At 62.0% G+C, this 55,698-nt stretch carries 57 protein-coding genes (1 of these 57 only partly in view); 27 read left to right on the plus strand and 30 right to left on the minus strand.

Annotation, left to right across the window (positions count from 1 at the left end):
• Window positions 1-740, minus strand: a 740-nt coding sequence (locus BMZ70_RS24335) for an alpha/beta fold hydrolase (RefSeq protein ID WP_092280399.1), incomplete at its 3' end; no start/stop codon positions are given.
• 153 nt (window positions 741-893) lie between these two features.
• Between BMZ70_RS24335 and BMZ70_RS24340 the strand changes: the two genes are divergently transcribed.
• The 3 genes from BMZ70_RS24340 to BMZ70_RS24350 all read left to right on the plus strand — a co-directional run bounded on the left by BMZ70_RS24340 (window position 894) and on the right by BMZ70_RS24350 (window position 2,895).
• Window positions 894-1,796 (plus strand): LysR family transcriptional regulator, encoded by a 903-nt coding sequence (locus tag BMZ70_RS24340; RefSeq protein ID WP_092280401.1) that lies wholly within the window; start codon window positions 894-896, stop codon window positions 1,794-1,796.
• Window positions 1,797-1,909: 113 nt separating this feature from the next.
• A complete protein-coding gene (locus tag BMZ70_RS24345) occupies window positions 1,910-2,101 on the plus strand; it encodes a hypothetical protein (RefSeq protein WP_092280403.1) in 192 nt (63 codons plus the stop codon).
• Window positions 2,102-2,124: 23 nt separating this feature from the next.
• Window positions 2,125-2,895 (plus strand): head GIN domain-containing protein, encoded by a 771-nt coding sequence (locus BMZ70_RS24350; RefSeq protein WP_229205574.1) that lies wholly within the window; start codon window positions 2,125-2,127, stop codon window positions 2,893-2,895.
• 89 nt (window positions 2,896-2,984) lie between these two features.
• On the opposite strand, the gene BMZ70_RS24355 is transcribed toward BMZ70_RS24350, so the two are convergent.
• The 11 genes from BMZ70_RS24355 to BMZ70_RS24405 all read right to left on the minus strand — a co-directional run bounded on the left by BMZ70_RS24355 (window position 2,985) and on the right by BMZ70_RS24405 (window position 12,847).
• A complete protein-coding gene (locus BMZ70_RS24355; RefSeq protein ID WP_092280405.1) occupies window positions 2,985-3,638 on the minus strand; it encodes a LytR C-terminal domain-containing protein in 654 nt (217 codons plus the stop codon).
• Between the two features lie 6 nt (window positions 3,639-3,644).
• Complete coding sequence (locus BMZ70_RS24360) at window positions 3,645-4,574, minus strand: type II secretion system F family protein (RefSeq protein ID WP_092280407.1); 930 nt, start codon at window positions 4,572-4,574, stop codon at window positions 3,645-3,647.
• Window positions 4,575-4,586: 12 nt separating this feature from the next.
• Window positions 4,587-5,564 (minus strand): type II secretion system F family protein, encoded by a 978-nt coding sequence (locus tag BMZ70_RS24365; RefSeq protein WP_092280409.1) that lies wholly within the window; start codon window positions 5,562-5,564, stop codon window positions 4,587-4,589.
• A gap of 6 nt (window positions 5,565-5,570) precedes the next feature.
• Window positions 5,571-6,914 carry a TadA family conjugal transfer-associated ATPase gene (locus BMZ70_RS24370; RefSeq protein WP_092280411.1) on the minus strand — a complete coding sequence of 448 codons (1,344 nt, stop codon included), beginning with the start codon at window positions 6,912-6,914 and terminating at the stop codon, window positions 5,571-5,573.
• Window position 6,915: 1 nt separating this feature from the next.
• Complete coding sequence (locus BMZ70_RS24375) at window positions 6,916-8,088, minus strand: CpaE/TadZ family protein (RefSeq protein WP_092280413.1); 1,173 nt, start codon at window positions 8,086-8,088, stop codon at window positions 6,916-6,918.
• Window positions 8,085-8,333: a hypothetical protein gene (locus tag BMZ70_RS24380; protein ID WP_092280415.1), complete on the minus strand. Its 249-nt coding sequence runs from the start codon at window positions 8,331-8,333 to the stop codon at window positions 8,085-8,087. Before BMZ70_RS24380 ends, BMZ70_RS24375 begins: the two co-directional genes overlap by 4 nt.
• A gap of 2 nt (window positions 8,334-8,335) precedes the next feature.
• Window positions 8,336-9,799 carry a type II and III secretion system protein family protein gene (locus BMZ70_RS24385; RefSeq protein ID WP_092280417.1) on the minus strand — a complete coding sequence of 488 codons (1,464 nt, stop codon included), beginning with the start codon at window positions 9,797-9,799 and terminating at the stop codon, window positions 8,336-8,338.
• Between the two features lie 7 nt (window positions 9,800-9,806).
• A complete protein-coding gene (gene cpaB, locus BMZ70_RS24390; RefSeq protein ID WP_092280419.1) occupies window positions 9,807-10,655 on the minus strand; it encodes a Flp pilus assembly protein CpaB in 849 nt (282 codons plus the stop codon).
• A 1-nt stretch (window position 10,656) separates the two neighbouring features.
• The gene (locus BMZ70_RS24395; RefSeq protein ID WP_229205575.1) at window positions 10,657-12,000 is read right to left on the minus strand and encodes an ATP-binding protein; all 1,344 of its coding nucleotides are present in this window, start codon (window positions 11,998-12,000) and stop codon (window positions 10,657-10,659) included.
• An 84-nt stretch (window positions 12,001-12,084) separates the two neighbouring features.
• Window positions 12,085-12,615 (minus strand): A24 family peptidase, encoded by a 531-nt coding sequence (locus BMZ70_RS24400; RefSeq protein WP_092280421.1) that lies wholly within the window; start codon window positions 12,613-12,615, stop codon window positions 12,085-12,087.
• A gap of 52 nt (window positions 12,616-12,667) precedes the next feature.
• Entirely contained in the window at window positions 12,668-12,847 is a 180-nt protein-coding gene (locus tag BMZ70_RS24405; protein ID WP_092280423.1) for a Flp family type IVb pilin, read from the minus strand.
• A gap of 258 nt (window positions 12,848-13,105) precedes the next feature.
• Between BMZ70_RS24405 and BMZ70_RS24410 the strand changes: the two genes are divergently transcribed.
• Complete coding sequence (locus tag BMZ70_RS24410) at window positions 13,106-14,149, plus strand: diguanylate cyclase (RefSeq protein ID WP_092280425.1); 1,044 nt, start codon at window positions 13,106-13,108, stop codon at window positions 14,147-14,149.
• 8 nt (window positions 14,150-14,157) lie between these two features.
• On the opposite strand, the gene BMZ70_RS24415 is transcribed toward BMZ70_RS24410, so the two are convergent.
• Window positions 14,158-15,381 carry an HD-GYP domain-containing protein gene (locus BMZ70_RS24415; RefSeq protein WP_092280427.1) on the minus strand — a complete coding sequence of 408 codons (1,224 nt, stop codon included), beginning with the start codon at window positions 15,379-15,381 and terminating at the stop codon, window positions 14,158-14,160.
• A 78-nt stretch (window positions 15,382-15,459) separates the two neighbouring features.
• Here BMZ70_RS24415 and BMZ70_RS24420 point away from each other — a divergent pair, with 78 nt between their 5' ends.
• The 4 genes from BMZ70_RS24420 (at window position 15,460) to BMZ70_RS29355 (ending at window position 23,792) form a co-directional block, all read left to right on the plus strand.
• Window positions 15,460-16,389 (plus strand): LysR substrate-binding domain-containing protein, encoded by a 930-nt coding sequence (locus BMZ70_RS24420; RefSeq protein WP_092280429.1) that lies wholly within the window; start codon window positions 15,460-15,462, stop codon window positions 16,387-16,389.
• A gap of 166 nt (window positions 16,390-16,555) precedes the next feature.
• Window positions 16,556-20,059, plus strand: a complete 3,504-nt coding sequence (locus tag BMZ70_RS24425; RefSeq protein WP_092280431.1) for an indolepyruvate ferredoxin oxidoreductase family protein — start codon at window positions 16,556-16,558, stop codon at window positions 20,057-20,059.
• A 27-nt stretch (window positions 20,060-20,086) separates the two neighbouring features.
• A complete protein-coding gene (icmF, locus tag BMZ70_RS24430; RefSeq protein WP_092280433.1) occupies window positions 20,087-23,380 on the plus strand; it encodes a fused isobutyryl-CoA mutase/GTPase IcmF in 3,294 nt (1,097 codons plus the stop codon).
• A 133-nt stretch (window positions 23,381-23,513) separates the two neighbouring features.
• Complete coding sequence (locus tag BMZ70_RS29355) at window positions 23,514-23,792, plus strand: putative toxin-antitoxin system toxin component, PIN family (RefSeq protein WP_130301030.1); 279 nt, start codon at window positions 23,514-23,516, stop codon at window positions 23,790-23,792.
• 85 nt (window positions 23,793-23,877) lie between these two features.
• Here the strand turns inward: BMZ70_RS29355 and soxR are convergent, their stop codons facing one another.
• A complete protein-coding gene (gene soxR, locus BMZ70_RS24435; protein ID WP_092280435.1) occupies window positions 23,878-24,312 on the minus strand; it encodes a redox-sensitive transcriptional activator SoxR in 435 nt (144 codons plus the stop codon).
• A 67-nt stretch (window positions 24,313-24,379) separates the two neighbouring features.
• On the opposite strand from soxR, the gene BMZ70_RS24440 reads away from it, so the two are divergent.
• A complete protein-coding gene (locus BMZ70_RS24440) occupies window positions 24,380-24,793 on the plus strand; it encodes a RidA family protein (RefSeq protein ID WP_092280437.1) in 414 nt (137 codons plus the stop codon).
• On the opposite strand, the gene BMZ70_RS24445 is transcribed toward BMZ70_RS24440, so the two are convergent.
• The 6 genes from BMZ70_RS24445 to BMZ70_RS24470 form a co-directional block, all read right to left on the minus strand.
• Window positions 24,787-25,188: a hypothetical protein gene (locus BMZ70_RS24445; protein WP_130301028.1), complete on the minus strand. Its 402-nt coding sequence runs from the start codon at window positions 25,186-25,188 to the stop codon at window positions 24,787-24,789. The two genes, BMZ70_RS24440 and BMZ70_RS24445, sit on opposite strands and share 7 nt — an antisense overlap.
• Window positions 25,189-25,552: 364 nt before the next feature.
• On the minus strand, window positions 25,553-26,572 hold the full coding sequence (locus BMZ70_RS24450) for a substrate-binding domain-containing protein (RefSeq protein ID WP_092280441.1): 1,020 nt from the start codon (window positions 26,570-26,572) through the stop codon (window positions 25,553-25,555).
• A gap of 10 nt (window positions 26,573-26,582) precedes the next feature.
• Window positions 26,583-27,851 (minus strand): MFS transporter, encoded by a 1,269-nt coding sequence (locus BMZ70_RS24455; protein ID WP_092280443.1) that lies wholly within the window; start codon window positions 27,849-27,851, stop codon window positions 26,583-26,585.
• A gap of 24 nt (window positions 27,852-27,875) precedes the next feature.
• Entirely contained in the window at window positions 27,876-28,517 is a 642-nt protein-coding gene (pgmB, locus tag BMZ70_RS24460; protein WP_092280445.1) for a beta-phosphoglucomutase, read from the minus strand.
• Window positions 28,514-30,835, minus strand: coding sequence for a glycoside hydrolase family 65 protein (locus BMZ70_RS24465; protein ID WP_229205576.1), 2,322 nt, complete (start codon window positions 30,833-30,835; stop codon window positions 28,514-28,516). Before BMZ70_RS24465 ends, pgmB begins: the two co-directional genes overlap by 4 nt.
• 95 nt (window positions 30,836-30,930) lie before the next feature.
• On the minus strand, window positions 30,931-31,926 hold the full coding sequence (locus BMZ70_RS24470; RefSeq protein WP_092280449.1) for a LacI family DNA-binding transcriptional regulator: 996 nt from the start codon (window positions 31,924-31,926) through the stop codon (window positions 30,931-30,933).
• A gap of 154 nt (window positions 31,927-32,080) precedes the next feature.
• Between BMZ70_RS24470 and BMZ70_RS24475 the strand changes: the two genes are divergently transcribed.
• The gene (locus tag BMZ70_RS24475; RefSeq protein ID WP_092280451.1) at window positions 32,081-34,546 is read left to right on the plus strand and encodes a TonB-dependent receptor; all 2,466 of its coding nucleotides are present in this window, start codon (window positions 32,081-32,083) and stop codon (window positions 34,544-34,546) included.
• A gap of 131 nt (window positions 34,547-34,677) precedes the next feature.
• Window positions 34,678-35,022, plus strand: a complete 345-nt coding sequence (locus tag BMZ70_RS24480) for a hypothetical protein (protein ID WP_092280453.1) — start codon at window positions 34,678-34,680, stop codon at window positions 35,020-35,022.
• On the opposite strand, the gene BMZ70_RS24485 is transcribed toward BMZ70_RS24480, so the two are convergent.
• Entirely contained in the window at window positions 35,006-36,052 is a 1,047-nt protein-coding gene (locus BMZ70_RS24485) for an MBL fold metallo-hydrolase (RefSeq protein WP_092280455.1), read from the minus strand. The two genes, BMZ70_RS24480 and BMZ70_RS24485, sit on opposite strands and share 17 nt — an antisense overlap.
• Before the next feature lie 220 nt (window positions 36,053-36,272).
• Here BMZ70_RS24485 and BMZ70_RS24490 point away from each other — a divergent pair, with 220 nt between their 5' ends.
• From BMZ70_RS24490 to BMZ70_RS24505, 6 genes are all read left to right on the plus strand, one after another.
• On the plus strand, window positions 36,273-36,662 hold the full coding sequence (locus tag BMZ70_RS24490) for a DUF6228 family protein (protein ID WP_092280457.1): 390 nt from the start codon (window positions 36,273-36,275) through the stop codon (window positions 36,660-36,662).
• Window positions 36,663-36,704: 42 nt separating this feature from the next.
• Window positions 36,705-36,953: a hypothetical protein gene (locus tag BMZ70_RS24495; protein WP_092280459.1), complete on the plus strand. Its 249-nt coding sequence runs from the start codon at window positions 36,705-36,707 to the stop codon at window positions 36,951-36,953.
• 69 nt (window positions 36,954-37,022) lie between these two features.
• On the plus strand, window positions 37,023-37,307 hold the full coding sequence (locus BMZ70_RS28165; RefSeq protein ID WP_130301026.1) for a contact-dependent growth inhibition system immunity protein: 285 nt from the start codon (window positions 37,023-37,025) through the stop codon (window positions 37,305-37,307).
• 44 nt (window positions 37,308-37,351) lie between these two features.
• Complete coding sequence (locus BMZ70_RS24500) at window positions 37,352-37,687, plus strand: ribonuclease E inhibitor RraB (RefSeq protein ID WP_092280461.1); 336 nt, start codon at window positions 37,352-37,354, stop codon at window positions 37,685-37,687.
• A gap of 76 nt (window positions 37,688-37,763) precedes the next feature.
• Window positions 37,764-38,348, plus strand: a complete 585-nt coding sequence (locus BMZ70_RS28170; protein ID WP_130301024.1) for a hypothetical protein — start codon at window positions 37,764-37,766, stop codon at window positions 38,346-38,348.
• 216 nt (window positions 38,349-38,564) lie between these two features.
• Complete coding sequence (locus BMZ70_RS24505) at window positions 38,565-39,254, plus strand: hypothetical protein (protein WP_092280463.1); 690 nt, start codon at window positions 38,565-38,567, stop codon at window positions 39,252-39,254.
• A gap of 1 nt (window position 39,255) precedes the next feature.
• On the opposite strand, the gene BMZ70_RS24510 is transcribed toward BMZ70_RS24505, so the two are convergent.
• Both BMZ70_RS24510 and BMZ70_RS24515 read right to left on the minus strand, forming a co-directional pair.
• Complete coding sequence (locus BMZ70_RS24510) at window positions 39,256-40,347, minus strand: WD40/YVTN/BNR-like repeat-containing protein (RefSeq protein ID WP_092280465.1); 1,092 nt, start codon at window positions 40,345-40,347, stop codon at window positions 39,256-39,258.
• Between the two features lies 1 nt (window position 40,348).
• Window positions 40,349-40,618, minus strand: coding sequence for a MoaD/ThiS family protein (locus BMZ70_RS24515; RefSeq protein WP_092280467.1), 270 nt, complete (start codon window positions 40,616-40,618; stop codon window positions 40,349-40,351).
• A 60-nt stretch (window positions 40,619-40,678) separates the two neighbouring features.
• Between BMZ70_RS24515 and BMZ70_RS24520 the strand changes: the two genes are divergently transcribed.
• Window positions 40,679-40,984: a hypothetical protein gene (locus BMZ70_RS24520; protein WP_092280469.1), complete on the plus strand. Its 306-nt coding sequence runs from the start codon at window positions 40,679-40,681 to the stop codon at window positions 40,982-40,984.
• On the opposite strand, the gene BMZ70_RS24525 is transcribed toward BMZ70_RS24520, so the two are convergent.
• Complete coding sequence (locus tag BMZ70_RS24525) at window positions 40,981-41,517, minus strand: carboxymuconolactone decarboxylase family protein (protein ID WP_092280471.1); 537 nt, start codon at window positions 41,515-41,517, stop codon at window positions 40,981-40,983. The genes BMZ70_RS24520 and BMZ70_RS24525 overlap by 4 nt on opposite strands.
• A gap of 112 nt (window positions 41,518-41,629) precedes the next feature.
• Between BMZ70_RS24525 and BMZ70_RS24530 the strand changes: the two genes are divergently transcribed.
• Window positions 41,630-42,571 (plus strand): AraC family transcriptional regulator, encoded by a 942-nt coding sequence (locus BMZ70_RS24530; protein WP_092280473.1) that lies wholly within the window; start codon window positions 41,630-41,632, stop codon window positions 42,569-42,571.
• On the opposite strand, the gene BMZ70_RS24535 is transcribed toward BMZ70_RS24530, so the two are convergent.
• The 5 genes from BMZ70_RS24535 to BMZ70_RS24555 all read right to left on the minus strand — a co-directional run bounded on the left by BMZ70_RS24535 (window position 42,499) and on the right by BMZ70_RS24555 (window position 48,118).
• Window positions 42,499-42,777 carry a 2Fe-2S iron-sulfur cluster-binding protein gene (locus tag BMZ70_RS24535; protein ID WP_092281141.1) on the minus strand — a complete coding sequence of 93 codons (279 nt, stop codon included), beginning with the start codon at window positions 42,775-42,777 and terminating at the stop codon, window positions 42,499-42,501. The two genes, BMZ70_RS24530 and BMZ70_RS24535, sit on opposite strands and share 73 nt — an antisense overlap.
• A 46-nt stretch (window positions 42,778-42,823) precedes the next feature.
• Window positions 42,824-44,467 carry a methyl-accepting chemotaxis protein gene (locus tag BMZ70_RS24540; protein WP_092280475.1) on the minus strand — a complete coding sequence of 548 codons (1,644 nt, stop codon included), beginning with the start codon at window positions 44,465-44,467 and terminating at the stop codon, window positions 42,824-42,826.
• Between the two features lie 159 nt (window positions 44,468-44,626).
• Window positions 44,627-45,508, minus strand: a complete 882-nt coding sequence (locus BMZ70_RS24545) for an ABC transporter permease (RefSeq protein ID WP_092280477.1) — start codon at window positions 45,506-45,508, stop codon at window positions 44,627-44,629.
• Window positions 45,505-46,575: an ABC transporter permease gene (locus BMZ70_RS24550; protein ID WP_165403578.1), complete on the minus strand. Its 1,071-nt coding sequence runs from the start codon at window positions 46,573-46,575 to the stop codon at window positions 45,505-45,507. Before BMZ70_RS24550 ends, BMZ70_RS24545 begins: the two co-directional genes overlap by 4 nt.
• The gene (locus BMZ70_RS24555; RefSeq protein ID WP_092280481.1) at window positions 46,562-48,118 is read right to left on the minus strand and encodes an ABC transporter ATP-binding protein; all 1,557 of its coding nucleotides are present in this window, start codon (window positions 48,116-48,118) and stop codon (window positions 46,562-46,564) included. The genes BMZ70_RS24550 and BMZ70_RS24555 overlap by 14 nt, the downstream gene beginning before the upstream one ends.
• A 227-nt stretch (window positions 48,119-48,345) precedes the next feature.
• On the opposite strand from BMZ70_RS24555, the gene BMZ70_RS24560 reads away from it, so the two are divergent.
• From BMZ70_RS24560 to BMZ70_RS24595, 8 genes are all read left to right on the plus strand, one after another.
• The gene (locus BMZ70_RS24560) at window positions 48,346-49,056 is read left to right on the plus strand and encodes a GntR family transcriptional regulator (protein WP_092280483.1); all 711 of its coding nucleotides are present in this window, start codon (window positions 48,346-48,348) and stop codon (window positions 49,054-49,056) included.
• Between the two features lie 118 nt (window positions 49,057-49,174).
• Window positions 49,175-50,026, plus strand: coding sequence for an outer envelope protein (locus BMZ70_RS24565; protein WP_092280485.1), 852 nt, complete (start codon window positions 49,175-49,177; stop codon window positions 50,024-50,026).
• A 27-nt stretch (window positions 50,027-50,053) separates the two neighbouring features.
• Window positions 50,054-51,130, plus strand: a complete 1,077-nt coding sequence (locus BMZ70_RS24570; RefSeq protein ID WP_092280487.1) for a BMP family ABC transporter substrate-binding protein — start codon at window positions 50,054-50,056, stop codon at window positions 51,128-51,130.
• A gap of 2 nt (window positions 51,131-51,132) precedes the next feature.
• Window positions 51,133-52,116: an aromatic ring-hydroxylating dioxygenase subunit alpha gene (locus tag BMZ70_RS24575; RefSeq protein ID WP_092280489.1), complete on the plus strand. Its 984-nt coding sequence runs from the start codon at window positions 51,133-51,135 to the stop codon at window positions 52,114-52,116.
• Window positions 52,113-52,589: a nucleoside deaminase gene (locus BMZ70_RS24580; protein ID WP_092280491.1), complete on the plus strand. Its 477-nt coding sequence runs from the start codon at window positions 52,113-52,115 to the stop codon at window positions 52,587-52,589. Before BMZ70_RS24575 ends, BMZ70_RS24580 begins: the two co-directional genes overlap by 4 nt.
• A gap of 96 nt (window positions 52,590-52,685) precedes the next feature.
• Complete coding sequence (locus tag BMZ70_RS24585; RefSeq protein WP_092280493.1) at window positions 52,686-54,200, plus strand: S10 family serine carboxypeptidase-like protein; 1,515 nt, start codon at window positions 52,686-52,688, stop codon at window positions 54,198-54,200.
• A gap of 32 nt (window positions 54,201-54,232) precedes the next feature.
• Window positions 54,233-54,631 carry an EF-hand domain-containing protein gene (locus BMZ70_RS24590; RefSeq protein WP_229205577.1) on the plus strand — a complete coding sequence of 133 codons (399 nt, stop codon included), beginning with the start codon at window positions 54,233-54,235 and terminating at the stop codon, window positions 54,629-54,631.
• A gap of 20 nt (window positions 54,632-54,651) precedes the next feature.
• Complete coding sequence (locus BMZ70_RS24595) at window positions 54,652-55,227, plus strand: nucleotidyltransferase family protein (RefSeq protein ID WP_092280497.1); 576 nt, start codon at window positions 54,652-54,654, stop codon at window positions 55,225-55,227.
• Here BMZ70_RS24595 and BMZ70_RS24600 read toward each other — a convergent pair.
• Window positions 55,222-55,698 carry the 3' end of a S41 family peptidase gene (locus tag BMZ70_RS24600; RefSeq protein WP_092280499.1) on the minus strand. It continues 597 nt past the right edge of the window, so 477 of the gene's 1,074 nt are visible here — the last part of the coding sequence; its start codon lies off the right edge, out of view — the gene reads right to left on this strand; the stop codon is at window positions 55,222-55,224. The two genes, BMZ70_RS24595 and BMZ70_RS24600, sit on opposite strands and share 6 nt — an antisense overlap.

The raw sequence follows: 55,698 nt of genomic DNA on the forward strand, positions 1-55,698 counted from the left end.
TTCACGATGTTGGCCGAGGCGATGCCGGCGGCTTTGATCGGCACGATCTGGTCGTCGTCGCCGTGGATCACCAGGGTCGGCTTGTCGAACTTTTTCAGGTCGTCGCGGAAGTCGGTTTCCGAGAACGCTTTGATCGAGTCGTAGGTGTTTTTAAAGCCGCCCTGCATGCCCTGCGCGTACCACGCCTGGATGATGCCTTGCGAAGGCTTGGCGCCGGCGCGATTGTAGTTGTAGAACGGGCCCGAGGCGATATCCAGGTACAGCTGGCCGCGATCCTTGAGCTGGCCGGCGCGGATGCCGTCAAACACTTCCAGCGGCAAGCCGTCCGGATTGTCGGCGGTTTTCAGCATCAGCGGTGGCACCGCCGAAATCAGGCCCAGCTTGGCGATGCGCTTGGTGCCGTAGCGGCCCACGTAGCGCGCCACCTCGCCGCCGCCGGTGGAGAAGCCGGCCAGGATGATGTTTTTCAGATCCAGCGCTTCGATCAGCTGCGCCAGGTCGTCGGCGTAGTGGTCCATGTCGTTGCCGTCCCAAGGCTGGCTCGAACGGCCGTGGCCGCGACGGTCGTGGGTGATGACGCGGAAGCCGTTGTTCGCCAGGAAGAACGCAGCCGACTCCCAGCTATCCGAGCTCAACGGCCAGCCGTGGCTCAGGATCACCGGTTGGCCGGCGCGTGGGCCCCAGTCTTTGTTGTAGATTTCAACGCCGTCGCGGGTGGTGATGGTGGAGCTAGTGTTCATGATTTTCTTCCTTTTAGTCGATGTATGGATATTCAGTGCTGTGCTACAGTCGCTTCGTTCTGCAGCAGCGATGGAATGAATCTTAGACCTCGCAAAACATTTGCGGAACAGACAACTCTGCAAGGCCTCTTTGCAAAAACGCAGACCCCCGACATGGCGACAAGCAACGACTTCGACTGGAACGACATCCCCCTGATCCTCGCGCTGGCCCGTAGCGGCAGCATGAGCGCCACCGGTCGCCAGTTGGGCGTGGACGCCTCCACCATCAGCCGCCGCATTGCCGCCGCCGAGAAGGCGCTCAAGCTGCGCCTGTTCATCCGCGACAACACCGGCTACCAGCTGACCGACGCCGGCCAGGTCTTCGTCGAGCACGGCGAGGCGGTGTACGGCAATGTGCAGAGCATGCTGCAAGCGTCCTCGCAGGAGGCCGACGCCACCGCCGGCCCGGTCAACATCACTTCCATCGATTTCCTGTTCGACTACTGGCTGCTGGACCACGTGCCGGCCCTGCTGGCCCAGCACCCCCATCTGCAACTGACGCTGCAGGCGGAAAACCAGAACCTGTCCTTCACCCGCCGCGAAGCCGACTTCGCGCTGCGCCTCGGCAAGCCGAGCGAGGATGCGGCGCTGGTGATGCGCAAGCTGGGCGATCTCGGTTTCGCCGTCTACGGCCACGCCAAGTTCGCCGACACGCCGCGCGGCTGCTGGGGCACGCAGCCTTGGATCGCCTACGACGACTCGCTCAGCGGCACCGGCGAAATGCAATGGCTGGCCGCAATGGAGCCCGCACCGCGCAAAGTGCTCAAGGTGAACAGCCTGAGCACGATGGTGCGCGCCTGCCGCGCCGGCGTCGGCATGGCGCTCCTGCCCTGCATCATGGGCACGCAGGAAGGCTTGCAGCACATCGGTGACACGGTTGAAGTACAGCGCGATATCTGGCTGCTCAGCCATCGCGACGCCGGTTCAATCGCGCGCTTTAAAACCGTCTCGGCCTGGCTGTCGCAGGTCTACGCCAGCAGCGAACAGGCGCTGTGCGGCACAGCTCTAAACCCCTAATCCGCATTCTGTCCCCCGTTTTTTGCAGTTCGTCACATCCCGGTGGATGGACGGATAGCCCTTGTCTATAGTTCACTCAACGCAACGAACTAACCACCCACAAGGAGCACAAAATGAACATCGCAAAAAACATGGAAGCCATCTTCGTCGCAGCAGTTGTCATCGCTAGCGCCACCACCTTCGCCACCGCTGCCGTCAACGAGCCAGCTGCAGCCGTGGTCGCAGTGAAAGCCGAAGCCAGCGTGCTGCCGACCGTGACGGTCACCGCAAAACGCCTGACCGCCGCTGAAAAAGCAGCCCTGTAATTCAAACGATCACGATGGAGCGCATGATGAAAAAGATGATGAAAGCTGCGATGCTGGCGGCGGTCCTGGGTAGCGGCGCACACGCCGCACTGGCCGCCGATGTGATCAGCGAGAACCGCAGCGTCGATGCGCGCGCCGTCAAGATCGAACTCGATGGCGTCATCAGCCTGAAGGTGAAGCAAGGCGCGACTGCCTCGCTGATCATCTACGGCGAGCCGGACGCGCTGAAGAAAGTGGTGGTCGAGCAGAGCGGCGAATCGCTGCACATCGGCACCGAGAAAATGAACAACATCCACTTCGGTAACAAGCGCGAACTGCGCGCCGAGCTGACGCTGCCGAACCTGCGCCAGCTGACCTCCAGCGGCGTCGGCGCCACCGAAGTGAGCGGATTTAACGGCGACAATCTGCGCCTGGCTTTGGACGGCGCAGGCTCCGTCAAGGTCGACGCGCAGTATCGCAATCTCGACGTGCGCCTGGGCGGCGTTGGCGGCATGACCGTCAACAACGGCAGCAGCGACAACGTCGATCTGCATCTGAATGGTGCTGGCCGCATCGAAATGTCAGGCCAGACCAAACAGTTACACGCCAGCCTGGGCGGGGTCGGTAGCCTGGATGCGCAGCAGCTGCGCGCCGACAACCTCGACCTCAACATGAGCGGCCTCGGTAGCGCTACGGTGTATGCCAAGAGCAGCGCCAATCTGAAACTGACGGGCATGGGTTCGGCCAAGGTGTACGGCAATCCAGCCAATCGCAACGCCAGCGCACGCGGCATGGGCAGCATCAGCTGGCAGTAAGGAATGCGCCGGCCTGCGTGGCCGGGCACAGGAAACACATGGGTGTGTTTTTGACGTCCAGAAGGAGGCCACTCCTTCCGGACGTTTTTTTATTTGAGGTAGCGCACGTCGTGGCCTAGCACGATGCGCAGGTCGGCGTAGGCGGTGGCGCCGCGCGCCGGCTGCAGCGGCAGGTTCAGGCGGCGCCCCAATGCCTGCGCCATCTTCTGCTGTTCACGTTGATATTCGATGCGGCTTTCCGGCTCCACGAACGGCCGCACATTCGACAGCCGCACGGTCTTCACGCCATCCATATCGAGCGAGCGGGCCAGCCGCGCGGCGGCGCCGGTGACGCCGTTGCCGTTGCTGATTTCCAGCCGCACGATGGCGGCGCCGGCGACGCTGGCGGCAACTGCGTTGGCCACGTGCGTGCGCGTCACCTCCACCAGTCCCGGTGCAAGCTGGCGCACCTGCGTGCGTGGCACGCCATCGTGTGATTCCGCTGCCTGCTTGAGCGTGGCATAGTCCTGCTTCACATCGTGCGCGCGCAGCGACGCTGCTTGCAAATACATGGCCGCCGCGCGTTCGCGCTCACCGGTAATCGCCAGCGCCGCCGCCAACTGCTCCCACTTTGCGGGATCCAGCGGATCGCGAAGGCAGGCTTGTTCCAGCGGCGTGATGGTGTCTTCCTCGGGCGGTTCTACCTGCACGCTGCCGCAGGCAGCCAGCATCAGGCAGGCGGCAGCCAATGGCTTGTTCATCATGACCTCCTAGTGAGTGAGCTGCATCATGCGATAAATCTGGATACCGGCAGGGCCGATCAACACCAGCATCAAGGTCGGGAAAATGCAAAAGATCAGCGGGAACAGCAGCTTGAGCGCGATCTTGGCGGCGGCTTCCTCCGCCATCACGCTGCGCTTGCCGCGCAGGTTGTCGGAATGGATGCGCAGCGAATCACCCATGCTGGTGCCGAAGCGCTCCGACTGGATCAGCATCGCGACCAGCGTGTCCACATCCTCCACGCCGCTGCGCAGGGCCAGGTTGCGCAAGGCACGCTCCTTGGTAAAGCCGGCGCGCATTTCCATCAGCGCCAGTTGCAGTTCCTGCGCCAGCGCCACGCTTTTGACGTGGATCTCTCCCGCCACCTTGGTCAGCGCGCGTTCAAGACTGAGGCCCGCCTCCACGCATACCGTCAACAGATCCAGCGCATCGGGGAAAGTTTCGAAGATATCGCGACAGCGCGTGGCCGCCTTGTGCGCCAGCACCGCATTCGGCAAGTAATAGCCGATGCCGGCCGCCAGCAGCAAAAAGTACATGAAACCCGTTTGCTGCGCACTCCACGCGAACACGCCGCACAGCGCGGCGACAGCGGGCAGGCCCAAAGCCAGCAGCGTCTTGGCGGCAAAGTACAGCGGCGGCGCCGATGCGCTGCGCCAGCCGGCATTCATGAAGCGCGTGCGCAGCGGCGATCGTTCCCAGCCCTCTTCCGGCAGCGACAGGCGCGAGAACGGCTGCGCCGCCAGCGCCACTTTCTCCACCCATCCCGTGGCAGCAGGATCGGGCGCTGCGTCGGCCGGCTCCACCACCTCGTTCAAGCGCTCGCGCAAGGCCACTGGCGAAAATGTCAGCGCCGCCAGCACCGCCATGCCGGCGGCCACCAGGAACACCACCGCCAGGAATGCAATCTGCGATCCATTCATGTCACGCTCCTTTCATACGCGGATGCGTATCAGCTTGCGCATCCACAGCACGCCGCCAGCTGCCGCCGCCAGCGCGTACCACAGCAGATGCACGCCGATAGGGTCCGTCCACAGCACGCGAACATAGTCTGGATTGGAAAACATCATTAACGCCAGCACGCCCAGCGGCAGCAAGCCGAGCACCCATGCCGACATGCGGCCCTCGGCCGACATCACCCGCACCTGCGCCAGCAACTTCAGGCGGGCGCGTATCAGGCGGCTGATATTGCCGAATACCTCGGCCAGGTTGCCGCCCGATTCGCGCTGGATCAGCACCGCGATCACCAGGTAGCGCAAATCTGTCAGCGGCACGCGCAGGGCCAAGTTGTGCAAAGCCTCGTTCATCGGCACGCCATAGTTGATCTCCTCGTAGGCGAACTTGAACTCGCCGGCGATCGGCTCCGGCATCTCCTCGCCTACCATCTGCATCACGTTAGCGAACGAGTGGCCGGCGCGCAGCGCGCGGCCGAGGAAATCGGCAGCTTCCGGCAGTTGCTGTTCCAGCTTGCGCAGGCGTGCGGCGCGCGTGCGCATCAACATCAGCCACGGCGCCGCAGCCGCCAGCGCCAGCACGCCTGCGCCGGGCAGGAAAGGCATGTTCATCATCTGCGGCAGCAACAAGCCCGCCATCGCCGACGCCAGCGAGCAACCGAGGAATTGCGCCACCGACCAGCGCACGCCGCCCTGCAGCAGCAAGCGATCCAGCGTCGCCAGACGTTCGATCCGGCGCAACTGCTTCTCCAGCGCGGGGACGCGGCTGTAGACACGGCGCTTGAGAATATCGACACGCTCGCTGCCGCCATTGCCGCCGGCGGCCATCATCCGCAAGCGTCGCGAGATACGCCGTGCTGCGCCGCCATGCGCGCCGGACCACCACAGCCACGCACCTTCGATCATCAGGATCACGGCGGCAAACAGCAGCACGGCGAAGGCAGGGAAAATCAGGTCCATGATGCGTCACTCGTAGATCTTGTCCGGATCGAACACCGAATCCGGCACCGCCACGCCGAACATGCGCAGGCGGTCGGCAAAACGCGGGCGCACGCCGGTGGCGTAGAAGCGGCCCTGTACCGCGCCGTGTGCATCCACGCCCTTCTGCTCGAAGCGGAATATTTCGTGCATGGCGATCACATCCCCTTCCATGCCGGTGACTTCCTGCAGGCTCACCAGCTTGCGCGTGCCGTCGGTCAGGCGCGACACCTGCATCACCACCGTCACAGCGGAGCAGATCTGCTGGCGCGTCGCGCGCGGCGTCAGGTTCACGCCGGCCATGCCCACCATGTTTTCAAGCCGTGACAAGGCGTCGCGCGGCGTGTTGGAGTGGATGGTGGCGAGCGAGCCTTCGTGACCGGTATTCATCGCTTGCAGCATGTCCAGCGCTTCCGGCCCGCGCACCTCGCCGAGGATGATGCGGTCAGGCCGCATACGCAGCGCGTTGCGCACCAGCGAGCGTTGATTGACCTCGCCCTTGCCTTCGATATTCGGAGGTCGCGTTTCCAGCCGTACCACGTGCGGCTGGCGCAGCGCCAGCTCCGCCGCATCCTCGATGGTCACGATACGCTCGTGCGCCGGGATAAATCCGGACAGCACGTTCAGCATGGTGGTCTTGCCGGAGCCGGTGCCGCCGGAGATCAGGATATTGACCTTGGCCTGGCCCAGCGCCTGCAGCACCTGCACCATCGGCGGCGTCAGGCTGCGGTAGTCGAGCAGGTTTTCCATGCTGAGCGGATTGACCGCAAAGCGACGTATCGACAGGATCGGTCCATCGATGGCCAGCGGCGGGATGATGGCGTTCACGCGCGAACCGTCCGGCAGCCGCGCATCCACCATCGGGCTCGATTCATCCACGCGCCGTCCCACGCGCGAGACAATCTTCTCGATGATCTTCATCAGGTGGGCGTTGTCGTTGAAGGTGGTGCCGGTCAGTTCCAGCTTGCCGGCGCGTTCGACATACACTTTGGATGCGGTGTTGACCAGGATATCCGACACGCCGGGATCGGCCAGCAGCGGTTCCAGCGGCCCGAAGCCCAACATCTCGTGCTGGATATCGAGCACCAGATTGTGGCGCTCGTGCTGGTTCAGCACAATCCGTTCTTCCTCGATGATGCGCTGGACCAGCAGCGCCAGCTCGTGCTTGAACTGCTCCGGCGTGAGGCGCTTCAGGCGTTCGAGGTCGATGCGGTCCAGGATAATCTGGTGCATGCTCTTCTTCAGGTCCAGGTAGGCCGCTGCTGCCAGTCCCGGTGGCCCGTTGCTGCTGCGGCCATCGTCGGCCAGCGACAAGCGTTCACGTAAGCTCATATCATCCTCCCTCGTTGCGGCCGAAGATGCGGTCGAACAGTCCTTTGCTTTCCGGGATGCGGCGCGCGGCCACCAGCTCCACCAGTTCTGCGAGGCTGCGCGCCACCGCGCTGCTGCGCGACAGCTGCAGCACCGGTATGCCCTGATTGACCGAGTCGGTCGCCGACAGGTAATCGTTGGGCACCGTGTGCACCACGTCCGCGCCCAACGCCTGTTCGAGATCCATCAGGCGCAGCTTGCCGCCCTTCTCGTAGCGGTTGACGATCAGGCGGGTGCGGTCGTTCGGGTAGCCGAGCGACCGGAAAATATCGAGCAGGCGGCGGCCGTCGCGGATATCGGGCAGCGCCAGTTGCAGCACCGGGTAAATGGTGTCGGCCTGGTCGAGCGCGCGCAGCGAAATGGCGTCGATCTGGCGGCCCACGTCCAGCACCACGAAGTCGTAATGCTGGCGCGCCACGCGCAGTATGGTGTCCATGTGCTCCGGCTTCATGTCCACCGTACGGTTGGGATCATCGGCCGCCGCCAGCACGCCGAAGTTGGAGGCCACGTGCACCAGGCAGGAGTCGAGGAAGGCACCGTCCATTCGGCTGATCTGCGCGCAGATATCGGACAGCGTCATGGCCGGCTTCTGGTCGGACACGTACAGCGTGGCGTCGCCGAACTGGCCGTGCAGGTCGATCAGCAGCACCTTGCGGTCGGCCAGCGCGGCCAGCGCGTAGCCGAAGTTGGTGGACAAGAAAGTCGCGCCGCTGCCGCCTTTGCAGGAGATGAAGGCCAGCACCTTGCCTTCGCGGACCGGGCTCAGTCCCGCCGCTACTTCGATGCGGTCCATCGCCTCGTGGAAGGCGCGATGCACCAGCGGCAGCGGCAGCACTTCGCGCATGCCGGCGCGCATGGCGCGGATCAGCAAATCCTGCTGCGGGTCGCGCGTCAGCAGCATGAACGACGCGCCGGGATACTGCTTGCACAGGCGGTCCACCAGTTCGCCCTCGTCGTCGGCGATGTCGCTGGCGTCCAGCACCACCAGTTCCGGCGCTTCCGGCAGCAGGCGTTCGACCGCATCGCGCAAGCCCTTACGCGATGCCACCAGCTGCACCGCCGGCATGCGCGCCGATCCCTGCGCCGCGATCTCCGCGTGCAGCAGGCCATCCTTGCTGATCATGAGCGCTTTCATTTGGCACCGCTGCTCATGGCGGCTGGCTGTTGTTCGGCGCCGGCCTTCTGATAGCGCTCGTAGGCGGCGCGCGCGCTGCGGCCGTCCATGCCAGCCACCGGGTCGGCATTACGCGCCGCCTCCGGATGCATGATTTGCTGCGCCAGCACCATGCGTGTGTCGAAGCCGAAGCGGGCATCCCAATGCGGCGTGGTTTGGGCGCAGGCGGACAAAACGCCCGCCAGCAAGATAGCTAGGTAACGCATGATTACTCCTTGGGGCCTTCCATTTGGCCGCCGAGGAAAAGCCTCGCGCGGCTCGGCGTGGTGACGCTGTCGGTCGGCAGTTTGTAGTTGGCTGGTAGCGGCTGCACCAGATGCGGTGTGACGACGAACAGCAGTTCGGTGCGGTCCTGCTGGAAGTCCGTGCTGCGGAACAGCGCGCCCAGCACCGGCAGTTCGCCGAGGAGGGGCAGGCCGTTGATGCTGGTGCTCTGGCTGTTTTTAATCAGGCCGCCGATGGCGAAGCTCTGGCCGTCGTACAGTTCTACGGTGGTCGATGCGCGACGCGTGGTAATCAGCGGCAGGACCGAGGCGCCGCTGAAGCCCGACACTGAGATGCCAACGCCTTCGCGCGAGATCTCCGATACTTCCGGCGCCACCCGCAGGTTGATCCGGCCGCCGGCCAGCACGGTCGGCGTGAAGCGCAGGCCGACGCCGAATTCTTTCTCTTCCAGCGTGACCTTGTTGTTGTCCTGCCCGACCGGTACGAAGATGCGGCCGCCCGCGAGGAAGCTTCCTTCCTGGCCGCTGATGGCCATCACGGTCGGTTCGGCCAGGATGCGGACCAGCGCATCCTGGCGGTCGGCGGCGATCTTGCCGCGATTGCCGATGCTGAGCAGGCTTTTCAAGGTCCCGCTGACGAAGTTGGACGACAGCGTGCTGGCCCAGCTGCCGCCGCCGAAGTTAAGAGTGACGCCCGCTTCCAGCTGATCCAGCAGGGACTTGGAGACTTCAGCGATTTTCACTTCCAGCATCACCTGCTGTGGTGCGCCGATGTTGAGGAAGTTGACGATGCGCGCGCTGGCCTGCGCGGCCTGCGTGGCTGGCGGAGCGTTGCTGATGGCCGCATTGTTGCCGGCACCGGCTTTGCCGCTTGCTTCCAGCGCCTGCGCGGGGCGGCGCACGAAGGCTGCGGCCAGTTCCAGCACGCGCGCGGCGGTGGGCGCATCGGCCACGGTGCCGCTGATGACCAGCGTGTCACCGGCAGCGCTGACCTGGATGTTTTTCTCTTCCGGCATCAGCGCGGCCAGCGCTTGCTGCAAGCCGCCCGGATCGATCCCAACCACCACTTCCACCACGTTGCACAAACCGCTGCGGCCCTGCACGATCATATTGCTGCTGCCGATGTCGACGCCGACCACATACAGCGTATCCGGCGCCACCAGCATGGCTTGCAGCACGGCGGGATTGCCGACACTACGGGCCTGCACCGCTTCGGGCATGCGCATCAGTGTGGATTTTCCGAGTTGCAGTTGCAGGCTGCCCGGCTGCGCGGCCTGTCCGGTGCAGCGCAGCCCCGCGCCTTCCTGCTGCGCCGGTGCGGGCGCCGTTGCGGCGGCCCATGCCGGCGCGGCCAACGCCAGCACCAATGCGGCAGACAGTCCGCGCGAGCGGTGCAGGCAGCGGAGCGCGGCAAAGCGCAAGAGCGCGGCGGGGTGGCGAGTGTCCATGCCGCGCTCACAGGCATTCTTGCGTGCGCTGCACGCCTGAGATAACGCCGATGCACAAGCGCGGCGTAGCGGCAGCCACCTGCACGCGCGCCCGAATGGACGCGGATGGCGAGGCGGGAGACGTGACTGCAGGCGGCGCTGCGGCGGGCATGGCTGGCGGCGACGCTTCGTGCACGCCAAGCAGCGTCCCTTTGGTGGCGCCGTCGGTGGTGCCGGGACGCGGATCGACCTGATTGCGCAACACCAGCGACAGCGTGCCCACGCTGCGCGCCAAATCCAGGTTCTCTGCCTGCACCGGTGTCACCTCCAGCGTCACCGCATTGACCACACGCGGCTTGGTCTCGTCGCGCCCTACTTCCTGCGCCACGGCCAGCACCAGTATGCGCTCCAGCACGATCTTGGAAATCGCCCGATCATTGGACTGCGTGTTGACGATGATGTCGACAAAATTCCCCGGCAGCGCAAAGCCGGCCACGCCCACCACATCGTTCACGCGCACCGTGATGGCACGCTTGCCTTCGGCGATCAGCGCCGACAAGCCGCCCAGCGTACCTGCCGGCGCCAGCTTGGCTTCACTCAAAGGCTCGTCGCGCAACACGCTGGTTTTCAGCACGCGGCCAACCAGCTTGCCGCCGTCGCGCAGCGCGCCGCGCGGCAAAGTGTCGGCCGGCCAGTCGATCTGCTTGAGCATCTCGGACGTCAGGCGCTGGCCAAGATTGACATCCTGCGCCGCCACCACGATCTTATTGGAAGCGCCGGGCGTCTGCCGCAGCAGCCAGCGCGAGGCCAGCGCCACTGCCGCCAGTCCGAACACGATGGCCAGCGCCATCATCAACAGTGCGCGACGGTTCTTCATATTAGCCGCGCTCCACATTGGCGCCGGCAAACATGCTGATCCAGGCCTGGTCCAGCGCCGGAATCGACAAGCGTGCCGCCTCGCCCATGAACGCGGCAAAATCCGCTACCCGGCTGACGATCTCGCGCGGATAGCACGCCAGCAGCGGCAGCCCGCTGCCCGCATGCAGCTCATCGACCAGATAGCGCTGCGCCGCATCGTCGTACGCCACGCCCACGCTCAGGCACTGCTGGCGCAGCAGCGTGCGATAGCTGGCGGCGTCCAGCGCGCCAACCGGAATCTTGTAGCCCACGCGGCGCAGCGCCGCATCGTCCAGCAGCGACGACGGCGACGCGCTGGCGACAAACACCAGCCGCACGCGGCACGGCGCCTGGAAGTGATAGCCGCCCGCCAGCGACAGCGCGCTGCGTTCCTGCTCCTGCGCCTGCGCGAAGCGGTTGAGCAGCACGGTGGCCGGCACATTGTGGCGTCCGAGATCATCGACGATCAGCAAGCCGTTGTTGGCCTTCAGCTGCGGCGGCGCGCGATAGCAACCGCCGGCAGCATCCAGTTGCAGGTCCAGCATGTCCGCATCGAGCGACGCATCCAGCGCCACCACGGGACGCTGGCACAGCACCCAGCGCGGATCATTGCTGCGCCGCTCGGATGCCTGCTGCGCCGCACGCGCCTGGCGCGGCAGCGGCGCGCGGTGCACGGCCGGGTCGTACACCTGCACGATATCCTTGCCCACCACAATCGCATGCGGCACCGCCACCAGTCCTTGCAGCAGCGCGCCAAGACGGCGCGCCAGCGTCGACTTGCCGCTGCCGGACGGCCCATGCAGCAGCATGCTGCGGCCGGCGTGCATGGCCGCGCCCAGCATGCGCTGCACCGCCGGCGCCAGGAAATCATCGGTGAATTCAGCCGCCAGTTCATCGGCGCAGGACTGCGGCGCTTGCGCGGCCTGGCGTTCCACCATTGCACGGTAGGCTTCGAGCGTCACCGGCGCCGGACCGGCGTAAGGGCAGCGCTCAAGCCACGCGCTGGCGCGCTGCTTGCCAGCGCTGGTGAGCTGGTACTGCACATCGATGTCGGAGTCGCCGCGCCACGCCACTTCCGCCACCTGTTCGGCCACCATGAAGTCGAGCACCTCGCGCAGCACATTGATCGACAGGTGCAGTTTGGTGGTCAGTATCGGCAAGTGACTCTTGCCGCCGAGGTAGAGCGCCTTGGCGACCAGCTCGATGATCAGTTGCTGCGGCAGGCCGCTGTCGCGCACCGATTTCGGTTGCGGCGGCAGCACCGCTTCCGGCTCGGCGTCGAGCAGCTGGGTGTAGGGGGACGGCGGTTCCAGGGCTAGCATCATATTCTCCACGAGGAAACTTGTTTCGGTATGGAATCAAGTTTATCGGGCCATGCTTTGAGGACATTGACGTGCAGCAAGCACTGCTCAATGATGCCGCCACGCGACAACACCCACCGTGCCGAGCGCGATCGCCACACCGTAGGGAATGCCGCCGACGCTGGCCTGGGCCGGCAACGGCACCGGCAACAGCGGTACGCCGAGCAGGCGCAGCAACAAGGGTTTGCAGATCAGCTTGAGATTGCGGGTACTGTCGCGCCAACGGCCGCTGATCAACAGCATCAGCAGCGCGATCACGCCGCCCACCAGCACCGACAGTGCGGCGATCTGCAGCGCCTGCCACGGCCCGGCAAACGCGCCCACCATCGCCATCAGCTTGACGTCGCCGGCGGCCATGCCGCGCAGCAGGTACAAGGGCAGGAATAAAAAAAAGCCGGCGAAGGCGCCGGCCAGCCACTGCGACACCGGGGCTCCCGGCTGTCCGCTGAGCAAGTGCAGGATCAGCGCCAGCATCAGGCCGCTGAGGATCAGCACATTCGGTATCTTGCGCATCGCCAGATCGGTCAGCGCCGCTTGCGCGACCAGGCAGATCAGGATCACTTCTATCGCGTTGAACATGACGCTCTCTCCCAAAAACTTTCCGGCCGAAGCCGGAAAGCGCGTGCAATGCTTACGGCGTGGTGATCTTGGCCGCGATGTCCGTGAAGGCCGTGAACAGCGCCGGCTTCAGCAGTGCGAAGGCGGCCGTCACCGCCGCCACCATCACCGCAGCGATCAGGCCGTACTCAATGGCCGTGATCCCGTCCTCATCCCGTGCAAACTCTTTTGCTGCTGCAATCATCGAGTGCATGTCGTTCTCCTTTGGTTAAATCCATCAAGAAAACCTCTGGTGCGCACTTGCCGCGCCATTGCGTTTACTATACGGAGACCAGTTTTCAAAGAGTTGACGTTGCGCAAGTTTTCCGCGTGGAATCTTTTTTAAGCCAGGCGATAGGCAAATGTCGGAAAAAGGTCGCATTCTGGGGCAATGGAAGTTTTTTTTCGCACACATGAATTGCCTCGATTGCAAAAAGCTATTATCCTGCCTAGCTGTTCTTTGGAAAGGCAAATGGACTCCCTACTGAAACACATGGTGGACATGACCGGTCACCGCGATCACACGATGCTCGACATCTCGGTGATTTCGGCGGTGCAGGAGCTTGCCCGCGCCGATCGGGTCCGTGTGTTGACCTTGGCCACCGTCCGAGGAAAGATCTTCGTCCGGCCGCGCGCCGAGATCACCGCCGGCGAAGCCGCGCGCATGGTCGACACGTCCTACCAGAACCATCCCGGCGAACCCATCGCGGCTTATCCCGCGCTGGCGCAGTGCATCGCCCGTCACGAGTCGAGCGCCGACCTGGCCAACGAGGCCGACGAGCACACCCTGTGGCTGCCGATCTGGCTGGGCGACAAGGCCGACACCTGCCTGGAAGTGGTCAATCCGACGCCGTATTCCAACGAAACCATCCACGTCATCGCGGCCATCGTCAGCGTCTACCGCAACTTCCAGAATTTGCTGGACTACAGCGAGCGCGACTCGCTGACCGGCCTGCTCAACCGCAAGACCTTCGACGACCAGCTGGCCAAGATGCTGGCCGCCTGCACCGACCAGGACTCCGTCACCCTGCCGGGCGAACCGGAGCGCCGCCACCACAGCGAGGAAGAAAAGCAGTGGCTGGCCGTGGTGGATGTCGACCATTTCAAGCACGTTAACGACCGTTTCGGGCATTTATACGGCGATGAGGTGCTGATCCTGATCGCCAACCTGCTTACCTCCTCGTTCCGTGCGCAAGACCGCGTGTTCCGCTTCGGCGGCGAGGAATTCGTGGTGCTGCTGCGTTCCGCCACCCTGGACAACGCCAAGAAAATCATCGAACGCTTCCGCATGAACGTGGCGGCGCATGACTTCCCGCAAGTGGGCAAGGTGACGGTGAGTGTGGGGTTTGTCAGCATCAGCGCGCTGGAAGCGCCGGTGATCATTCTCGGCCATGCCGACCAGGCCTTGTACTACGCCAAGAGCCACGGCCGCAACCTGGTCTGCCACTACGACGAACTGGTCAGCGGCGGCAAGCTGCAAGCCATTGAATCCAACGATACGGCGGAATTCTTCTAGGCTAAGCCTCAGGCGGCCACAGTCAGGAAGCGCATCGGATCGACATTCCACTTGGCCGGCGACTCATGGCCGACGATCTTGTCGCCGCCGCCAAAGCCCACCCCGCGCGACAAATCCACGGTTTCCGGCTTGATGTAGACATTCTTCTTGGTGTGGAAGAATACGTTGACCTTGGGCGCCAGCAGATTGGTCTCGTGTGGTTCAATCACCACACCCAGACGCCCCGATTCCAGCAGCACCATCGTGCCGACCGGATAAATCCCCACGCAGCGCATGAATTCCTGGGCGTAGGTCGGGTTGAAGTGGAACTTGCTCCACTCGTAGATCTTGCGCAGCGCGGCGGCTGCCGACATGCCCTTGTGGTAGCAGCGATCGGCGGTAATGGCGTCGTACACGTCGACAATGGCCGCCATCTGCGCCAATTCGCTGATTTCGTCGTTGGCCTGCTTGCTCGGGTAGCCGCTGCCGTCGCGGCGCTCATGGTGGTGCAAGGTGATATCGAGCGGAATCGGACCGATCTCAGGCGATTGCCGCAGGATGTTGTAGCCATCTTCCGGGTGCTTCTTGATGATGGCGAATTCCTCATCGGTCAGCGGACCGGGCTTGTTCAGGATCTTGTCCGGCACCAGCGCCTTGCCGGTGTCGTGCAGCAGCCCGCCCAGGCCGGCCTGGTGGGTGATTTCCGGCGGGATATTGCGCGAGCGGCAGAACGCCACCAGCAGCGTGCACACGCTGACCGAGTGCAGGAAGGTGTAATCGTCCTTGTTCTTGATGCGCAGCAAACCCACCAGCGCGCCGGGATTGCGCAAAATCGACTCGGTAATGTTTTGCACCACCGGCTGCACATGGTCCAGCTCAATGGCCTTGCCGAGGCGCGCATCCTGCATCACCGTGCGCACCAGCGTCGACGCCTGATGGCGGATCTGTACCGCGCGCTGCATTTCCTCGCCCAGCGAGACGCGGGTCTGCACCGGCGCCTTGGCCGCGATCTCCACCAGCTCGCGCTCGGTCGCCGCTTGCGCTTCGGCCAGCGTGGGCGCATCCTGCACGTCCAGGCCCTTGGAGCTATCGATGACTACGTCGTGGATACCTGCGTGGATAATCTTGCGGATTTCATCTTCGCTGCCGATTTTGAAGCGGTTACGGACGAAGGGATGGGTCATCCAGTCACAGCTCAGGTCATGAATATACATGCCTACTTTCAGCTGGGAAGAATCGACTTTCTTTAACATACGTTTACCCGTCAAAATGGCGCGGTCTGCGCTAACACAGTATAACAAACCGTTTCCTACCGGGATTAAATTTACAACATGGAATTACGCCAGTTACGCTACTTTGTTGCCATTGTCGACCACGGATCGCTGTCGCGGGCTGCGCTGGTGTTGCATATTGCACAACCAGCCCTGACCCAGCAGCTGCGCCAGCTGGAAGAAGAACTGGGCGTGCAGCTGCTGCACCGCAGCGCCCAGGGCGTACTGAGCACGGACGCCGGCAAGGTGTTCTACGAGCATGCTCAGGCCATCCTCAAGCAGGTGGCCGATGCCCGCTCGGCCGTGGCGCAGTCTGCCGAACGTCCCAGCGGCAGCGTCACGCTGGGGCTGCCGCATAGCATTTCCGGCGCGCTGGCCCTGCCGCTGCTGATGGCCACCCGCGCCCAGTATCCGGAAATCACGCTGCAGCTGACCGAGGAACTGACCGGCAACCTGAGCGACCAGCTCAAGTCCGGCCGCGTCAACCTGGCCGTCCTGTTTGACGACGGCCAGCTGAGCCAGTTCGCCACCACCCCGCTGGCGGAGGAGGAATTACACTTCATTTGTCGGGCCGATGCGGCTTACGCGATGGGTGAGCAATCACTTACATTGCAGCAGGCACTGGCTGCCACCCTGATCCTGCCCGGCCTGCAGCACGGCGTGCGGCCGCGCATCGAGAGCGTGGCCCGTGATGCCGGCCTCAGCCTGACGAATGTGATCGAGATCAACTCCATCGCCATCCTCAAATCGGCCCTGCTGGCCGACATGGGGGCGACCATCCTGCCGTCCGCCCCTGTCCTGGACGAGTTGCAGCGCGGCGCCCTGCGCGCCCAACGCGTCCACGGCCCGTCGATTTCGCGCACTGTGGTGCTGTGCGGTTCGCGCAACATTCCCCTGACCAATGCAGCAACGGCGATCAGCCGGCTGGTGCGGCAGGTCAGCGACCAGCTGTGCGCCGACGGCAGCTGGCCGGGAGCAACCCCGATATAAGTTTTTCTTATACCCCTATCGGCAAACGGTATTTCCGTATACGTCAAGTAGCGCCCATACTGGTCATAGAACCGCCAACCATGCGGTCAAATGGCTTGAGCCTGGCCTGCCCACCCGGCATCCCCCAGTTCGAGCGCGATCTGATTACAAGAACGGAGACACCACCATGCCAGACGGCACCAGCACGCTCACGTCCGTGAGCCTCGACGACAAGTACACTTCCACCAAAGGCACCATCTTCCTGTCCGGCATTCAAGCGCTGGTGCGGCTGCCGATGATGCAGCAAGTGCGCGACAAGATGGCCGGCCTGAACACGGCCGGTTTCATTTCCGGCTATCGCGGCTCGCCGTTGGGCGGCCTCGATGAAAACCTGTGGAAGGCCAAGCCGCACCTCGAAAAGCACAACGTGCAGTTCGTGCCGGGCGTGAACGAGGACCTGGCAGCGACCGCCGTGTGGGGCTCGCAGCAGGTGGACCTGATCGGCGAGAGCAAGTACGACGGCGTGTTCGCCATGTGGTACGGCAAAGGCCCCGGTGTCGATCGCTGCGGTGACGTCTTCAAGCACATGAACCACGCCGGCACCTCCAAGCATGGCGGCGTGCTGCTGGTGGCCGGCGACGACCACGGCGCCTATTCGTCCACCCTGCCGCACCAGTCGGACCACATCTTCTCGGCCTGCATGGTGCCGGTGCTGTATCCGTGCAATGTGCAGGAATACCTCGACCTCGGCATCCACGGCTGGGCCATGTCGCGCTTCTCCGGCTGCGCGGTGGCGTTCAAGGCGCTGGCTGACACGGTGGAGTCGTCGGCCTCGATCGACGCCGATCCGTTCCGCGTCGAGACCAAAATTCCAAAGAACTTCGTGATGCCGGAAGGCGGCCTGAATGCACGCCTGTCCAGCATCCCGCTGGGCCAGCAGGCGCGCAATCAGGAAGCGCTGATGCAGGACTACAAAATCTACGCCGCGCTGGCCTATGCGCGCGAGAATAAACTGAATCACACCACCATCGATTCCAAGGACGCCAAGCTGGGTATCATCGCCTCCGGCAAATCGTATCTGGACGTGCTGGAAGCGCTGGAAGAACTGGGCATTGATGAAGCGATGGCGGCCAAGGTCGGCCTGCGCCTGTTCAAGGTGGCCATGCCTTGGCCACTGGAGCCGGACAGCGTGCGCGAATTCGCGCAAGGCCTGGATGAGATTCTGGTGGTGGAAGAAAAACGCCAGTTCGTCGAATATCAGTTGAAGGAACAGCTGTACAACTGGCGCGATGACGTGCGTCCGCGCGTAATCGGCAAGTTCGACGACAAGGGCGAATGGGTGGCGCCGCGCGGTGAATGGCTGCTGCCGCCGAAGGCCGACTTCTCGGTATCGCAAGTGGCGCGCGTAATCGCCAGCCGCGTGGCGCGCTACATCACCGATGCCCACATTCAGGACGAAATCAAGAACCGCCTGACCTTCCTCGATGAGAAGGACGCGGTACTGAAGAAGGCCATCAACACGCCATTCCGTCCGGCCTTCTACTGCTCCGGATGCCCGCACAACACCTCGACCAAGGTGCCGGAAGGCTCGTTCGCGCTGGCCGGCATCGGCTGCCACGTGATGGCGACGTCGATCTACCCTGAGTACAACAAGCTGACCACCCACATGGGCGGCGAAGGCGCGCCGTGGATCGGCCAGGCCGCGTTCTCGAAAGTGCCGCACGTGTTCCAGAACCTGGGCGACGGCACCTACTTCCACTCCGGTTACCTGGCGATTCGCGCGGCCGTGGCAGCGCGCGTCAACATGACCTACAAGATCCTGTACAACGACGCGGTGGCGATGACCGGCGGCCAGCCGGTCGACGGCCAGACCTCGGTGCCGATGATCGCGCAGCAGATGGCTGCAGAAGGCGTGAAACGGATTGCGCTGGTGACGGAAGACCTGTCGCGCTGGACCGACCGTTCGGCGCTGCCGTCCATCGTTTCGCTGCACGACCGCAAGGACATGGACGCGGTACAGCGCGAGCTGCGCGAAGTATCCGGCGTATCGGTGCTGATCTACGACCAGACCTGCGCCGCCGAAAAGCGCCGCCGCCGCAAAACCGGCGAATACCCGGACATCGCCAAGCGCATGGTCATCAACGAAGCGGTGTGCGAAGGCTGCGGCGACTGCGGCATCCAGTCCAACTGCGTGTCCATTCTGCCGAAGGAAACGGAATTCGGCCGCAAGCGCACCATCGATCAATCGTCGTGCAACAAGGACTACTCGTGCACCAAGGGGTTCTGTCCGAGCTTCGTCACGGTGGAAGGCGGCGCGCTGAAAAAATCCAAGGCTGGCGCCACCCAAAGCGACGACGGCTGGGCCGAGTTGCCTGCACCTGTACTGCCGGACTGCGAACAGCCGTACAACATCCTGATCAACGGCATCGGCGGCACCGGCGTGATTACCGTCGGCGCGCTGATGGGCATGGCCGCGCACATCGAAGGCAAAGGCGCGTCGGTGCTGGACATGACCGGCATGTCCCAGAAAAATGGCTCGGTCACCTCGCACGTGAAAATCGCGCGTACCCCGGACCACCTGCGTGCGCAGCGCATCGCCACCGGCGAAGCGGACGTCATCCTCGGCTGCGACATGCTGACCGCCGGCGCTGCCGATGCGGTATCGAAGATGCGTCCGGGCCGCACGCTGGCCTTGGTCAACCTGCACGAGCAGCCGCCGGGCACCTTCGCGCAGAACGCCGACTGGGAATACCCTGCTGCCGACGTGCGCGCGCTGATCGAAGAATCGGTCGGCGCCGGCGCGGCCGATTTCGTCGACGCCACCAAACTGGCCACCGCGCTGATGGGCGATTCGATCGCCGCCAACCTGTTCATGCTCGGCTACGCATGGCAGCGCGGCCGCATCCCGCTGAGCGAAGCATCGCTGCTGCGCGCGATTGAGCTGAACGGCGTCGCCGTCGCCTCCAACAAGAAGAGCTTCCTGTGGGGCCGCCGCGCCGCCGTGGACCTGAAACGCGTCGAGCGCACCGCCACGCCAGCGCAGCCTATCGTGCTGCAAATGCCGCAAAGCCTGGACACGCTGGTCGCCAAGCGCATGGAATTCCTGACCGGCTACCAGAACGCCGCCTACGCCAGCACCTACTCGGAACTGGTGGCGCAAGTGCGCGCGCGCGAAAACGCGCTGAGCCTGGGCAACAAGCTGTCCACTGCCGTCGCCAAGTCCTACTTCAAGCTGATGGCCTACAAGGATGAATATGAAGTGGCGCGCCTGTACACCGACGGCCGCTTTGTCGAACAGCTGCAATCGCAGTTCGAGGGCAACTTCAGCGTGAAGTTCAACCTCGCACCGCCGCTGTTCGCCAAGAAGGACGCCAAGGGCCATCTGGTGAAAGCGGAATTCGGTTCGTGGATGTGGAGCGCTTTCAAACTGCTAGCTAAATTCAAAGGCCTGCGCGGCGGCGCGTTCGATATCTTCGGCTACACCGAAGAGCGCAAGATGGAGCGCGCGCTGATCGTGGAATACCGCGAGATGGTGCAGTCGCTGCTGGCCAAGCTGGATGCGAACAACCACGCCACCGCCGTCGACCTGGCTGCGCTGCCAGAGAAAGTACGCGGCTTCGGCCACGTGAAGGAAAAGGCCGTCGCCACCTTCCGCACCGAAAAAGCCCGCCTGATGGCACAGTACATATAATATTTAGAAAAAATACAAGGGACACCAATGAACGATCTCTCGACTCCGAAAATCGCGGCTGTGGACGACCAGCCGCGCGTCAAGAACAAGGTCCGCTTCGTGACGGCGGCCTCGCTGTTCGACGGCCACGATGCCTCGATCAACATCATGCGCCGCATCCTGCAATCGAACGGCGTGGAAGTGGTCCACCTCGGCCATAACCGCTCGGTGGATGAAGTGGTCACCGCCGCGCTGGCGGAGGACGTGCAAGGCATCGCCATCTCCAGCTACCAGGGCGGCCACGTTGAATACTTCAAGTATATGATCGACCTGCTGCGTCAGCGCGGCGGTGCGCACATCAAGGTATTCGGCGGCGGCGGCGGCGTGATCGTGCCGCACGAAATCGAAGAGCTGCACGCTTACGGCGTGACCAAAATCTTTAGCCCGGAAGACGGCCAGCGCATGGGCCTGGTCGGCATGATCCAGTGGATGGTGCAGCAGTGCGACATCGACCTGTCCCAGTACTCGCCAACCTCGCTGGCGCCGCTGCGCGAAGGTTCGGACATCGCCGCACGCCATCGTCCACTGGCACAGCTGATTACCGCGCTGGAAAACGACAAGGCCGCACCGGCCCTGCGCGCCGAACTGCTGGCCGCTGCGGAAGATCTGGCCGTGCCGACGCTGGGCATCACCGGCACCGGCGGCGCCGGCAAGTCCTCGCTGACCGATGAACTGATCCGCCGCATTCGCCTCGACCAGGGCGATGCGCTGAACATCGCCGTGATCTCGATCGACCCGTCGCGCCGCAAATCCGGCGGCGCGCTGCTGGGCGACCGCATCCGCATGAACGCCATCAATCCGTGGGCCGGCCAGGCCCGTGTCTTCATGCGCTCGTTAGCCACGCGTGAAGCGGGCTCCGAGATTTCGCAGGCACTGCCTGATGTTATCGCTGCCTGCAAGGTAGCTGGCTTCGATCTGGTCATCGTGGAAACCTCCGGCATCGGCCAGGGCGATGCCGCCATCGTGCCGCACGTCGACGTGTCGATGTACGTGATGACGCCGGAATTCGGCGCTGCCTCGCAGCTCGAAAAAATCGACATGCTCGATTTCGCCGACTTCATCGCCATCAACAAGTTTGACCGCAAGGGCGCGCAAGACGCGCTGCGCGACGTCGCCAAGCAGTACCAGCGCAACCGCGAACTGTGGAGCAAGCGTCCGGAAGAAATGCCAGTCTATGGCACGCAAGCCTCGCGCTTCAACGACGATGGCGTGACCGCGCTGTATCAAGGCCTGCTGCCACGCCTGACGCAACTGGGCCTGCGCGCGCAAGCGGGCAAGCTGGCGGCCGCCAACGACGTACGCCACTCCAGCGGCAAGAACGTGATCGTGCCGCCGGCCCGTGCGCGCTATCTGGCAGAAATCGCCGACACCGTGCGCGGCTACCACCGCTTCACGCGCAAGCAGGTAACGCTGGCGCGCGAACGCCAGCAGCTGAGCGAATCCAAGCGCATGCTGGCTATCGCCCACAAGACCGCCGACTTTGATGACCTCATCGCCGAGCGCGATGCCGAGATGGACGGCGGCGCCAAGAAATTGCTGGCGCAATGGCCCGACATGCAAGCCGCCTACGCCGGCGACGACTATGTGGTGAAAATCCGCGATAAGGAAATCCGTACCCGCCTGGTGCAGCACACGCTGTCCGGCACGCGCATCCGCAAAGTCTCACTGCCGCGTTATGAAGACCACGGCGAAATCCTGCGCTTCCTGATGCTGGAAAACGTGCCGGGCTCCTTCCCCTTCACCGCAGGTGTGTTTGCGTTCAAGCGCGAAGGCGAAGATCCAACCCGCATGTTCGCCGGCGAGGGCGACGCCTTCCGCACCAACCGCCGCTTCAAGCTGGTCTCCACCGGCATGGACGCCAAGCGCCTGTCGACCGCGTTCGACTCTGTGACCTTGTACGGCGCCGATCCGGCGCTGCGTCCGGACATCTACGGCAAGGTAGGCAATTCGGGCGTATCGATCGCCACGCTGGACGACATGAAGGTGCTGTACGACGGCTTCAACCTGTGCAGCCCAAGCACTTCGGTATCGATGACCATCAACGGTCCGGCGCCGACGATTCTGGCGATGTTCATGAACACCGCCATCGACCAGCAGATCGAGAAGTTCGTCGAAGAGAACAAACGCCAGCCGAGCGCCGACGAAGCGGCCAAGATCAAGGCATGGGTGCTGCAGAACGTGCGCGGCACCGTGCAGGCGGATATCCTGAAAGAAGACCAGGGCCAGAACACCTGTATCTTCTCGACCGAGTTCTCGCTGAAGGTGATGGGTGATATCCAGGAATACTTCGTGCATCATCAAGTGCGCAACTTCTACTCGGTCTCGATCTCCGGCTACCACATCGCGGAAGCGGGTGCGAATCCGATTTCGCAGCTGGCGTTCACGCTGTCGAACGGCTTCACCTTTGTGGAAGCCTACCTCGCACGCGGCATGCACATCGACGACTTCGCGCCCAACCTGTCGTTCTTCTTCTCGAACGGCATGGACCCTGAGTACACGGTGCTGGGCCGCGTGGCGCGCCGCATCTGGGCTGTAGCGATGCGCGACAAGTACGGCGCCAACGACCGCTCGCAAAAGCTCAAGTATCACGTGCAAACCTCGGGCCGTTCGCTGCATGCGCAGGAGATCGACTTCAACGACATCCGCACCACGCTGCAAGCGCTGATCGCCATCTACGACAACTGCAACTCGCTGCACACCAACGCCTACGACGAAGCCATCACCACGCCGACCGACGAATCGGTACGCCGCGCGCTGGCGATCCAGCTCATCATCAACCGCGAATGGGGCCTGGCCAAGAACGAGAACCCGAACCAGGGCTCGTTCATCATGGACGAACTTACCGACATGGTGGAAGAAGCGGTGCTGCAAGAGTTCGAGCGCATCGCCGAGCGTGGCGGCGTGCTGGGTGCGATGGAAACCGGCTACCAGCGCGGCAAAATTCAAGAGGAGTCGATGCTGTACGAGCACCAGAAGCACGACGGTACCCTGCCTATCATCGGCGTCAACACCTTCCGCAATCCGAAGGGCGTGGAAGCGCCGGCGCAGATCGAACTGGCGCGTTCCACCGACGATGAAAAGCAATCGCAGCTCAAGCGCCTGGAAGACTTCCACCAGCGCCACGCGGCCGAAGCCCCGCAAGCGCTGGCAGCCCTGCAGCAAGCCGCCATCGACAACGCCAACGTCTTCGAAAAACTGATGGACGCCGTGCGCGTCTGCTCACTGGGCCAGATCACCACCGCCCTGTTCGAAGTCGGCGGCCAGTACCGCCGCAATATGTAACGTCATCAGAAGAGGAGGTAGATCAATATCTACCTCCTTCTCCTGCTCCCACATCAGCGCTAAACTGATTGAATATGCCGGGAGAAAATCATGATCAACCTACAAATTTCCCTGCCAGAAGATCTGGTGCAGGATGCCCAGGAACTGGGACTGCTGCAATCGGAAAAAATCATCGAAATCTTGCGCGCAGAAGTCCGCAGGCTACGGCTACCGGCATTTAGCGTTTCAGGTTTCTCTACCTGCAATCATCCCCAAAGTCTCTCGAGATCCCAAAGACGATGTGGTGCTCGCCTGCGCCCTCCAATCTCACACCGATGCCATCGTATCAGGCGACAGAGATTTGCTGAGCCTCAAGCAATATCAAAACATACCTATTGTCACCTCCACTCAAGCATTGAATGGCTTGCCTTAAGCTAAACTTCTCAATATAAGGACATCTGTCTCATTTCAGACTTACCCGCAACTTTCTAACGCCCTTTCGTCGCCATTTTTTACAGCTAGGGAAGGAAGTGAGGGCCGGCGCCGTCTTGTGCCAACGTATCTTCGGCATTGCGCAGTGGGCAGGCTTTGAGGGAGAGGCAGCCGCAGCCGATGCAGCCGTCGAGTTGATCGCGGAGTTGGGTCAAGGCGCGGATGCGTTGTTCCAGCTCTTGCTTCCACGCTGCCGACAAGCGGCGCCAATCGGCTACGGTGGGCGTGCGGCCGGACGGCAGTGCTTCCAACGCCCGCGCTATCTCGGCCAACGGCAAGCCAACACGCTGGGCGACTTTGATGACCGCGATCCGCCGCAATACCGAGCGCGCATAGCGGCGCTGGTTGCCGCTGGTGCGGACCGAATGAATCAATCCCTTGGCTTCATAAAAATGCAGCGCCGATACCGCGACACCTGCACGCTCGGCCAGCTCGCCCACACCCAGTTCTTTGGCAACCATAAAATCGCTTGACCTCAAGTTAAGTTGAGATTTTATAGTGTCCTCTCATTCACTGCTGAAGCACACCATGAAATTCATCAACCCTACCGGCCTCTATGACCCGCGTCCCAATGGCTATAGCCACATCGTCGTCGCTGAAACACCGGCGCGCATTATCTACATCGCCGGACAGGGTGGCGAGAACGCGCATGGCGAGTTGTCGGAAGATTTCAAAACGCAGGTTGAGCAAGCACTGCGCAATCTCCAAACCGCGCTGGATGCCGCAGGCGCGCGTCACACGCATGTCAGCAAAGTCACCGCAATGATTGTCGATCACAGCGAAGCGCGCCTCGGCGTCTTCAGCAGCGCTTTGCGCACGATGTGGGGCGATGATCCCGCACCTGCCTGCACGCTGATCCCCGTGCCGCGCCTTGCGCTGGACGGCATGCTGTTTGAGATTGAAGCCACCGCCGTCCAGCAAATGGACGATGAGATTTATTGAGCGCGACAGGACGCGGCACGATAGAAGTAGTAATTGCCGAAATTGAGAAACTCGCTTTTATCGTTGAAGCGGTAAGAGACCTCCCGCCGCTTCTCGTCAAAACCAAGCAAGCCATCATGTCTGGAGAGCTGTTCCCTGAATACCGCCGCAGGGAACGGCTCCTTGCCACCGAGCGTGATAATCAAGGTGTCACGATCCACGCGCCGCCACGTGGCCGGGCTGTAGAACGCAAAGCCGCCACGAAACTCCACGCCGCCATCCGCTTGCAGCAGCATGCACATGGTCGGATATTCAGTGCCGGCATTTTCCAGCACCAATGGCGCCGCAGGACGCTGCAAACTGGCACAGCCTCCAATCAGCAACGCAAAAGTAACGTAGCCCAGATAAGTTTTCATGCCCCATTATTACGAGGCAACCCAGCAGCAACCGTGCGCAGGCTAACCCTGGATGACTTGATCTACGTCAAACGCAACCGCTTCAAGTTCCGTTCATCCGACCTATACTGAAATAACAATCAGGAGATCGGGATGAGAATAGTACAGTTTTCCATGCCAGAGGAATTAGCTCGCGATGCTGACGAAGCCGGTTTGTTGGCGCCGGAAATGCTCGTAAAGCTTCTACGCGTTGAGATCCGCTTGCAAAGGGCCGCAGAAAATGCGGCTCGTCCTTGACACCAAGGTCGTAATCTCTGCGCTCCTCTGGCATGGCGCCCTGCGGCATTTGCTCAATTTGATCTCGCAGGCCAAGGTGGAACTTTATTTAGATCCGGAGTGCTGTGACTGGGCCAATGGTGGCGCCTTCCAGCAGCACCGGTTGCCACAATTCGTGCAGTTCGCTGGCCGGGGTGCCATCGACCAGCGACTGCAGCATGGCGATCATGCGGGCGCCGGCTTTGCGGGCATCCGGTTGATCGATTGTGGTGACGTTGGCACCCGACAGGGTGTCGGCCATATTGCCCCAGACGATAACGGAAATCTCTTTGCCAATCTCCACGCCCGCATCCAGCAGCGCGCGCATCGCACCAACGCCGGACAGGTGGTTGTCAACGATGACCGCCGTCGGTCGCGGCGAGCAGGCCAGCAGCTGTTGCATGGCCTGGTAGCCGCTGCGGCGATCCAGCGTGTTGTCGATCAGGTAGCGCGGATCCAAGCTCAGTCCCGCCGACGCCATCGCGATCATGAAGCTGTCCTTGCGCTGACGTGCGAAGTTCAGTTCCAGCGGAGCGCTGATCAAGGCCACGCGCTGATGGCCCAGTCCCAGCAGGCGTTCCATCGCCATGCGGATGCCGGCTTCATTGTCGTAATCGAACCACGCATACGGCGCGTTGAGCTCCGTGCGGCCATGCGCCACAAACGGAAACTTGGCCTTGCTGAGGAAGGCGATGCGCTCGTCGCGCACCAGCGTACGCCCCACCACCAGGCCATCGACGCGCCGTCCGCGTACGATCTGCTGGTAGGAACGCTGCTCCGCCGCCGGCGACACCGGCGCAATGATCAGGCTTTTGGAGACTTCTTCCAGCGCCGACGACATGCCCGCCATCACCTCGAGGAACATCGGGTCGCCAAGGTCCGCCGGCTGCAGCGGGTAGATGATACCGAACACGTTGGTGCGGCCCAGCGCCAGCGAACGCGCCATCGGATTGGGCTGGTAGCCGACCTCCTTGGCCGCCTTCAGCACTCGCTCCCGAGTCCGAATATTCACCTCAGGGTAACCGTTTAACGCGCGACTCACCGTGGTCTTGGACATACCAAGGTGATTTGCAAGATGCGCGAGGTTCATAGCTGTTCGTTCAATGTTGACCGCTGATTATAGCGGTGGCGTCGAATCCGCCGCCACTGTCATCGACTGCCTTTTTGAAGAAATACAACATCACCAGCACAATTGTGATGGGCACCAGTGTCAGGTAGAAGGCGAAGTGGCCGCTGAAATTACCAAATACATAACCTGTGATCAGCGAGCCGGTGGTGCCGCCCAGTGCTGAAAAAATCACCAGCAAGCCGGTCATGGCCGAGTGCTGGTTCTTCGGTAGTGAACTCAGCATCACCGAGTTGATGCCGGGGTAGATCGGCGCCATGAATAAGCCGATCAGCGGGAACAGGAAGGTCGCCAGCGGCGCCGTGGCCCACGTGATGTGCGGGTCAGCCACCACGTCATGCGTGAGGGGCAGCGCCAGCAGCACCATCGCCGCCATGCCGACCACGCAGGCGTTCATCACCGGGTACCAGTTCAATTTACGCATCAACACGCCGGCCGACAAACGCCCGACGGCCAGGCAGGCAGCAAAGATGCTGGTGACTTCCACGCTCATCGCTGCCGGCAGCTTGAGGATTTCGTTGTTAAACGTCGGCAGCCACGTACCCACGCTTTGCTCGATCAGCACGTACAGGAAAGCGGTAATCACGAACACGCACACCAGCGGCTTGAAGAACAGCTTGAGCATGGCGGCGAAATCCTGCGCGACGCTGCGTCCTTCCGGCAGCGCGGCCAGTGATTCGTTGAAGGGCGTCGACAAGATCAGCACGAAGGTCAGCGCGCACAGCACGGCCAGCACCCAATACACGTGCAGCCAACTTTGCGACAGCGGATCGTGCGAGTCGATGAAGTAGCCGAACACCCAGTAGGCGCTCAATACGCCCAGCATGAAGAAGCCTTCCAGCAGATTCATGGTGCTGGCATGCTGCTTGCGGTCCACCGCGACCAAGCCGAGCGTCGAATACACCGAGACCTTCACTAGCGCAAACGATACGCCGACGCAGAAGAACAAGGCCTTGGTGGTGGCGAACGACGGCAGCACCGGCATCGCCACGCATGCCGCAGTGACGATGGCGAGGCCGATCAGCATGGCCTTCTTGTAGCCCACACGCGGCAGGAAGGACGCCACCAGGAACGACACCACCGCAATCGGCAAGTCCTTGAATCCTTCCAGCACGCTGGCGGCAGACTTGCTCACGCCGTAGTTGCCGATCACTTGCAGGATCACCGTGCCCACGCTGTTGAGCAGGATGGCGAATACAAAATAAATCAGGAATAGTGCGAATAGAATCTTATTGTTCTTCATGCTGCCTGTCTCCGTGTATTTTTTTTAGTAAGCGGCGAGGTTGAATTCTTTTAGACTTGTAATCACCACGTCCGCTTGCGTCAGCACGAAGGGATGTCCTACCCCCAATGCGAACATGCCGGCCGATTTAATCGACGCCACACCGGCCACCGCATCCTCGACGCCAAGGCAGTCCGCAGGCGCGACGCCCAACTCGCTGGCGGCGCGCAGGAAAATCTCCGGATCCGGCTTGCCGCGCGCGATGGTGGCGGCATCCACCACGTAGTCGAATTTATCGGTGATGCCCAAGCGACCCAGCACTGTAAAGGCGTTCTTGCTCACCGAGGCCAGGCCGATACGCAAGCCAGCCGCACGCACCGCATCCAGTGCCTCCACTGCACCGGGCAGCAAGTCCTCGGACGACATGGTGGAGATCAGCTCCTGATAATGGCGATTCTTCACGTCCGCCAGCGCCAGCTTTTCTTCCGGCGTGTACGTGCGCCCCGCCGATGCAAGGATCAGGTCCAAAGAACCCATGCGATCAATGCCCTTCAAGCTCTCATTGAACGCATGGTCAAAGTGCACGCCCTGAGATTCGGCCAGCTGCTTCCACGCGAGGTAGTGGTAGTGAGCGGTGTCGGTAATCACGCCATCCAGATCGAAGATAACTGCCTTGAAGCGGCTCATGCGAAGCTCCTTGATTGCTTTGGTTGCGACAGGCTTAGCGCAACCGACTCGCCGCCGTGCGTAAAGGACAAAGACTCGCCTTGCAGCAGGCGATATTCAACGCGGCCCGGTTCTACGTGCACTTCCAGCAGCGCGCCACGGAAGTGAATCTTGAAGGTGTAGTGCTGCCACTGCTTCGGCAGCGTCGGTGCGAAGTGCAGCGCACTACCCACCACGCGCATGCCGCCGAAGCCGAACGCCACGCCCAGCCACGTACCGGCCATCGCCGCCGTGTGCACGCCGTAGTGCGTATTGCCGTGCGTGTCGTCCAGGTCGAGACGCGCGGTCTCCATGAAGTAGTGGTAAGCCTTGTCCTGGTAGCCCACCTCCGCCGCGATAATCCCGAAGATGCACGACGACAGCGACGAGTCGTGCGTGGTGACCGCCTCGTAGTAATCAAAGTCGCGGCGCTTGTCTTCCAGCGAGAACCGGTCGCTCAATAGCAGCAGCGCCAGCACCACGTCCGCCTGCTTGCACACCTGGTGGCGGTAGATCACCATCGGGTGATAGTTCAGTAGCAGCGGGTAGTTCTCTTTCGGTGTGTTTGCAAAGTCCCACACTTTCTTGGACAGGAAGCTGTCGTCCTGCGCATGGATTTGCAGCGCGTCGTCATAAGGAAGATGCATCAGCGATGCAGCGCGGCGCCACTCGGCCGGCTCGCCCGCATCCAGCGCCATGACGGCGGCAATGCGCGCAAACTCGGACGGCGCCTGTGCCTGCAGCTGCTCTGCGATGGACGCCGCAAAGCTCAGGTGCATCTGCGCCATGACGTTGGTGTAGTAGTTGTTGTTCACCAGCGCTGTGTATTCATCGGGGCCGGTCACCTGGTTGATGCAGAAACGTCCCTCGCGGTCATACGAACCGATGCCGGTCCAGATGCGTGCCGTCTCCATCACAATTTCCGCGCCGGCCTTCACCAGGTATTCCTGGTCGTCGGTCGCTTCCATGTACATCTTGATCGAGTAAGCGATATCGGCATTGATGTGATACTGCGCAGTGCCGGCCGGGAAGTAGGCCGAGCACTCATCGCCGGCGATGGTGCGCCACGGGTACAGCGCGCCGACCGAATGCGACATCTGGCGCGCACGCTCACGCGCTTTCGGCAAGCCGGCGTAGCGATACTCCAGCAGCTTGCGTGCGATCTCCGGTTTCGAATACAGGAAGAACGGGAAGATGTAGATTTCCGTGTCCCAAAAATAGTGGCCCTCGTAGCCCTCGCCCGTCACGCCCTTGGCGGAGATATTGGTCTTGCCGTCGCGGCCCACCGATTGCAGCAAGTGGAACTGGTTGAAGTGCATGCCTTGCTGAAGCGCGTCGTCGCCGGCGATCTGCACGTCGGCCTGCTGCCAGAAGTCGGCCAGATACTGTTCCTGCGCCAGGCGCAAATCTTCAAAGCCTGCGGCAGCTGCGTTGGACAAGGTGTCCTTGCTGCGCCACATCAGCTCCTTCGTATCGTAATCGCGCGACGAGTAGTAGCTGCCGTACTTGTTTAGCGCCACCGACTCGCCCGCGCTCACCGCCAGCTCCCACGTTTGCGTCAAGCGCTGCCCATCCTGCGCCGTCACCGGCGGCAGGCCTGCGCTCAACACCGACTCGGTCGCGCTGACCAACGTGAAGCCGCTGTTGTGAGTCTTCTGCACCAGTGCCGAGAAGCCGCCGGCCTGCTCGCTGTCGATCATGTGCAGCGTTGGGCCGGAGATGGCCGAACCGACGCGCGGATCATCGCCCGCTTCCAAATTCTTCACCGCGCCATCCAGCGCCGACACCAGCCGCAGGCGGCCTTCAAAATTCAGCGACGTCACCTCGAACGCAATCGCGAACAAATGCTTGTTCTCGAAGCTGACCAAGCGGCGGCTGCGCACGCGCACGCTGCGGCCTTGCGGCGAAGTCCACTCCACCACGCGCGTCAGCACGCCGGTACGGAAATCCAGTACGCGCTCATACGACTGAATCGAGCCGGCCAGCAAATCAAACTTCTCATCGCCCAGCCACAGTTCGATGCCCTTGGCGTTCGGCACATTCAGCATGAACTGGTTGACCTTGGCCAAACCGTACGCCGCCTCCGGGTACTGGATCGGCTCCGATTCGTAGAAACCGTTCAGGTATGTGCCGTCCAGCGAGGTGCCGGCCGGGCCGCTGTAGCCCTCCTCGCCGGTGCCGCGCAGGCCGATGTAGCCGTTCCCCAGAGCGAACAGCGTCTCGTCGAGGAAGTGGGAGGCGGTGTCAAAGCTGGTCTCGCGGATGCACCAGGCGTCGAGAGGATAAGTGTGTTGTTGCACAGCGAATTCCTTAGAAAAGCGATTCAAAGCGGTTTGAATTTTAAAAAACACCGGTTTTTGCGTCATTTTTGGTGTTTTTCGGGAAAACCAGGAAACTAGGTCTGTCGAACCATCAGGGTGGTCGGCAGCATTTCAGAGGCGACCGCGTGGCCTTCGATCAGGCCCAACATCTTCTTGGCCAACAACACGCCGCCATCGCGCAGGTACTGGTGCACGCTGGTCAGCGGCGGCACGAAACTGGCCGCGCCGGGCGTATCGTCGTAGCCGATGACGGAGACATTCTCCGGCACCCGCAAATTCTTCTCGGCCAGCGCGCGGATGGCGCCCATTGCCAGCAAGTCGCTGGCGGCAAACACGCCGTCAAAGCTGGCGCCCTTCTTCTTCAGCAGCGCCGAGATACTGTCAAAGCCCGCCTCGAACGTGAACGCCTTCGGGCGGATGATGTGCACCGTGGCCGCGCCACCCATCGCATCGATAAAGCCGGCGCAGCGTTCCTGCACCTCGGCGTGATCGACATCGCCCAGGAACACCAGCTTTTGCCGGCCCTGCGCGATAAAGCGCTCGGCCGCGCTGATACCGCCCTTGCGGTTGTCCGAGCCGACCACGATGTAGTCAGCGCCCTGCTCCGGCGCGCCCCACACCACCAGCGGCATGCCGGTCTGCTGCAAGGTGCGCACCGCCTCGCCGTGCGAGCCCTGGCCCAGCAGGATCAAGCCGTCCGCGCCCATCACCGGCGCGGTGTTCATCAACTGCTTCGACGTTAAAACAACGCTGTAGCCGGCCGTGGTCAGTTCCTGCGTGATGCCGCCCAACAGCTCCAGCGGGTACGGATCGGACATCGGCCGGCCGCGCACGGGTGTCATTTCTACAACAACCGCCACCGAATAACTGCGGCCCATGCGCAGATTGCGCGCACTCACATTCAAACGGTAGCCCTGCTGCTCGGCCAGTGCGCGGATTTTCTCGCGGGTTTCCGGCGTCACCAAAGGACTGTCACGCAGCGCGCGTGACACCGTGATCTTGGAGACGCCAGCCAGTTGGGCGAGGTCTTCCATCGTCAGGGCGGTAGTGACAGTCTTCTTTGCAGGCATGTTGTTCGAAGGTAAAAAAGCAAGTGTGCGGACGCATTATGACAGAGTTTTCAAATTTGTCGCGAAAAATGACATCGATAACATTTCGATTGACATCGATATCATTTCTTGTTTCAATGGCCAAACTAACACCTAATAAGAAAGATGAGACACGATGAAAAACCCGTTCCTGCCTTCGGCCATCGCGGCCGCCGTCCTCGTTTTAGTCAACCAAGCCGCCGCCCAAGCCCAAACGGCCGAAGCGCCGGCAGTTGAACCGTCCAAAGAAGTGGCGAAAGAAATCCAGCAAGTGGTGGTCACCGGCGTGGCCTCGGCGCGTGGTGTGCGCAAGGTCGACTCGGCCTTCTCCATCACCACCGCCAACGAAGAACAGCTGAAGCAAGCTGCGCCGTCCAGCACCGCCGACATCATGAAGATCGTGCCGGGCGTGTACGCGGAATCGACCGGCGGCCAGTCCGGCGCCAACATCGAGGTGCGCGGCTTCCCGTCGGGCTCCGACTCGCCGTTCGTGTCGGTGCAAATGATGGGCAACCCGATCTTCCCGCCGCCGACCCTGTCGTTCTTTGAAGGCTCGTCGGCCTTCCGCCTCGACGACACCATCGAGCGCGTGGAAGTGCTGCGCGGCGGCCCATCGACCATCTGGTCCAACGCCCAACCCGGCGCGACCATGAACTTCATCCTGAAAGAAGGCACCGACACGCCGGAAGGCACGGTGCGCTTCACCACCGGCACCGGCAGCCTGCGCCGCGTTGACATGTACTACGGCGGCAAGATCAGCGATGGCTGGTACGGCTCGGTCGGCGGCTTCTACCGCAAGACCGATGGTGTGCGCGACGCCGGCTTCCCGGCGGACGACGGCCACCAGATCACCGCCACCCTGACCCGCCAGCTGGACCAGGGCAAGCTGACCCTGTACGCGCGCAGCACCGACGACAAGAACGCCTTCTACACCGGCGTGCCACTGATTTCCAGCAACGGCGGCCGCACCATCACGGCCTTCCCCGGCTTCGACCCGTTGACCGGCACCCTGATGAGCGGCGAGATGCGCAACTTCACCATCGAGGCCGCACCGGGCAAGACCCTGACCAAGGACCTGGGCGATGGCCGTGGCCTGAAAGCCACGGTGTTCGGCGCCAACTTTGATCAGAAAGTCGGCGACTGGAGCATCTCCAACAAGTTCAACCGCTTTGACGGCGACCTCAACACCATCGCCATGTTCACCGGTAACAACCCGCTGTCGATGAGCGACTATATCAACGCCGCCATCGCTTCGGCCAACAGCAATGCCGCCGTGGTGGCTGCGGCTGGCGGCCCGGCCACCTCCGGCACCGCCACCTTCGTCAAAGGCGGCGCGGTCAGCGGCAGCCAGCAAGTGGTGCAAGCCGGTTTGTGGGCAGTGGAGAAGCAGCTGAAATCCTTCACCGACGAACTGCGCGTCAGCAAGGAAATCTTCAAGGACAACACGCTGACCGTGGGCGGCTACTTTGCCGACTACTCCTCGCACGACGTGTGGTACCTCGGTAACAGCCACCTGATGACGGCCGTGCCGCAAGCGAGCCTGATCAACGTCACCCTGAACAACGGCGTGGTGGTGTCGAAGAACGGCACCGACGGCAATGTGTTCTACGCGCCGGTCGCTTCCTACGACGGCCGCAACACCGCAGCCTTCATCTCGGACGAGTGGAAGGTCAACGACAAGATCAAGGTCGACTTCGGCATGCGCCACGAGCAGCAGAAGATCAGCGGCACCATCTCCAACCTGACCTCGGCCGATACCGACAACAACCCGCTGACCGTCTACAACAACGGCACCTCGATGCCGAACGGCTCCAACACGTATTTGAGCCGTACCGACAACGCCAACTCCTTCACCATCGGCGGCAACTACAAGCTGGCGCGCGATACCTCGGTGTTCGTGCGCGCCAACCGTGGCCATACCTTCATCTCGTTCGACGACCTGCGCGGCGCCGGCAACCAGAAGGACGCCAACGACAGCAACCTGCTGCCAACGCCGAAAATCACCCAGTACGAGATCGGCTTCAAGACCGCGTCGCAGCTGTACACAGCCTACATCAACGCCTTCCATACGCAGTTTGACGGCATCGCGTTCACGCAAATCCTCTCCAACGGGCAGGAGCTGCGTTCGATCAGCGGTTCCAAAGGCAATGGCGTGGAGTTTGAAGTAGCCGTGCGTCCGATCGAAAACCTGCAGCTGCAACTGACCGGCGACTATCAAAAGTCCGAGTACCGCGACAATCCGGCCACCGAGGGCAAAACCGTCCAGCGCCAGCCGAAGCTGCAATTCCGCTTCACGCCGACCTACCGCATCCCGTTCGGCGACGGCAACGCGGCCAAGCTGTACGCGACCTACACCTCGATCGGCGAGCGCTGGGCTGACCAGGCCAACCAGCAGTACCTGCCGTCCTACCGCACCATCGACGCTGGCGTGCTGTTCTCGTTCGGCGACAAGATCGAGCTGCGCCTGGCAGGCACCAACCTCAACAACGAGCTGGGTCTGACCGAAGGCAACTCGCGCCTGACCACCGGCAACGTCGGCCCGATCAATGCGCGTCCGCTGTTTGGCCGCACGTGGGAAGCGTCGCTGCTGTACCGCTTCTAAGCTGGAACTAACCCTCTTTGGGCAAGGCGCAGTTAGCCTTGCCTTTTTTGTTTTTCTGGCCTAATCTGCAATAGATCGTATGACACGATCCTGCCTTACCATGTCCAGAATTTTGCACCGGGGAAAGAAACGTGGCCTCGCTCTCATCCATCAACGCGCTGCAAGCATCGGTTGCACAGGCTGAACGCCAGGTGCAAAAGGATCAGGTGCGCGTGAATCAGGATGCGGACCGGCTCGAGGCCAGCCGCGCGCAGCTGGTCAAGGATAAGCAAACCCTGAGCGACAACCAGCGCGAGAGCAATCAAGCCCAGGCGACGCAGGCGGCGGACAATCCCGCGCCCACCGTCAACCTGGACAGCGCGATCGAAAAACCGCCACGCGCCGCCCAGCAACTGCCGGCCGACCTGGCCCCGCCCAAGCCGTCCATCAACACGCTGGGCCAGACCATCGGCAAGTTCATCAACGTGACGGCGTAGTCACCAGCGCTTCCCACCATTTGTGTTCCGCCTGCGGCTGGACGATATCCAGCGGCAGGCCGATCTCGGGCGTGGCAATCGCCACGCGGCGCTCCTGCGCCAGCTCGGTAATGCGGTCGAACGGGTCGTGCCACGCATGCAGCGACAGATCGAAGGTGCCGTTGTGAATCGGCAGCAGCACCTTGCCGCGCAGGTCGATGTGCGCTTGCAGCGATTCCTCCGGCTGCATGTGCACATCCGGCCACTGCGGGTCGTAGGCGCCGGTTTCCACCAGGGTCAGGTCGAACGGGCCGTAGCGTCGGCCGATTTCCTTAAAACCGTCGAAATATCCGCTATCGCCACTGAAAAACAGCCGAACGTCGCGGTCTTCAACAACAAACGAAGCCCACAGCGTCTTGTTGCGGTCGCCGAGCCCACGGCCCGAGAAGTGCTGGGCCGGCGTTGCCACCAGCTTCAGGCCGGCCACAGTGGCGCTCTGCCACCAGCCCAGCTGCCGTACCTTGCAGGCCGGAATGCCCCACTTGATCAGACGATCGCCCACGCCCAGCGGCGTGACGAAATGCTCAGTCTTGCCGGCCAGCGCCAGCACGGCAGCGCGGTCGAGGTGGTCGTAATGGTCGTGCGACAGAATGATGCCCTTGATCGGCGGCAGGTCTTCAATGCTGATCGGCGGCGCATGGAAGCGCTGCGGACCGGCCCACTGCACCGGCGAGGCGCGCTCGGAAAACACCGGGTCGGTCAGCCAGAAATCGCCATTGAGCTTGAGCAGCACGGTCGAATGGCCTAGGCGGAACAGGCTGCGATCCGGAGCATCCATTAACTGCTGCTGCGTGATCGCGTGAACGGGGATCGGCAGGGATGGTACCGTGTCTTTCGGCTTGTCGAAGGCAAAACGCAGCATGATGCCCAGCGTCTTGAACAAGCCCATCTTGTGCATCCGCACCGGATTGCGGAAACGGCCGTCGCGCGCACGCGGTGCGCTGGGGGCGGACAGGCTGTCAAGGCTGTCGGCAGCAGAGGGATAGGTCATGGTGGTACTCCTGCGATTAGTCGATCTACCGGTCAAGACGAACCATGCAAGCAAATATTGTGGCGACTAACCAGATCTAAGAATTTGCCACCACCAAAGCTGGTGAATTTTCGCGCATTTTTCAGATGAGCAAGATGCTATCCTGCTACTCATAGGCCGAGTTCGGCCAGAACCGGCCGCTCGGAAGCGCGTCTAACATTCAAAATTTTTAGAAAATTTGATGGATCACCTAGAGCTCAAGTCACCCCATGATGGGGCATTGCTGATACTCGAGGTTACTGATCGATTCCCTGACAGCGTGGAATTTACTGTTCAGATAAAGACTCGTAACTTCTCCGGATCTGCTCCCTCATCGACATTCATGGCTGTTCCACTTGAAACGTGGTTTCAAAGTATGGCCAGCGACTGGGAGGGCTGGAAAGATGAGAAAAAATGGGGAGACCTGGAGAGTCGTGTACAGTTTAGTGCTACTGCCGATAAGACCGGGCACATTAAAATGAAAGTGGTTTTGGCAGGTCAAGATTATGATTCTGAGCTGCGGGTAAATATCATGTTTGAGGCAGGACAGCTAGACGGTATGGCACATGATGTTGCTCGCCTTTTCGCGTAGTCCATTTTCGGCCAGGAGCCGACGTTCAACGGAAGATATTCAATGAGCAATTTACAAAAGATTTTAGAACAAGCTAAGCTAGGTTTGAAGCCGTGGGAACCAATTCCGCAAGCCCAATGGCAGGCAATCGCGGCCGGGTGTGGGCAGGAAGAATTTCAAGACATTGAAAGAAGAATTCAGAAGCTGAAGAACGAACTTGCGGAAACACCTGATTGGGATGGCGATACCCAAGACGACATTAATAGCGCATTATGGTTCTTTAAATCTTTGCTTGAATCTCGTCCAGCGTGACATGACCGAAACCGGCCAGAAGCGGCCGTCGCCAGCAAGACTACTTCGTCGATGACACTAAATTACGATATGAATATTCCCGATGAAGCGCTTCACCAGTTTTTTGGTGGATATTTCCATCAAGACTGGCAACTGGACGACCCAACCTGGCAGGATGTCATTAGCCGCTTTTTAAGCGAATCGGATCCAAGTGATTCGGCTCAAGTGGCTACGGGGATAGAAGGGCTGTTATCGAACTTGGCTTCCGATGAGGCGTTGTGCCGTGCGGTGCACGAATTAGGATGTGACTATTGGCCAGGTTCAGCTGCTCAAATGCGCACTTGGCTAATGCAGTTAGTCCCGGAGTTACGCTAACGAGGCAGGTAGCGGCCAACAACAGACCTTCAGTTTTTAAAGCTATGGATTCAAATTTAAAATCAGTTTGGCCGGATGATGCGGACGGCGATGTGCTCCGCAGAATGGATGCTAGTGGGTTTGATTTTAATAACCCGGTGGACATTGATTTCAATGTAGACCTAGATAGTTGGCCGCCAGCCGACGAACTTGTAAGTGCAATTGAATTGCAATACTCCCGAATACAGTTTTACGCTTCGGCTTCTGGCGACAGCGGCTATATTTTGGTGGTCATAAACGCGGTGTTGAATTACGACCTGGTCATATCCGTACAACAGGCTCTCTCCGATCTCGCGACACCGTTCGGTGGTGTATGCGAATCGTGGGGCGTGCTACATTAAGTCTGCGTGCGGCCAAAAGCAGTCTCAATGGTTTTGTGGCTCATATCCGATTCGAGTGGTTTCAGGAAGGTAAAACTTGATGCTTCGTTTTGCGTTTTTTGTCTACTGCATAGTGTTTTCAACGTACGTATCTGCGGACATGCCATCCCCGAGGCGGTGGAAGCAAGAAAAGACGTTTTCTTTCGGCGATATTCAAATCAAGCAGTCGTTCAATTCCATAAAAGATCCGATGGATCCTGAGTTTAAGCTAAGGGTCTATGAGAAGGGAAAACTACTGCTTCAGTTGAATGACGTCGCATTTGATGCCTTTTTTTCATCGCCAGATGGTGGGGCATTTGTTGGGTTGTCAAACAGTGGTTGGCCGGGTACCGCAGTCATAATCTTTGACCGGCGAGGGAGAATTCTGCTAATGGCAGAGCACGGGTATGCACGATTTGACTATTGTAGAGAGACGTCTACTTTTATCAAAGAATGGTATGACGCCGAAGATCCGCAGGTACGATTCCCAATTTTCAGAATTAGCGATGAAAGAACACCTGGCATTACGGTTAAAAGTTGTCGCGGTGAAACCGTAGACTTATTAGACACAGTCACTAAAGCAAAAGATCGTGGCGAAATTACACTTCGTGACGAGATTAATATCCACTACGGCACCCGATGAATCAATATGGCACGCCTCTCAATTCCGCGAAGGTCCGCAACGGGGCGGAAGCCGTCCGATGCCCAGCCGATGTTGCGTACGACAAGGTCGGTGCACCAACACGAAAAACGGAGTACTTCCGGAACCGCCCCCAGGTCCCTAGGGCAACTATCGTGGCGACGCCGTAGTCGCGCGGCGTGTGGCAAAATGCACTATCCAATTCCAATAGGCAACTAAATGAGCATCTGTGTCCACGCCTTCCTCGGCACAAATATTGAGGACTTACAAGCCAGGGTTATCCAATGCTTTCGCGCGCTGGATTTTCAGGTGCAGTTTCAGCCAGAAACAAATCTGCTGGAGACGCCATCGGGTAGCTGCCTTTACGTCCGGCTTGATCAAACCCCCGCGCAATTAAAGCGCGTCAGCCCTGACACGCCGTTGCTGGTGGCCTTCGAATACGAAGTATCGATGAGGGAGAAGAACGCAACTCGCGAAGACGGATGGCCACCTAAAATCGCAAGGAAATGCACTGCCATCGTCAGCACCCGAACGGCTTCCGGCAGATCGCGCGCCGCCTATTACGCGCAAGCACTCACCCTGGCGATCATGGCAAAGGAATCGGGTGGGCACTTCTATGTTGATGTCGATGATGAAACCATCACTGGCAATGAAGGGCTGGCCAAGACAATTCGGGAGCTCTATTCGGAAAGCGAGTTGGAGTTCGATGCGGACGCACATCCGTTCGAGCAATGGCCACCACTGTCTTTCGACGACAGATCTTTTACCTGGCCCTCCCCAATCAAGTCCGTCGTGGTTGAAAAATACCTCGCAGCGATGAAAACACCGAAGCGGAAATTCAAGGTGCCCCTCAGCGTCAAGATCACGATCGCTCTTATCGCCGTCCTTTGGGTAGCGGGCTTTCTATAAATTAAGCGAACGCCACGGCGTATATCGGCGGCAAGGTTGTTGAAATGGTTTGCCATTGGCCGCCGCCGTCTTCCGACAGCCAGGCCCCGCCGGTGGTCGAGCCCATCAGCAGGATCTGGCCGCAGTCGCTAACCGCCAGCCCGTGGCGATACACCAGGTCGTAACAGTGCTGGTGCGGCAGGCCGCCGCGCCAGGCGGTGAAGTGCTGGCCGCCGTCGGTGGTGCGGGTGACCGCCAGCGAGGCTTGCGGCGGAATCCGCTTGCTGTCGGCCTCGGCCGGCACGAACCACGCCGTCTCGCCATCCTGCGGGTGCACCGCCGTGACGAAGCCGAAGTTGGATACCGGCGCCGCCGGCTTGACCTCGGTCCAGTTGGCGCCATTGTCGACGCTGCGCCAGATGCCGTTGTGATGCTGGCACCACAGCTTGTCCGGCTGGCCCGCGCAGCGCACGATGCGGTGCGGATCCTGTATCTGCTGGGTGTCCACCAGCTCGGGCGGCATGTAGTTGGCCTTCATGCCCTTGGCGCGCAGGGCCCAGCTGGCGCCGCCATCTTCGGTCAGCCAGGCGCCGCCACAGGAGATGCCGACCAGCACCGACTGGCTGTCGCGCGGATCGACGCAGATGCTGTGGATGCCCGGCACATCGTAGCCGCCGCCCATCCACTGCGCACGCTCGGGCACGTTCCACAGCCTCTCCACCAGCTGCCAGCTGTCGCCGCGATCCGCCGAGCGGAACAGGCCGCCCGGCAGGGTGCCGGCCCACAGCACGCCCGGCTCGTCCGGTCCGCCCGTCGCCAGCGACCAGATTTGCTTGACGGTCCATTCCACCGGATCGGCGCTGTCGGCCGGCTTGGCCGGGAAGGCCGGCGCCGCCACCTCGGTCCAGTCGCTGCTGCCCGGATCGCGCCGATGCAGCTTGGCGCCGAAGTGGCCGAGGTTGAGCGCCGCGTACAGCGTGCCGTCGCGCCGGTCCGGCAACACCATCGACACCGGATCGCCGAGGAAGTGCTGCTGGTCCAGCAGCCACGCCTCATGCGTGCGATAGACTTCGAACAATCCTTTGCGGGTCGCGATGTAGGCGCGATCGGACATATCAGCCTCCTGACAGTGCTTGCAGAATATGGACTTGGGATGAAGGGGTCAGCGCGTCGTCCAGCCGCTTGGGGTCGCGCGCACGCTGGCCGTCGATGAAGATCACCACGTTCTCGCGCAGGCCGCCCTGCTCGTCGAGCACGTAGCCGCGCAGCCGTGGATGATCGGCAAAACAGGTGTCGAGCGCGCTGCGCAGATCGGCCGCAGTGGTGTCCACCTGCGGCACGGTCATGAAGCGGCCCAGCTGTTGGGTAAATATCAGTTTTGCCATCTGGACGATTCTATGCCGATTAGGGCTAAAATGAAATCGTCGCAATCACCGGAGCGCTGCATGTCGATTACGCCGCAAGAGTTGGAACTGCTGATGCAGGAAGTAGAGAAGGAAGATCCGATCGATTTTGCCGACCTGCCGTTCGACGAACACGAGTTGCGCGGACTGATCTCCAACCATCTGTGCGAAATGGCCGACGCGATGGAGACCTTCAGCGACGAAGACAAGCACCTGACGCTGCTGGCTGTGGCGGCCAAGCTGGTGCTGGAGAACATGGTGCTCAACATCCAGCTGCTGCGGCGCCACGGGGTGCCGTTGAGCGACACCACCGAGGCGCTGCTGCAGCGCCTGCGCAAGCGCGATTAGTCGGCTGCCGGGAAGTCCAGCTTGGTCACGTTCACCCGGTTGAACAGGTTGGTGAAGGTGATCGACGCCACCGCCAGCAGGGTGTCGACGATTTGCGCGTCGCTGTAGCCCGCTTGTTTCACCGCCAGCACCACCTCGGCCGGCACATCGCCGCTGGTGCTGACCAGTGCGTGGACAAAGCTCGCCAGCGCATCGATGCGTGCATCGCCGGCCGGCTGGTTGTGGCGCACGCCCTTGATGGTGTCCTTGCTGAGGCCGGCTTTACCGCCCATCAGCGTGTGCGCGGCGAGGCAGTAGTCGCAACCGGCTTCCTGGCTGACGGCCAGTTTAATCACTTCGACTTCTTTTGCGCTCAGGCTGCTTTTACGCAGCGCGCCGTCCAGGTTAAGGGCGGCTTCCAGCGCCACCGGGCTGTTGTTGCCGATGCCGAGGTAGGCATTCGGCACCATGCCGATCGCGCCTTTGATGGCGGTGAACAGTTGGGCGGCGTGGCCAGTGGCTTCCGAAACGGGTTGGGTGAACAAGCGGGACATGATCTGTTTCCTTTCAGGGTGAGTTGGTATGGAACACAGTTTAGGCCCGCAGTCTGCGATGATGAATGCTCAGAATGCTCTATAATTTGCTCTATCGTCTCATCTGCATGTTATGGATTCCCTCAGCCACCTGCTCTCCCTCTACCCCGTGCGCACCGCGCTCGACGTGCGTTGCCGCTTTGGCGCGCCGTGGGTACTGGACCATGACGGCACGCCGCGCGGCGTCGCCCCCTACCACCTGATCGTGCGCGGCGAAGCGCGGTGCGGCGACCTGGCGCTGCAAGCCGGCGACATCATCGTCTTCCCGCACGGCGACGCCCACCGGCTGCACATCGGCGATCCGGCCAAGGCCACACCGCTGCACGGCGAGCCGGGCCTGCTGCGCTTCGAGCGCAACGACGGCGACGGCCCGCAGACCGATATCCTGTGCGGCGAATTCCATTTCGATAGCGATGGCGACGCCGGCCTGCTGGCCGCGCTGCCGCCCATGCTGGTGGTGCGCACCGCAGGCCGGCCGGACGCACAAAGCCTGCGCCACCTGATGCGCATGCTGCAGGAAGAAGCGGAAACGCCGCGCGGCGGCGCGCAAGCCATCGTCCGTCAGCTGGCCTCGGCCTTGTTCGCGCTGCTGATGCGCACCTGGCTGGAGCAGGCGCAGGTGGCGCCGGGCTTGTTCGGCGTGCTGGCCGAGCGTCGCCTGCAAGCGGCTCTCAACGGCATGCTGGCGCAGCCGGAAAAGCCGTGGACGCTGGAAGATCTGGCGGAAGCCTGCCACATGTCGCGCGCCACCTTTGCGCGCCTGTTCAAGCAGGCGGCCAACGCCACGCCGGCCGACGTGCTGACCCAGCTGCGCATGGCGCAAGCGGCGCGTCTGCTGGATGAAGGCCGCGCCGCCGGCGAGGTCGGCGAAGCGGTCGGCTACCAGTCCGAGGCCGCCTTCAACCGCGCCTTCAAGCGCCGGTACGGCGTCGGTCCCGGCGCCTACCGCAAGCGCGCAGCGGGGGCCTCGATCACCAGGTCGGAAGTGGCGATGGCCACGCAAGGCAGGATGTAGCCCTCACGCTTTTCATCGGGGCTGAGGCCCGGCCAGTCGATCTTGTAGCGCACCGTGCCGCTGGTGGACTGACAGATGCAGGTGCGGCAAGTGCCGTTGCGGCAGGAGCTGGGCAGGATCACGCCGGCCCGCTCGGCCGCTTGCAGCACCGTGTCCGGCGCCTCGGCGTCAAAACTCCATCCCTGCCCTGCCAGCGTAATCTTCATGTGCCACATCGCTTGTCGAAAGCGACATGGTACATGGTATCGGCGGTCAGCCGTGCAGCTGCAGGCGCGGCTTGCCGGCCGCCGGCGGCGCCGGGCGCTTCGTCAGCGCGCCGCCATGCTGCAGCTTAAACACCGCCATCGCCTGCGACACGCAGCGCGTCTGCTGCGCCAGATTGCCGGCGGCCGCTGCCGCCTGCTCCACCAGCGCCGCGTTCTGCTGCGTGATATCGTCCATCTTGATCACCGCCTGGTTCACCTGGCCGATGCCGTCGCTCTGCTCGCGCGTGGAGTTGGATATCTCGCCCATCACCCTCGATACGCGGGACACCGATTCAATCACCTCGCTCATGGTCTGGCCGGCATTATTAGTCAGCGTGGTACCGGCTTGCACCTTTTGGATCGAGGTGTCGATCAGCTCCTTGATTTCCTTGGCCGCCGTGGCCGAGCGCTGCGCCAGTCCGCGCACTTCGCTGGCCACCACGGCGAAGCCGCGTCCCTGCTCACCGGCGCGCGCCGCTTCCACCGCCGCGTTGAGCGCCAGGATATTGGTCTGGAAGGCGATGCCGTCGATCAGGCCAATGATGTCGAGGATCTTGTTGGACGATGCGCTGATATCGCCCATCGTCGTCACCACCTGCGAGACGATGCTGCCGCCTTGCGTCGCCACTTCGCGCGCGCGCTCGGCCAGCTGGTTGGCGCTGGCCACGTTGGAAGCGCTCTGCTGCACCGTGGCCGTCAATTGCTCCATGCTGGACGCGGTCTGCTGCAGGCTGGAGGCCTGCGATTCGGTGCGGCCCGACAAATCCATATTGCCGTCCGCGATTTCATCGGTGGCCACCGAAATCTCATCGAAGTTGGCGCGCACATCGCCGATGATGCTGTGCAGGTTGATATTGGTCTGGCGCAGCGCCGCCAGCAACTGGCCCACTTCATCGTCGCGATCGATTTCAATCGACGATGTCAGGTCGCCGCCGGCCATCATGCGCGCGGCCTTGGTGGCTTGCCTCAGCGGCAGCGCCACGTTCACGTACAGATTGCGGCCAAACAGCAGCATGCCTGCCAGTGCCACGATGGAGGCGCCGGCCAGCCAGCCGTGCGCGTCGGCCACCGTGGCGCTATCGGCGAACAGCAAGGTCAGAGCCAGAATCGCCAGCACGCCCGCCAGCACCGACGTGGCAATCGCAATCTGGGTCGGCAGCGTCAAGCGCATCATCCCGCGAAGGCGCGCCGCAATGCCGGTCGATACCGCGCGGCCATTCACGATCCGCAGTTGGCGCGGATTGCCAGCCTTGAATTCACGATACACCGCATCGACCGCGCGTACCTGCTCGCGCGAGGGCTTGGTGCGCACCGACAGGTAGCCGACCGGCTTGCCGTTCTCGATCACCGGCGTGACGTTGGCCAGCACCCAGTAGAAATCGCCGTTCTTGCAGCGGTTTTTCACCAGGCCGGTCCACGGCGTGCCGCTCTTGATAGTGCTCCACAGGTCAGCAAAGGCTTCCACCGGCATGTCGGGATGGCGCACGATATTTTGCGGTGCGCCGATCAACTCCTCTTCCGTAAAGCCGCTTACTTCAATGAAGTAAGGATTGGCATAGTTGATATTGCCTTGCAAATCGGTGCTGGAGACGATGGTGCGCCCATCCTCCATGACGTATTCATTTTGCGTAACTGGGGAATTGACTCGCATGACCGCTCCTTTACTGTGCTTGCTGTAGGGGGCGAACCGGGGTCTGGGGGGCGCCACAGGCACGTACGGCCTGTGGCACTAGAATAGAAGTATTTACAGTACTAGAAAATCTCCAATTGTCGCAATGCTGCAAATTTTTCAAACAAATACAACAGGCATCTAGTCTGGCTTGAAGTTCTGCCCCAGCGACATTGGTTTATTCAACAAGATTGTCTGCGGATTCCGGCAGATCAGCACCAGCACCACGATGGTCGCGATGTAGGGCAGCATCGACAAAAACTCCGACGGTATCGCCAGCCCCATGCCCTGCCCGTGGAACTGCAGCACCGTCACGCCGCCGAACAAATACGCGCCGACCAAAACGCCGCGCGGCTTCCACGTCGCGAACACCACTTGCGCCAGCGCGATCCAGCCGCGTCCCGCCGTCATGCCTTCGACCCACATCGGCGTCAGCGCCAGCGACAGGTAAGCGCCACCCAGGCCCGCCATCGCGCCGCCGAACAACACCGTGCCGTAGCGCAGGCCGATCACCGGGAAGCCGATGGCGTGCGCGCTATGCGGCGACTCACCAACCGCGCGGATGATCAGGCCAAGGCGCGTGTGCGCCAGCATCCAGCCCACCAGCAGCACCAGCACAATCGAGAAGTACTCCATGCCGTCGAAGCCCCACAGGATCGGCATGCGCTCCACCGTCTGCCCCACGTAGCTGCGGCCAATGAAGGCCGAGACGCCAATGCCGAACAAGGTCAGCGCCAGACCGGTGGCCACCTGATTGGTCTGCAGCGTCAGCACCAGGAAGCCGAACACCATCGCCATCAGCATGCCCGCCGCCATTGCCGCCAGCAGGCCGATGGTCATGCTGCCGCTGGTGAGCGTGACGCCGAAGCCGACCACCGCCCCCACCAGCATCATCCCTTCCAGCCCAAGATTGAGCACGCCGGAGCGCTCGGTCACCAGCTCGCCCATCGACGCCACCACCAGCGGCGTGGCCGCGCCGGCGGTGCTGGCGAGGAAGGCGATCAACAAATCAGAAGTCATCATGCATATACCTCGCGCTTGTGCGGTTTGATGCGATAGTGGATGAACAGGTCGGCGGCCAGCAGGTAAAACAGCAGCAGTCCCTGGAAGATGCCGGTGATGGCGGACGGCGCCTGCAGTTCGATCTGCGCGGTCTCGCCGCCAATGTAAAGCAGCGACATCAGGATCGCCGACAGCACCACGCCCAGCGGATGCAGGCGTCCCACATACGCCACGATGATGGCGGCAAAGCCATAGCCCGGCGACACCGACGGCTGCAACTGCCCCAGCGGCCCCGCCACCTCACCCACACCGGCGATACCGGACAGCGCACCGCTCACCATGAAGGCCAGCCACACATTGCGCGGCTCGCTGAAGCCGGCGTACAGCGCGGCAGCCGGCGCCATGCCGCTGACCTGCATGCGGTAGCCGGCAAAGGTGTGCTTGCAGAAAAACCACGCCGCGCCGGCCGTCAGCAGCGACAGGATGAAGGCCGCGTTCACGCGCAAGCCTTCCACCAGCAGCGGCAAGGTGGCCGACTCGCTGAACATTTTCGATTGCGGGAAGTTGAAGCCGGCCGGATCGCGCATCGGCCCGTGCACCAGGTAGCTGAGCAGGTGATACGCCACGTACACCAGCATCAGGCTGACCAGGATTTCGCTGGTGTTGAAGCGCGTGCGCAGCACCGCCGGTATCGCCGCCCACAGCATGCCGCCAAGCGCACCGGCCAGCAACATCAAAGGCAGCACCCACCACGCTTGCACCTCGTCGAAATACAGCGCCACCGCCCCGGCCGCAATCGCGCCCACCGTCAGCTGACCGTCGGCGCCGATGTTGTTGACGTTGGCGCGGAAGCCGATCGCCAAGCCCACGCCGCACAGGATCAGCGGCGTGGCCTTGAGCAGCAGCTCACCCACGCCGTACGCCGTGGTCCACGGCTTGACGAAGTAGATGTAGAACGCATGCAGCGGTTCCTGGCCAATGAAGAAGAACAGCATGGAGCCGGTCAGCAGCATCGCCAGCGCCGCGATCACGGGCGAGGCCAGCATCATGCGGCGCGAGGGTTCGGGACGTCGTTCAAGCCGGGACATATTCTGTCGCTCCGTGCGGTTGGGTGGAATAAGTGAAATCGCCGCTCATCCACACGCCGATCTGGTTGATACTGGTGGCATGCGCCGGCACCGCCTGCGACAGGCGGCCGTCTGCCAGCACGGCGATACGATCGCTCATCATGAACAATTCATCGAGCTCCTCGGACAGCACCAGCACCGCCACGCCCTGGTCGCGCATGTCGATGATGGCCTGGCGGATCAGCATCGCCGCGCCGATGTCCACGCCCCACGTAGGCTGGGCGAACACCATCACCTTCGGCGCCAGCATGATCTCGCGGCCGACGATGTACTTTTGCAGATTGCCGCCCGAGAGCGAGGCCGCCGCCGACTGCTCGCCTCCACATTTGACCTTGAAGCGCTCGATCACCTTCTGCGCAAAGGCGCGCACCGCGCCGCGCTGGATCAAGCCCTTGCGCACCATGCCAGTATTGGCTGCCGGCAGGTAGCCGGTCAACAGCGCGTTATCGGCCAGCGACAGATCCGGCACCGCACCGCGCCCAAGCCGCTCTTCCGGCACGAAACCGAGGCCAAGCTGGCGGCGCTGCGCCGCATCGAGCACACCCACCTCCTGCCCGCACAAGCGCAGCGTGCCTTCGCGCAGGCCCAGCGTGCGCTCGCCCGAGATCACCTTTAACAGCTCCTGCTGGCCGTTGCCGGAAATGCCGGCGATGCCGACAATCTCGCCGCTGCGCAGCGACAGGCAGATATCCTTCAAGTGCGTGCCAAACGGATCGTCGCTTTGCACATTCAGCTTGTCGAGCGACAGCAGCACCTCGCCCGGCTCGCGCGGCTGGTGCACGCACACCGGCAGTTCGCGGCCGATCATCAACTCCGCCAGCGACTTGGCGCTCTCCTGCTTCGGCAACGCGGTGCCGGACACGCGCCCGCCGCGCAGCACCGTGGCCTTGTCGCACAGCGCTTGTATCTCGTCGAGCTTGTGGCTGATGTACAGGATGCTGACGCCTTCCGCCGCCAGCCGGCGCAGCGACTCGAACAGCTTGAGCACCGCGTCCGGCGTCAGCACCGAGGTCGGCTCGTCCATGATCAGCAGCTTGGGCGATTGCAGCAGGCAGCGCACAATCTCGACGCGCTGGCGCTCGCCCACCGACATGCTGTGCACCAGACGCGCCGGATCCAATGGAAGACCATATTGTTCGGAGACGGCGCGGATGCGCGGCGCCAGCGTGGCCGGCGTCACCTTGTCGTCCAGCGCCAGCGCGATGTTCTCGGCCACCGTCAGCGTTTCAAACAGGGCGAAGTGCTGGAACACCATGCCGATGCCCAGCTTGCGCGCATCATGCGGCGAGTGGATATGGACCTGGCGGCCTTCCCACATGATCTGCCCCTGGTCCGGCTTGACCACGCCGTAGATGATCTTCATCAGCGTACTCTTGCCGGCGCCGTTCTCGCCCAGCACTGCGTGGATCTCGCCCGGCATCACAGTCAGGTTCACGTCGGCGTTGGCCACCACCGAGGGATAGATCTTGGAGATGCCGAGCATCTGCAAGCGCGGTTCAGTCATCGGCGTCGTCCCTTCATCGTATACAAAATCGGATAGGTCTTCAGACGCAAGTAGCATGCCACATCTACGCACCGGAAAACGCGCCGTTTTGGCTCGCTGCGCCCTAAAAGCGTGCGGAAATCCCAAAAACAAAGTAATTTCGTACACAATTCGGGCATGCGGTTTGTACACGAGTTAGCACGCTTCCTGCTTAACAAGGAGGTGTTACTCACAAGGAGAATCCCGCAATGCCCGACAAGCGCAAAGCCGATCAAGCAGTCAAACGCGGTACCACCGCCGTCGACATGCGCATCTACAAGGCGGTGGTCAACGCCGTCATGAGCCATCGCCTCCCCCCCGGAACCCACCTGGGCGAAGCCGATTTCTGCGAGCTGTATCAGGTCAGTCGCACCACCGTGCGCAAGGCGCTGCAACGGCTGGCGCACGATCACATTATCGAACTGCGGCCCAATCGCGGCGCGGTGATCGCCTCGCCCACGCCGCAGGAAGCGCGCGAGATCTTCGCCGCGCGGCGCGCCATCGAGCGCGAAATCGTGCCGCTGGTGATCCAGCACGCCACGCCGGAATCGATCAAGCAAATCCGTGCCGCACTTGCGGCGGAAGACGCGGCGCGCCGCAGCGGCGACCGCGCCGGCTGGATACGATTGGGCGGCGAGTTCCACCTGCTGCTGGCGGAACTGGCCGGCAACCACGTGCTGCAGCGCTTCATGGAGGAACTGGTATCGCGCTGCTCACTCATCATCGCCCTGTACGAAGCGCCGGGCAGCACCATGTGCGAGAACGATGAACACCAGGATCTGGCCACCTTGATCGAGAAGGGAAAAGTGAAGGAAGCCACCCATTTGATCGAGCACCACCTGCTGGAAATCGAGATGCGTTTGCGGCTGGCCGAGCAGGATAAAAAAGTGAATCTGGCCGAAGCGTTGTCGGGATTCTGAAACACTTGGCCCGCTAATTGCTTTAGGACTGGACGGGATTGAATCCAATTGATAAAACGATTGGATACAAAAAAAGTGTTTTCCAAAACCTCACTACAACAACTTGAATGGAGCTCGTATGTCTAAGATCGTTCGCTGCACCGCCGCCCTCGCCCTCCTCGCCACTTGCACCGCACAAGCGGCCGAATGGAGCGATACTTCGCTGAGCTACCGCTACGGTACTGAATTCGCCGAGCCGTTCAACAAGAATGACATCACCAAGAACATCGTCAACCTGAGCAGCGTCTCCGGCTACAAGTACGGCAAGAACTTCTTCAGCGTCGACCTGCTCATGTCGTCCGAGATGGATCCGTCGGCGGCCGGCTCCAACAGCGGCGCGCACGAAGCCTATGCGCTGTACCGCAACACCCTGGACTTCGGCAAAATCACCGGCAACAACTACGCCTTCGGTCCGGTGCGCGGCGTCGGCGCCACCGTCGGTTTCGACTACAACAGCAAGACTGACGCCGGCTACAACTCCAAGAAGCGCATGGTGGTCGCCGGCCCGACCCTGATGCTGGACGTGCCGGGCTTCCTCGACGTCAGCCTGCTGGTGCTGTGGGAATCGAACGCGCCGTACAGCACCTTCACCAAGACCGCCACCCCGCGCTACGCCTACAAGACCCACGCCATGCTGACCGGCGCCTGGGGCATTCCGTTCAACATCGGCGGCATCCCGCTGCAGTTCAACGGCTTCGCCAACTTCATCACCGCCAAGGGCACCAATGAATTCGGCGGCGGCACCGCGCCGGAGACCAATATCGACGCGCAGATCATGTACGACATCAGCGAAGCGGTAGGCACGCCTAAGAACACCTTCAAGATCGGCGTCGAGTACCAATACTGGAAAAACAAATTCGGTAATCCGGACCGTAACAATCCAGGCGCCACCGCCAAGACCCCGATGGTACGCGCTGAATACCACTTCTAACCTGCTCCTCACCGCAAAGGAAATCGCATGATGAATCGTCGCAAAGTACTGGCTACCATCGCCGCCGCCACCGCGCTGGCCGCAGCACCTTCGTTTGCAGCAGACCCGTTGAAGATCGGCTTCGTCTACGTCGGCCCGGTCGGCGACGCCGGCTGGACCTACGCCCACGACCAGGCCCGCCTGGCGCTGGAAAAAGAACTGGGCGCGAAAGTGAAAACCAGCTACGTCGAAAACGTGCCGGAAGGCGCGGACGCCGAGCGCGTGATCCGCAAGCTGGTAGCGGAAGGGAACAAGCTGATTTTCACCACCTCGTTCGGCTACATGAACGCGACCGAGAAAGTCGCCAAGACCACGCCCGGCGTGACCTTCCTGCACGCCACCGGTTTCAAGAGCGGCAAGAACTTCGGCACCTACGAATCGCGCTTGTACGAAGGCGCTTACCTGGACGGTATTTTGGCCGGCAAGATGACCAAGTCGAACACGCTCGGTTTCATCGCCTCGTTCCCTGTGCCTGAGGTGATCCGCAACATCAACGCCTTCACACTCGGCGCGCAAAGCGTGAATCCAAAGATCAAGACCAAAGTGATCTGGGTGAACTCGTGGTACGACCCGGCGAAGGAACGCCAGGCTGCGGAAACGCTGGTGGCGCAAGGCGCGGATGTGATGGCGCAGAACACCGATTCGCCGGCCACGCTGCAAGTGGCGCAGGAAAAAGGCGTGTATGCCTTCGGCTGGGATTCGGACATGGTCAAGTTCGCGCCGAAAGCGCACCTGACCGCCGCCACCAATGACTGGTCGGGCTACTACATCAACACCGCCAAGGCGGTGCTGGCCGGCACCTGGAAGACCGAGCAATATCGCGGCGGCCTGAAAGAAGGCATGGTCAAGATGTCCAAGCTGAACGCCGTGGTGCCGGCCGACGCGGCAAAAATCTTCGAGGAGAAAAAGGCTGCGCTGACCGCCGGCACTTTCGATCCGTTCACCGGTCCGATCAAGGATCAATCGGGCGCCATCAAGGTGGCTGCCGGTGTGAAGATGCCTGAAAAGGACCTGCTGTCGATTAACTTCTACGTGCAAGGCGTGGAAGGCACGATTCCGAAGTAAGCATGGATCCAGTCCTGTACAACGACTGGCACCCGGTCGCGCTCTCCAACCAGGTCGCGGCCGGCGCCATGCTGGCCACCGACCTGCTGGAGACGCGGGTGGTGCTGTGGCGCGACAGCGGCGGCGAGCTGCATGCGTGGGAAGACCGCTGTCCGCATCGCGGCACGCGGCTGTCGATGGGCACTCTGCACGACGACACGCTGCGCTGTCCTTACCACGGCTGGAGCTTCGGCAAGGAGGGCCGGTGCATCCACATCCCGGCCTTGCCGCAAGCGCCGCTGAAGGCGCAGGTGGCGACCTATCATGTGCAGGAGCAGTACGGCATGGCGTGGGTGTGCCTTGGCACGCCGGCGCATGCCGGTCCTCCGGCGTTTCCCGAATTTGCAGACGATAAGCTGCGCAAGGTCTGGTGCGGCCACTACGACGTGCAATCGAGCGCGCCGCGCATCGTTGAAAATTTCCTCGACATGGCGCACTTCGCCTTTGTGCATGAGGGCATCCTTGGCGACAAGGAGCAGCCCACGGTGCCCGACTACACGGTGGAATCGTTTGATGATCCCGAATACGGCAGCGGCGTGTGGGCCAAACAGTGCTATGCATGGCAGCCGCAGGCCAGCCGTTCGGCATCCGGCGGCAGCGATATCGAATACACCTACCGCGTGGTGCGTCCGCTGACCACCATCCTGACCAAGCATCCTCCGGGCGCGATCCGCGAGGCGATAGCGCTGTTCTCGCAGCCGCTGACCGAAACCAGCACGCGCGTGTGGATCATCATGGCGCTCAACGACTTCGTCTCAAGCTACGAGTCGATGCGCGAGTTTCAGGACACGATCTTCATGCAAGATAAACCGATCCTGGAAAGCCAGCATCCGGCGCGGTTGCCGCTGACACCGGGCGCCGAAGTGTCAGTGCTGTGCGACCGCATGTCGCTGGCCTACCGCAGTTATTTGAAGCAGCAAGACCTGCAATATGGAGTAATCAGATGAGTGCAACACCGCAGGACCACGAATTCCTCACCCGCGTACTGGCGCTGGCGCAGCGCTCGCGCGATGAAGGCCATCACCCGTTCGCCGCGATGGTTGTCGCAGCCGACGGCACGGTGATCTCGGAAGCGATGAACGCATCCAGCAGCGACCGCACCGCGCACGCGGAGATGAACGCGCTGCGTCTCGCCTCGCAGAAGTACAGCCCTCAGCAACTGGCCACCGCCACGCTGTACGCCAACGCCGAACCATGCGCCATGTGCAGCGGCGGCACCTATTGGAGCGGCGTCGGCCGCGTGGTGTATGCCATGTCGGAAGCCAGCCTGCTGGAACTGACCGGCAGCGATCCTGAAAATCCAACCTTGTCGCTGCCATGCCGCACCGTGTTCGCCGCCGGCCAGCGCCCGACCGAGGTCATAGGCCCATTGCGCGAAGACGAAGCGCGCGTGGCGCACAAGGATTTCTGGCACAAATAAAGCCCGATTTGGGCGTATCATGCACGATATATCCCGACGGGAGGTATCGTGGCGTTTTGCACAAGATTGCAATGGCGGCGACCCGCGACGGCAACCATGTTCGCCGCGACCCTTGCTGCGTGCGGCGGCGGCGGGGGCGGCAGCAACGACGCCACCAACACCACGCCACCAGTCATCACGCCGCCGGTGCCGGGCGCCTTCGCCGACAGCACCGTCTACTCCAGCGCCGCCACCGCCTCGCTGACGGCGCCGAATGAAAACGCCGCCGTCATCGCCAGCCATATCCAGCTCAATGGCCAGCAATTCAACTACACCGCCACCACCGGCCACCTGACCGCCGCCGACCTCAAGACCGGCCAGGCCAGCGTGTCCTTCTTCTACGTGGCCTATACCGTGGCCGGTGCGGATACCGCCAGGCGGCCGGTCATCTTCTTCTACAACGGCGGTCCCGGTTCGGCGTCGACCTATCTGCATCTTGGCTCGTTCGGGCCACGGCGGCTGGTCAGCACCATCCCCAATGCCAGCATCCCGCCGGTACAGCTGGTCGACAACCAGGAAACCCTGCTCGCCACTTCCGACCTTGTCTTCGTCGACGCGGTGGGCACCGGCTACTCGCAAGCCATCGCCCCCAACACCAACGCCGACTTCTGGGGCGTCGACAAGGATGCTGCCGCCTTCCGCGATTTTGTGCGGCGCTACATTGCGGTCAACAAGCGCGAAGCCTCGCCCAAATTCCTGTTCGGAGAATCCTACGGCGCGCCGCGCACGGCGGTGCTGGCCAACCTGCTGGAAACGGCCGGCGTGCAGATCGACGGGCTGGTGCTGCTGTCGGCCATCATGGACTACAACAGCAACTGCGGCGTGCTCGATCCCGACACCATCAGCTGCGAGGGCTACATCCCGACCTACGCCCTCACCAGCGCCTACCACGGCCGCGCGACGGCGGTGCCGGTGGAGACGGTGCGCAGCTTCGCCGCCGGCGGCTACCGCACCGCGATTGCGGCTTACCTGACCAGCAAGGTAGCGCCGCCGCCCGCCGTACTGGGCCAGCTATCCGATCTGACCGGCATGAGCACGCTGGTGTGGCAGCAGAATTTCGACATGCAGCCGGGCTACTACCAGCGGAACGCCGTGGCCGGACAGTTATTGGGCCGCTACGATGCGCGCGTCATCACCGCCGCCGGCAGCGCCTTGGCGCGCGACGGCGATCCGTCGCTGACCGTGGTCAACGCCAACTTCTCGAGCAGCATCGTCAGCTACATGGCGGAGGAGCTGCACTACAGTGCGGGATCGGCGTACGCGCCGTTCATCGACATCGTCAATCGCTGGAACTTCAGCCACGACGGCAAGCAGCTGCCGGACACCATACCGGACCTGGCGGCGGCCCTGACGCTGAATCCGGCCATGAAGATCATGGCCGCCAGCGGCTACCATGACCTGGCGACGCCGTTCCACCAGACCGGGCTGGATCTGGCGCGGCTGGGTGAAAGCCAGTCCATAGTGCTTAAATATTATGCAAGCGGCCACATGACGTATCTAGACGACAGCGCGCGCCGCGTACAGCAAACAGATTTGATTAATTTCCTGAACAGCGTCACAGTGTCACACTAAGCCAAGCATCTGCAGATGCGGGGGAGACAATCATGAAGCTTTTACAATTAGCCATGTTGGCCGCCACAGCGGCCGTGTCGCACGCCGGCGCCCAGACGCCGTCCACGGAAGCCGCCGCGTCGCCAGCGGTGCGCTCGGCCCCGGCCTATCCCGAACCCTACCTGCCGCCGGCGCTGCGCAAGCCGCTGCGCGACTACTCGTCCGGCCCGGTGCTGCTGCGCTACCAGGCCATGCAAAAATTAAAGAAACGTTTTGACGACGCCGACCAGGACGGCAACGGCACCCTGAGCCGCGACGAAGCGCGCAAGGCCGGTCTCGGCTTCGTCGACAAGAACTTCGACCATATCGACACCGCCCAGCGCGGCAACATCTCCTTCGACGACCTGAAAACCTACCTGATCCAGCGCCGCGAAGAAGCCCGCTCGCGCTGAGGCTGTAAAAGCCTACATCTATGCAAGAAAAATTTCGCTCTGACATACTTGCCAACGATAACAACCGCGCAATCCTTGAGCGCTGGGATGCCTTGGCACTTCCTGACGGTTGGCTAGTCGCTGGCTGCTTGTTCCAGACGGTCTGGAATTTACAAACTGGACGCGCTCCCGATGCGGATATCAAAGACTATGATCTATTTTATTTCGACGATAGCGACCTGAGCGAAGAAGCTGAACGGCGCGTGCAGCAGCGCGTTGATGAGGTGCTGAGCGACTTGAGCGTTCCCATCGAAGCTTCCAACCAAGCCCGGGTACACACATGGTATGAGTCATACTTTGGTCATCCATATCCGCCACTTCAGAATGCGCGTGATGGAATTGACCGGTTTCTCATCCCGGCCACTTGTGTAGGCATAAACCCGGTTGCAATCCATGCTCCGCACGGACTGCAACCGCTGTACGACGGTATTCTCTCCATGAACTCGTTGACACCGCATGCGGCACTGTTCGAGGCGAAGGCGGCGTCGTACCAGTCTCGCTGGCCGTGGCTGCGAACGATGCGCGAGGAAGCCGGCTCGCGCCAGGCGCTTTTATAACGCCGCTTCCAGCTCGGCGAGTTTTTTCTCGAGGGCGGCTCGCTCATGGGGATTGTCCACGCCCGGCAGCACTTGACGCAGGGCCAAGGCATTGGCTTTGGCCAGGGCCTTGTCGGCGGCGATGGCGACATCGGGCTTTACACCGCTCCCCTCCCAATCGCCTTTTGTGATCGGATTAATCGAGCGTCCCACCGGGATGACGGCGATTAAGTTCGGGTCGATGCGGAACGGCTGGATCGGGTGCGCACCGCCGCCGGTTTTTTCACCAACCACCGTGATGCGCTTGATCGCCTGCAGGTTGTAGGTAAAATCTTCGGCTGCGGAAAACGTTTCGCCGCTGGTCAGCACATACACCGGCTTGTCTGCGCCAAAGCGCGCGCCCGGCACGGCGGGATCGCTCCAGAAAGAATTGGTTTCATTGTCCGCCCGCCAGTAGATATCCGACAGGTGGACCTTCTGATCGCCAAGCAG

Origin of the sequence: Duganella sp. CF402 (assembly GCF_900109645.1) — a bacterium.
GTDB lineage: Bacteria > Pseudomonadota > Gammaproteobacteria > Burkholderiales > Burkholderiaceae_D > Rugamonas.

Bases quoted from the DNA above. Each gene is read 5' to 3' on its own strand.
- BMZ70_RS24340 (WP_092280401.1), top strand. From the start codon at position 894: ATGGCGACAAGCAACGACTTCGACTGGAACGACATCCCCCTGATCCTC.
- BMZ70_RS24345 (WP_092280403.1), top strand. From the start codon at position 1,910: ATGAACATCGCAAAAAACATGGAAGCCATCTTCGTCGCAGCAGTTGTC.
- BMZ70_RS24350 (WP_229205574.1), top strand. From the start codon at position 2,125: ATGATGAAAAAGATGATGAAAGCTGCGATGCTGGCGGCGGTCCTGGGT.
- BMZ70_RS24355 (WP_092280405.1), bottom strand. From the start codon at position 3,638: ATGATGAACAAGCCATTGGCTGCCGCCTGCCTGATGCTGGCTGCCTGC.
- BMZ70_RS24360 (WP_092280407.1), bottom strand. From the start codon at position 4,574: ATGAATGGATCGCAGATTGCATTCCTGGCGGTGGTGTTCCTGGTGGCC.
- BMZ70_RS24365 (WP_092280409.1), bottom strand. From the start codon at position 5,564: ATGGACCTGATTTTCCCTGCCTTCGCCGTGCTGCTGTTTGCCGCCGTG.
- BMZ70_RS24370 (WP_092280411.1), bottom strand. From the start codon at position 6,914: ATGAGCTTACGTGAACGCTTGTCGCTGGCCGACGATGGCCGCAGCAGC.
- BMZ70_RS24375 (WP_092280413.1), bottom strand. From the start codon at position 8,088: ATGAAAGCGCTCATGATCAGCAAGGATGGCCTGCTGCACGCGGAGATC.
- BMZ70_RS24380 (WP_092280415.1), bottom strand. From the start codon at position 8,333: ATGCGTTACCTAGCTATCTTGCTGGCGGGCGTTTTGTCCGCCTGCGCC.
- BMZ70_RS24385 (WP_092280417.1), bottom strand. From the start codon at position 9,799: ATGGACACTCGCCACCCCGCCGCGCTCTTGCGCTTTGCCGCGCTCCGC.
- cpaB (WP_092280419.1), bottom strand. From the start codon at position 10,655: ATGAAGAACCGTCGCGCACTGTTGATGATGGCGCTGGCCATCGTGTTC.
- BMZ70_RS24395 (WP_229205575.1), bottom strand. From the start codon at position 12,000: ATGATGCTAGCCCTGGAACCGCCGTCCCCCTACACCCAGCTGCTCGAC.
- BMZ70_RS24400 (WP_092280421.1), bottom strand. From the start codon at position 12,615: ATGTTCAACGCGATAGAAGTGATCCTGATCTGCCTGGTCGCGCAAGCG.
- BMZ70_RS24405 (WP_092280423.1), bottom strand. From the start codon at position 12,847: ATGCACTCGATGATTGCAGCAGCAAAAGAGTTTGCACGGGATGAGGAC.
- BMZ70_RS24410 (WP_092280425.1), top strand. From the start codon at position 13,106: ATGGACTCCCTACTGAAACACATGGTGGACATGACCGGTCACCGCGAT.
- BMZ70_RS24415 (WP_092280427.1), bottom strand. From the start codon at position 15,381: ATGTTAAAGAAAGTCGATTCTTCCCAGCTGAAAGTAGGCATGTATATT.
- BMZ70_RS24420 (WP_092280429.1), top strand. From the start codon at position 15,460: ATGGAATTACGCCAGTTACGCTACTTTGTTGCCATTGTCGACCACGGA.
- BMZ70_RS24425 (WP_092280431.1), top strand. From the start codon at position 16,556: ATGCCAGACGGCACCAGCACGCTCACGTCCGTGAGCCTCGACGACAAG.
- icmF (WP_092280433.1), top strand. From the start codon at position 20,087: ATGAACGATCTCTCGACTCCGAAAATCGCGGCTGTGGACGACCAGCCG.
- BMZ70_RS29355 (WP_130301030.1), top strand. From the start codon at position 23,514: ATGCCCAGGAACTGGGACTGCTGCAATCGGAAAAAATCATCGAAATCT.
- soxR (WP_092280435.1), bottom strand. From the start codon at position 24,312: ATGGTTGCCAAAGAACTGGGTGTGGGCGAGCTGGCCGAGCGTGCAGGT.
- BMZ70_RS24440 (WP_092280437.1), top strand. From the start codon at position 24,380: ATGAAATTCATCAACCCTACCGGCCTCTATGACCCGCGTCCCAATGGC.
- BMZ70_RS24445 (WP_130301028.1), bottom strand. From the start codon at position 25,188: ATGAAAACTTATCTGGGCTACGTTACTTTTGCGTTGCTGATTGGAGGC.
- BMZ70_RS24450 (WP_092280441.1), bottom strand. From the start codon at position 26,572: ATGAACCTCGCGCATCTTGCAAATCACCTTGGTATGTCCAAGACCACG.
- BMZ70_RS24455 (WP_092280443.1), bottom strand. From the start codon at position 27,851: ATGAAGAACAATAAGATTCTATTCGCACTATTCCTGATTTATTTTGTA.
- pgmB (WP_092280445.1), bottom strand. From the start codon at position 28,517: ATGAGCCGCTTCAAGGCAGTTATCTTCGATCTGGATGGCGTGATTACC.
- BMZ70_RS24470 (WP_092280449.1), bottom strand. From the start codon at position 31,926: ATGCCTGCAAAGAAGACTGTCACTACCGCCCTGACGATGGAAGACCTC.
- BMZ70_RS24475 (WP_092280451.1), top strand. From the start codon at position 32,081: ATGAAAAACCCGTTCCTGCCTTCGGCCATCGCGGCCGCCGTCCTCGTT.
- BMZ70_RS24485 (WP_092280455.1), bottom strand. From the start codon at position 36,052: ATGACCTATCCCTCTGCTGCCGACAGCCTTGACAGCCTGTCCGCCCCC.
- BMZ70_RS24490 (WP_092280457.1), top strand. From the start codon at position 36,273: ATGGATCACCTAGAGCTCAAGTCACCCCATGATGGGGCATTGCTGATA.
- BMZ70_RS24495 (WP_092280459.1), top strand. From the start codon at position 36,705: ATGAGCAATTTACAAAAGATTTTAGAACAAGCTAAGCTAGGTTTGAAG.
- BMZ70_RS28165 (WP_130301026.1), top strand. From the start codon at position 37,023: ATGAATATTCCCGATGAAGCGCTTCACCAGTTTTTTGGTGGATATTTC.
- BMZ70_RS24500 (WP_092280461.1), top strand. From the start codon at position 37,352: ATGGATTCAAATTTAAAATCAGTTTGGCCGGATGATGCGGACGGCGAT.
- BMZ70_RS24505 (WP_092280463.1), top strand. From the start codon at position 38,565: ATGAGCATCTGTGTCCACGCCTTCCTCGGCACAAATATTGAGGACTTA.
- BMZ70_RS24510 (WP_092280465.1), bottom strand. From the start codon at position 40,347: ATGTCCGATCGCGCCTACATCGCGACCCGCAAAGGATTGTTCGAAGTC.
- BMZ70_RS24515 (WP_092280467.1), bottom strand. From the start codon at position 40,618: ATGGCAAAACTGATATTTACCCAACAGCTGGGCCGCTTCATGACCGTG.
- BMZ70_RS24520 (WP_092280469.1), top strand. From the start codon at position 40,679: ATGTCGATTACGCCGCAAGAGTTGGAACTGCTGATGCAGGAAGTAGAG.
- BMZ70_RS24525 (WP_092280471.1), bottom strand. From the start codon at position 41,517: ATGTCCCGCTTGTTCACCCAACCCGTTTCGGAAGCCACTGGCCACGCC.
- BMZ70_RS24530 (WP_092280473.1), top strand. From the start codon at position 41,630: ATGGATTCCCTCAGCCACCTGCTCTCCCTCTACCCCGTGCGCACCGCG.
- BMZ70_RS24535 (WP_092281141.1), bottom strand. From the start codon at position 42,777: ATGAAGATTACGCTGGCAGGGCAGGGATGGAGTTTTGACGCCGAGGCG.
- BMZ70_RS24540 (WP_092280475.1), bottom strand. From the start codon at position 44,467: ATGCGAGTCAATTCCCCAGTTACGCAAAATGAATACGTCATGGAGGAT.
- BMZ70_RS24545 (WP_092280477.1), bottom strand. From the start codon at position 45,508: ATGATGACTTCTGATTTGTTGATCGCCTTCCTCGCCAGCACCGCCGGC.
- BMZ70_RS24550 (WP_165403578.1), bottom strand. From the start codon at position 46,575: ATGTCCCGGCTTGAACGACGTCCCGAACCCTCGCGCCGCATGATGCTG.
- BMZ70_RS24555 (WP_092280481.1), bottom strand. From the start codon at position 48,118: ATGACTGAACCGCGCTTGCAGATGCTCGGCATCTCCAAGATCTATCCC.
- BMZ70_RS24560 (WP_092280483.1), top strand. From the start codon at position 48,346: ATGCCCGACAAGCGCAAAGCCGATCAAGCAGTCAAACGCGGTACCACC.
- BMZ70_RS24565 (WP_092280485.1), top strand. From the start codon at position 49,175: ATGTCTAAGATCGTTCGCTGCACCGCCGCCCTCGCCCTCCTCGCCACT.
- BMZ70_RS24570 (WP_092280487.1), top strand. From the start codon at position 50,054: ATGATGAATCGTCGCAAAGTACTGGCTACCATCGCCGCCGCCACCGCG.
- BMZ70_RS24575 (WP_092280489.1), top strand. From the start codon at position 51,133: ATGGATCCAGTCCTGTACAACGACTGGCACCCGGTCGCGCTCTCCAAC.
- BMZ70_RS24580 (WP_092280491.1), top strand. From the start codon at position 52,113: ATGAGTGCAACACCGCAGGACCACGAATTCCTCACCCGCGTACTGGCG.
- BMZ70_RS24585 (WP_092280493.1), top strand. From the start codon at position 52,686: ATGTTCGCCGCGACCCTTGCTGCGTGCGGCGGCGGCGGGGGCGGCAGC.
- BMZ70_RS24590 (WP_229205577.1), top strand. From the start codon at position 54,233: ATGAAGCTTTTACAATTAGCCATGTTGGCCGCCACAGCGGCCGTGTCG.
- BMZ70_RS24595 (WP_092280497.1), top strand. From the start codon at position 54,652: ATGCAAGAAAAATTTCGCTCTGACATACTTGCCAACGATAACAACCGC.